Annotated in this window: 53 protein-coding genes (1 of these 53 running past the window's edge); 28 read left to right on the plus strand and 25 right to left on the minus strand. The window is 34.2% G+C overall.

From position 1 onward, the window contains the following. The 4 genes from N4A35_12950 to groL all read left to right on the plus strand — a co-directional run. On the plus strand, positions 1–2,288 hold a 2,288-nt coding region (locus N4A35_12950), incomplete at its 5' end, for a hypothetical protein (GenBank protein MCT4582314.1). 69 nt (positions 2,289–2,357) lie between these two features. Next, on the plus strand, positions 2,358–2,927 hold the full coding sequence (locus tag N4A35_12955) for a hypothetical protein (protein ID MCT4582315.1): 570 nt from the start codon (positions 2,358–2,360) through the stop codon (positions 2,925–2,927). Between the two features lie 148 nt (positions 2,928–3,075). Beyond that, the gene (locus tag N4A35_12960) at positions 3,076–3,348 is read left to right on the plus strand and encodes a co-chaperone GroES (protein MCT4582316.1); all 273 of its coding nucleotides are present in this window, start codon (positions 3,076–3,078) and stop codon (positions 3,346–3,348) included. A 58-nt stretch (positions 3,349–3,406) separates the two neighbouring features. Next, positions 3,407–5,041: a chaperonin GroEL gene (groL, locus tag N4A35_12965; protein MCT4582317.1), complete on the plus strand. Its 1,635-nt coding sequence runs from the start codon at positions 3,407–3,409 to the stop codon at positions 5,039–5,041. A 135-nt stretch (positions 5,042–5,176) separates the two neighbouring features. Here groL and N4A35_12970 read toward each other — a convergent pair whose 3' ends face one another. From N4A35_12970 to N4A35_12995, 6 genes are all read right to left on the minus strand, one after another. Beyond that, positions 5,177–5,731, minus strand: coding sequence for a DUF6515 family protein (locus N4A35_12970; GenBank protein ID MCT4582318.1), 555 nt, complete (start codon positions 5,729–5,731; stop codon positions 5,177–5,179). Positions 5,732–5,795: 64 nt separating this feature from the next. Beyond that, a complete protein-coding gene (locus tag N4A35_12975) occupies positions 5,796–7,781 on the minus strand; it encodes a SpoIIE family protein phosphatase (GenBank protein ID MCT4582319.1) in 1,986 nt (661 codons plus the stop codon). 119 nt (positions 7,782–7,900) lie between these two features. Beyond that, positions 7,901–10,669, minus strand: coding sequence for a leucine--tRNA ligase (gene leuS, locus N4A35_12980; GenBank protein ID MCT4582320.1), 2,769 nt, complete (start codon positions 10,667–10,669; stop codon positions 7,901–7,903). 241 nt (positions 10,670–10,910) lie between these two features. Then, positions 10,911–11,981 (minus strand): T9SS type A sorting domain-containing protein, encoded by a 1,071-nt coding sequence (locus N4A35_12985; protein ID MCT4582321.1) that lies wholly within the window; start codon positions 11,979–11,981, stop codon positions 10,911–10,913. A gap of 212 nt (positions 11,982–12,193) precedes the next feature. Next, complete coding sequence (locus tag N4A35_12990; protein MCT4582322.1) at positions 12,194–12,913, minus strand: LytTR family DNA-binding domain-containing protein; 720 nt, start codon at positions 12,911–12,913, stop codon at positions 12,194–12,196. Beyond that, positions 12,910–13,965 carry a histidine kinase gene (locus N4A35_12995; protein ID MCT4582323.1) on the minus strand — a complete coding sequence of 352 codons (1,056 nt, stop codon included), beginning with the start codon at positions 13,963–13,965 and terminating at the stop codon, positions 12,910–12,912. The genes N4A35_12990 and N4A35_12995 overlap by 4 nt, the downstream gene beginning before the upstream one ends. Positions 13,966–14,012: 47 nt before the next feature. On the opposite strand from N4A35_12995, the gene N4A35_13000 reads away from it, so the two are divergent. The 6 genes from N4A35_13000 (at position 14,013) to N4A35_13025 (ending at position 23,051) form a co-directional block, all read left to right on the plus strand. Further along, a complete protein-coding gene (locus N4A35_13000) occupies positions 14,013–15,554 on the plus strand; it encodes a hypothetical protein (protein MCT4582324.1) in 1,542 nt (513 codons plus the stop codon). A 6-nt stretch (positions 15,555–15,560) separates the two neighbouring features. After that, entirely contained in the window at positions 15,561–17,111 is a 1,551-nt protein-coding gene (locus N4A35_13005) for a hypothetical protein (GenBank protein ID MCT4582325.1), read from the plus strand. A gap of 80 nt (positions 17,112–17,191) precedes the next feature. Further along, the gene (locus N4A35_13010; GenBank protein MCT4582326.1) at positions 17,192–19,564 is read left to right on the plus strand and encodes a UvrD-helicase domain-containing protein; all 2,373 of its coding nucleotides are present in this window, start codon (positions 17,192–17,194) and stop codon (positions 19,562–19,564) included. A gap of 91 nt (positions 19,565–19,655) precedes the next feature. Beyond that, positions 19,656–20,420, plus strand: coding sequence for a hypothetical protein (locus N4A35_13015; protein MCT4582327.1), 765 nt, complete (start codon positions 19,656–19,658; stop codon positions 20,418–20,420). Between the two features lie 103 nt (positions 20,421–20,523). Beyond that, a complete protein-coding gene (locus N4A35_13020; GenBank protein ID MCT4582328.1) occupies positions 20,524–21,861 on the plus strand; it encodes a DUF1800 domain-containing protein in 1,338 nt (445 codons plus the stop codon). An 11-nt stretch (positions 21,862–21,872) separates the two neighbouring features. Next, positions 21,873–23,051, plus strand: coding sequence for a DUF1501 domain-containing protein (locus N4A35_13025; GenBank protein MCT4582329.1), 1,179 nt, complete (start codon positions 21,873–21,875; stop codon positions 23,049–23,051). Positions 23,052–23,061: 10 nt separating this feature from the next. Here N4A35_13025 and rnr read toward each other — a convergent pair whose 3' ends face one another. The 3 genes from rnr to N4A35_13040 form a co-directional block, all read right to left on the minus strand. Then, on the minus strand, positions 23,062–25,221 hold the full coding sequence (rnr, locus tag N4A35_13030; protein MCT4582330.1) for a ribonuclease R: 2,160 nt from the start codon (positions 25,219–25,221) through the stop codon (positions 23,062–23,064). Between the two features lie 320 nt (positions 25,222–25,541). After that, positions 25,542–27,443, minus strand: coding sequence for a T9SS type A sorting domain-containing protein (locus tag N4A35_13035; GenBank protein ID MCT4582331.1), 1,902 nt, complete (start codon positions 27,441–27,443; stop codon positions 25,542–25,544). Between the two features lie 115 nt (positions 27,444–27,558). Beyond that, entirely contained in the window at positions 27,559–28,650 is a 1,092-nt protein-coding gene (locus N4A35_13040) for a MoxR family ATPase (GenBank protein ID MCT4582332.1), read from the minus strand. A gap of 187 nt (positions 28,651–28,837) precedes the next feature. On the opposite strand from N4A35_13040, the gene N4A35_13045 reads away from it, so the two are divergent. Both N4A35_13045 and N4A35_13050 read left to right on the plus strand, forming a co-directional pair. Beyond that, positions 28,838–29,185 (plus strand): gliding motility-associated C-terminal domain-containing protein, encoded by a 348-nt coding sequence (locus N4A35_13045; protein MCT4582333.1) that lies wholly within the window; start codon positions 28,838–28,840, stop codon positions 29,183–29,185. A 131-nt stretch (positions 29,186–29,316) separates the two neighbouring features. Beyond that, positions 29,317–29,955 (plus strand): inorganic pyrophosphatase, encoded by a 639-nt coding sequence (locus N4A35_13050; GenBank protein ID MCT4582334.1) that lies wholly within the window; start codon positions 29,317–29,319, stop codon positions 29,953–29,955. 57 nt (positions 29,956–30,012) lie between these two features. Here the strand turns inward: N4A35_13050 and N4A35_13055 are convergent, their stop codons facing one another. The 3 genes from N4A35_13055 to N4A35_13065 all read right to left on the minus strand — a co-directional run bounded on the left by N4A35_13055 (position 30,013) and on the right by N4A35_13065 (position 31,445). Then, positions 30,013–30,288, minus strand: coding sequence for a hypothetical protein (locus N4A35_13055; protein ID MCT4582335.1), 276 nt, complete (start codon positions 30,286–30,288; stop codon positions 30,013–30,015). Between the two features lie 40 nt (positions 30,289–30,328). Then, positions 30,329–30,979: a response regulator transcription factor gene (locus N4A35_13060; GenBank protein MCT4582336.1), complete on the minus strand. Its 651-nt coding sequence runs from the start codon at positions 30,977–30,979 to the stop codon at positions 30,329–30,331. Between the two features lie 157 nt (positions 30,980–31,136). Continuing rightward, positions 31,137–31,445: a rhodanese-like domain-containing protein gene (locus N4A35_13065; protein MCT4582337.1), complete on the minus strand. Its 309-nt coding sequence runs from the start codon at positions 31,443–31,445 to the stop codon at positions 31,137–31,139. 187 nt (positions 31,446–31,632) lie between these two features. Here N4A35_13065 and N4A35_13070 point away from each other — a divergent pair, with 187 nt between their 5' ends. The 3 genes from N4A35_13070 (at position 31,633) to N4A35_13080 (ending at position 34,808) form a co-directional block, all read left to right on the plus strand. Then, positions 31,633–31,815, plus strand: a complete 183-nt coding sequence (locus N4A35_13070; GenBank protein ID MCT4582338.1) for a hypothetical protein — start codon at positions 31,633–31,635, stop codon at positions 31,813–31,815. A gap of 114 nt (positions 31,816–31,929) precedes the next feature. Then, positions 31,930–33,759 (plus strand): TonB-dependent receptor, encoded by a 1,830-nt coding sequence (locus tag N4A35_13075; protein ID MCT4582339.1) that lies wholly within the window; start codon positions 31,930–31,932, stop codon positions 33,757–33,759. A gap of 5 nt (positions 33,760–33,764) precedes the next feature. After that, positions 33,765–34,808, plus strand: a complete 1,044-nt coding sequence (locus N4A35_13080) for a hypothetical protein (protein ID MCT4582340.1) — start codon at positions 33,765–33,767, stop codon at positions 34,806–34,808. An 88-nt stretch (positions 34,809–34,896) separates the two neighbouring features. On the opposite strand, the gene N4A35_13085 is transcribed toward N4A35_13080, so the two are convergent. From N4A35_13085 to N4A35_13105, 5 genes are read right to left on the minus strand one after another with little or no spacing between them, the layout of a single operon-like run. Continuing rightward, positions 34,897–35,322, minus strand: coding sequence for a DUF2141 domain-containing protein (locus N4A35_13085; GenBank protein ID MCT4582341.1), 426 nt, complete (start codon positions 35,320–35,322; stop codon positions 34,897–34,899). Continuing rightward, positions 35,323–35,751, minus strand: a complete 429-nt coding sequence (locus tag N4A35_13090; GenBank protein MCT4582342.1) for a DUF2141 domain-containing protein — start codon at positions 35,749–35,751, stop codon at positions 35,323–35,325. 10 nt (positions 35,752–35,761) lie between these two features. Then, entirely contained in the window at positions 35,762–36,097 is a 336-nt protein-coding gene (locus tag N4A35_13095; protein MCT4582343.1) for a hypothetical protein, read from the minus strand. Further along, positions 36,084–36,593: an acyl-CoA thioesterase gene (locus tag N4A35_13100; protein MCT4582344.1), complete on the minus strand. Its 510-nt coding sequence runs from the start codon at positions 36,591–36,593 to the stop codon at positions 36,084–36,086. The genes N4A35_13095 and N4A35_13100 overlap by 14 nt, the downstream gene beginning before the upstream one ends. Then, positions 36,583–37,056, minus strand: a complete 474-nt coding sequence (locus tag N4A35_13105; protein ID MCT4582345.1) for a nuclear transport factor 2 family protein — start codon at positions 37,054–37,056, stop codon at positions 36,583–36,585. The genes N4A35_13100 and N4A35_13105 overlap by 11 nt, the downstream gene beginning before the upstream one ends. A gap of 72 nt (positions 37,057–37,128) precedes the next feature. Between N4A35_13105 and N4A35_13110 the strand changes: the two genes are divergently transcribed. The 3 genes from N4A35_13110 to pdxA all read left to right on the plus strand — a co-directional run bounded on the left by N4A35_13110 (position 37,129) and on the right by pdxA (position 40,983). Then, positions 37,129–38,379 (plus strand): M28 family metallopeptidase, encoded by a 1,251-nt coding sequence (locus tag N4A35_13110; protein MCT4582346.1) that lies wholly within the window; start codon positions 37,129–37,131, stop codon positions 38,377–38,379. A 109-nt stretch (positions 38,380–38,488) separates the two neighbouring features. Continuing rightward, on the plus strand, positions 38,489–39,910 hold the full coding sequence (locus tag N4A35_13115; GenBank protein MCT4582347.1) for a leucyl aminopeptidase: 1,422 nt from the start codon (positions 38,489–38,491) through the stop codon (positions 39,908–39,910). Between the two features lie 2 nt (positions 39,911–39,912). After that, a complete protein-coding gene (gene pdxA, locus N4A35_13120; GenBank protein MCT4582348.1) occupies positions 39,913–40,983 on the plus strand; it encodes a 4-hydroxythreonine-4-phosphate dehydrogenase PdxA in 1,071 nt (356 codons plus the stop codon). A gap of 61 nt (positions 40,984–41,044) precedes the next feature. Here the strand turns inward: pdxA and N4A35_13125 are convergent, their stop codons facing one another. Further along, positions 41,045–41,515 (minus strand): DNA starvation/stationary phase protection protein, encoded by a 471-nt coding sequence (locus N4A35_13125; protein ID MCT4582349.1) that lies wholly within the window; start codon positions 41,513–41,515, stop codon positions 41,045–41,047. A gap of 91 nt (positions 41,516–41,606) precedes the next feature. Further along, positions 41,607–42,047: a cation transporter gene (locus N4A35_13130; GenBank protein MCT4582350.1), complete on the minus strand. Its 441-nt coding sequence runs from the start codon at positions 42,045–42,047 to the stop codon at positions 41,607–41,609. A 117-nt stretch (positions 42,048–42,164) separates the two neighbouring features. Here N4A35_13130 and N4A35_13135 point away from each other — a divergent pair, with 117 nt between their 5' ends. Continuing rightward, the gene (locus N4A35_13135; protein ID MCT4582351.1) at positions 42,165–43,061 is read left to right on the plus strand and encodes a DMT family transporter; all 897 of its coding nucleotides are present in this window, start codon (positions 42,165–42,167) and stop codon (positions 43,059–43,061) included. A gap of 9 nt (positions 43,062–43,070) precedes the next feature. Here the strand turns inward: N4A35_13135 and N4A35_13140 are convergent, their stop codons facing one another. Then, a complete protein-coding gene (locus N4A35_13140; GenBank protein MCT4582352.1) occupies positions 43,071–43,577 on the minus strand; it encodes a YkgJ family cysteine cluster protein in 507 nt (168 codons plus the stop codon). A 25-nt stretch (positions 43,578–43,602) separates the two neighbouring features. Further along, positions 43,603–44,361: a glycosyltransferase family 2 protein gene (locus tag N4A35_13145; GenBank protein MCT4582353.1), complete on the minus strand. Its 759-nt coding sequence runs from the start codon at positions 44,359–44,361 to the stop codon at positions 43,603–43,605. A gap of 52 nt (positions 44,362–44,413) precedes the next feature. Between N4A35_13145 and N4A35_13150 the strand changes: the two genes are divergently transcribed. After that, positions 44,414–45,361: a glycosyltransferase family 2 protein gene (locus tag N4A35_13150; protein ID MCT4582354.1), complete on the plus strand. Its 948-nt coding sequence runs from the start codon at positions 44,414–44,416 to the stop codon at positions 45,359–45,361. Here N4A35_13150 and N4A35_13155 read toward each other — a convergent pair. Beyond that, positions 45,351–46,634 carry a hypothetical protein gene (locus N4A35_13155; GenBank protein MCT4582355.1) on the minus strand — a complete coding sequence of 428 codons (1,284 nt, stop codon included), beginning with the start codon at positions 46,632–46,634 and terminating at the stop codon, positions 45,351–45,353. The genes N4A35_13150 and N4A35_13155 overlap by 11 nt on opposite strands. A 47-nt stretch (positions 46,635–46,681) precedes the next feature. Continuing rightward, positions 46,682–47,218, minus strand: a complete 537-nt coding sequence (locus N4A35_13160) for an OmpH family outer membrane protein (GenBank protein MCT4582356.1) — start codon at positions 47,216–47,218, stop codon at positions 46,682–46,684. 107 nt (positions 47,219–47,325) lie between these two features. Here N4A35_13160 and N4A35_13165 point away from each other — a divergent pair, with 107 nt between their 5' ends. The 8 genes from N4A35_13165 (at position 47,326) to N4A35_13200 (ending at position 55,613) form a co-directional block, all read left to right on the plus strand. Then, complete coding sequence (locus tag N4A35_13165; protein MCT4582357.1) at positions 47,326–48,498, plus strand: anthranilate synthase component I family protein; 1,173 nt, start codon at positions 47,326–47,328, stop codon at positions 48,496–48,498. Beyond that, positions 48,495–49,808 carry a tRNA lysidine(34) synthetase TilS gene (gene tilS / locus N4A35_13170; GenBank protein MCT4582358.1) on the plus strand — a complete coding sequence of 438 codons (1,314 nt, stop codon included), beginning with the start codon at positions 48,495–48,497 and terminating at the stop codon, positions 49,806–49,808. Before N4A35_13165 ends, tilS begins: the two co-directional genes overlap by 4 nt. A gap of 58 nt (positions 49,809–49,866) precedes the next feature. After that, complete coding sequence (locus N4A35_13175; protein MCT4582359.1) at positions 49,867–50,157, plus strand: hypothetical protein; 291 nt, start codon at positions 49,867–49,869, stop codon at positions 50,155–50,157. Between the two features lie 96 nt (positions 50,158–50,253). After that, entirely contained in the window at positions 50,254–51,189 is a 936-nt protein-coding gene (locus N4A35_13180; GenBank protein ID MCT4582360.1) for a transglycosylase SLT domain-containing protein, read from the plus strand. Between the two features lie 192 nt (positions 51,190–51,381). Then, the gene (locus N4A35_13185) at positions 51,382–53,268 is read left to right on the plus strand and encodes a glycosyltransferase family 39 protein (GenBank protein ID MCT4582361.1); all 1,887 of its coding nucleotides are present in this window, start codon (positions 51,382–51,384) and stop codon (positions 53,266–53,268) included. 4 nt (positions 53,269–53,272) lie between these two features. Then, a complete protein-coding gene (locus N4A35_13190; protein MCT4582362.1) occupies positions 53,273–53,986 on the plus strand; it encodes a glycosyltransferase family 2 protein in 714 nt (237 codons plus the stop codon). 6 nt (positions 53,987–53,992) lie between these two features. Next, positions 53,993–54,718, plus strand: a complete 726-nt coding sequence (locus N4A35_13195; GenBank protein ID MCT4582363.1) for a class I SAM-dependent methyltransferase — start codon at positions 53,993–53,995, stop codon at positions 54,716–54,718. Positions 54,719–54,887: 169 nt separating this feature from the next. After that, positions 54,888–55,613, plus strand: a complete 726-nt coding sequence (locus N4A35_13200; GenBank protein ID MCT4582364.1) for a glycosyltransferase family 2 protein — start codon at positions 54,888–54,890, stop codon at positions 55,611–55,613. A gap of 8 nt (positions 55,614–55,621) precedes the next feature. On the opposite strand, the gene N4A35_13205 is transcribed toward N4A35_13200, so the two are convergent. Together N4A35_13205 and N4A35_13210 are read right to left on the minus strand one after the other, a co-directional pair. Then, on the minus strand, positions 55,622–56,536 hold the full coding sequence (locus N4A35_13205; GenBank protein ID MCT4582365.1) for an Omp28-related outer membrane protein: 915 nt from the start codon (positions 56,534–56,536) through the stop codon (positions 55,622–55,624). 4 nt (positions 56,537–56,540) lie between these two features. Beyond that, positions 56,541–57,671 carry the 3' portion of a DUF6029 family protein gene (locus N4A35_13210; protein ID MCT4582366.1) on the minus strand. Its footprint extends 561 nt past the window's final position, so only the last 1,131 of its 1,692 coding nucleotides appear in the window; its start codon lies off the right edge, out of view; it ends in the stop codon at positions 56,541–56,543.

A 57,671-nucleotide genomic window follows, 5' to 3' on the forward strand; every position in this document is an offset into this window, starting at 1 on the left:
CAGCCTATAAAGCAGCGCACGATGTTATCCCAACTGAAACACGTCCACAAGCCGAGATTGATAAGATCAATGAAATCTTAAAAAATCGTTCAGGTAAAGCCGAGTATCAAAAAATTATAGATAAAGCAGACGAGTTGTTTGCCGCAAAGAATTATGAGAAATCCAAAGGTTTATTTGAACGTGCCAAAGGATTAAATCCCGACGATAATTATCCACCACAAAAGATAGCCGAGATCGATAAAATACTAGCCGACTTAGCGGCTGCAAATGCCGATGCTGCTGCACAAAAAGCGTTACGAGATAAATACGACGGCTTAATGTCAAAAGCAGACGGATTAAGAGACTCTGAGGCTTATGAAGAAGCAAAAGCAGCCTATAAAGCAGCGCATGATGTTATCCCAACCGAAACACGTCCACAGGCCGAAATAGACAAGATTAATGTATTATTGAAAAAGTTAGCATCAAATACAGCTGAAGAACAATATAGAAAAATAGTATCAAAAGCAGATGAGTTATTTGAAGCTAAAAACTATGAGAAAGCAAAGGGGCTGTATGAACGCGCAAAAGGATTAAAACCATCTGATAACTATCCTCCAGCTCAAATTTCTAAAATAAATGACATTTTAGCTTCAATGGCATCCGCAGAAGAGTTAAACAAAAAATACCAAGAGTTTATTACAAAAGCTGACGATAAATTTGATGCTGAACAATATAAAGATGCCTTGAATAATTACCAATCTGCATTAAGTCTAAAGCCTAATGAAGCTTATCCTAAAAAACGAATAGAGGAAATCAAAAAACTATTAAATAAAAAAGAAGAGCCAGTAGCTACTGAACCTGGAGAAATACCTAAATATGTTTTTGCTGATTATGGAGAAGAGGTTTCAGATTTAGATGAAGCTACTGCTGATAATCTATTGCAAAACGCTCAGATTAATAAAGATGATAAGCGACAAGAACAAATGATTGATCGTAAAGAAAGAGAATTTGCAACTAAAGGTGAAGATGTGGAAGATCAACAAAATAAAACGGATGATTTAAATGAAGAGCTAACAGGTTTTGAAAATAAAATTAGTGAAGAGCGAGAGGCTTTAAATGAATATAGCAAGGAAAATATACCTGAGGTAGAAAATTATAAAATCGAAAAAGAAGAACAGGCTTTTGATAAGCAAGAATCATCAAAAGAATATACTTATGATATTGATGCAGCAAATGTTGATTTTAAAACAGAGCGAACACTTCAAAATATAGCATCAAGTGATAAGAGTAGGGAGAATGTTCCAGAAGTCGCAGCTTATAAAAATGAAAGAGCTAACGGGCAGTTTGATTATGACCTTGACAGGAAAGAAGTAACGTACGGTACATTCGAAGCAGGAGAGCGTTTGCAAAAAGATAGAACATTAGCTGAAATTGAAAGTAACACCAAGAGTAGAGAGAATGTTCCAGAAGTTGCAGCCTATAAAAATGAAAGAGCTAACGGGCAATTCAATAATGATCAAGCAGGAAAAGAGTCTACCTATGGTAACTATACTGAAAAAGAAAAGTTAATTGATCGTTTCGAAGAAATTTATGAGACATCAGATGTCCCACGAGAAGAAAATTCTGCTGAACTTGCTAATTATCAGAAAGAGCTGAATTTCCAAAGGTTTGAAACAAATGAGGGGGCAAAGGAAGAGACTTATACTAATGCAGATGCGCATGTTGAGTTTCATATTGTAGAACAAGAAAGAAGTACCGAAAATGTTGAGCGACAAATAGAAAATGCTCCTGAAGTTGATAAATATAAAGAAGCGTTAAGTCAAATAAACGTGTCAGAAACTCAAACAGCTCAAGATAAATCAGATGATGTTAATGAGGCGCATGAAAGTTTTGCTCAAAAAGAAGATGCTTTCCATGAGAGTATTAAAACGGTAAATGCTGATAATACCGAAGAAATCATGGCATATAAAGAAAGCAAATCAGCGATAGATAATAAAGAGTCTGAAACTGCTCAAAATAAGATCGATGATGGTATGGATGATATTGAACAAATCAAAGGTCAGAAATCAACTAAATTTAGTGATGCTAATCAAAATTACTTAGCAAGTCAATTTCCTGAAGGAGTAACAGAAAAGACTTTTCAAAGAAAAGATGCTAATGGAAATGTGGTAGAGGTTACCACTGTGAGAATTGTGGTGAAAGGAAATAAAGGAGATGAGTATAAAAAAGTGGCGTCTAGGTGGTCGACCAACTATTTTAAAAATGGAGTAGCCACTTCTGCTCAAGTTTGGGATACAGATACCAATTGATAAAGTCTGTTCAGAATTTTACCATATTGATGAGTGTAAAATTATTCACGTTATTGATAAAAAATAAGAATGAAAAAAGGCAGTAAAGTTCGTTTTTTAAATGAAGTTGGTGGAGGTGTTGTAGTAAACGTAATCTCTAATTTTAAGGTGTTGGTAGAAGACGAAAACGGTTTTGATATCGAATGTTTTATTAAAGATTTGGTGGAGGAAAAAAACACTAAAGATTATAAGTTGGATGGTATCGAACATAATTTAGCTGTGCAAGAAAAAGTAGCTTCTGAATCTAAAGAGAAACAGCTAGAAGATTTTTATCAAAAAACGAAAAGCTTAAATCGAATTGAGACCCCCGAAGAAATTGAGGTGGATTTACATATTGAAGAGTTGATAGAAACACACAAAGGAATGTCAAACTCTCAAATTTTGGAGGTTCAAATGGCTAATTTTCGAAGAGAACTAAATGTTGCGATTCGTAAAAAAGTTAAACGCTTAATTATTATTCATGGCGTAGGAGAAGGAACGCTCAAAGCAGCAATAAGAAATGAATTGTATGAGTCTTACCCATCTATTGAGCATCACGATGCGTCTTATCGAAAATATGGATATGGAGCTACAGAAATTTTAGTGTATACCTATCACTAAAATCATTTTGTCATAGTAGCTGTTTTTTTGTCAGATTTAAAGAGAAAAAAGTTTAAAAATCAAGTCAAATTGACTTCATTTTTATTTGGCATAAAATCTGTCAAAAGCCTTTTGAACTTAATTTAATATTTCAAAAAATAGATAAAACATGGGAATCAATGTAAAACCATTAGCAGATAGAGTTTTGATCGAACCAGCTGCTGCAGAGACAAAAACATCTGGAGGAATTATTATTCCTGATAATGCAAAAGAGAAGCCTCAAAGAGGAACTGTCTTAGCAACAGGAAATGAAAAGTTAACTTTTACAGTAAAAGAAGGAGATACAGTTTTATATGGTCAGTATAGTGGAACTGAGATTACGGTAGAGGGGAAGAACTATTTAATCATGAAAGAAAGCGATATATACGCAGTATTAGGATAATAACATTTAAGGGGATTCAAGTCTTTTTGTCTTGGAACTCTAAATCAGAATAAAAAAAATGGCAAAAGAAATTAAATTTGATATAGAAGCCAGAGATGGCTTAAAAAGAGGAGTTGATGCATTAGCAAATGCAGTAAAAGTAACGTTAGGACCTAAAGGGAGAAACGTTGTAATTGACCGTAAGTTTGGAGCTCCTCATGTAACTAAAGATGGTGTTACAGTAGCGAAAGAAATCGAATTGAAAGATCCTATCGAAAATATGGGAGCTCAAATGGTAAAAGAAGTTGCTGCAAAGACCAACGATTTAGCAGGTGATGGAACAACTACAGCAACAGTATTGGCTCAAGCAATTATCAATGCTGGGTTAAAAAATGTGGCTTCAGGAGCAAATCCTATGGACTTGAAAAGAGGAATGGATAAAGCTGTTGATGTTGTTATCGAAGAATTGAAAAAGTTATCTAAAGAAGTTGGTTCTGATAACGATTTAATTAAACAAGTAGCATCAATTTCAGCCAATAATGATGAAAAAATAGGTTCGTTAATTGCTGAAGCAATGAAAGTTGTAGGAAATGACGGAGTCATTACTGTTGAAGAGGCTAAAGGGACTGAAACTGAAGTGAAAACGGTAGAGGGGATGCAGTTTGATAGAGGATATCTTTCTCCTTATTTTGTAACAAATGCGGAAAAGATGACTACAGAATTCGATAACCCATCGATCTTAATAACAGATAAGAAAATATCTAATATCAATGAGTTGTTACCTGTATTAGAGCCTGTAGCTCAATCAGGAAAAGCATTGTTAATCATCGCAGAAGATGTTGATAGTGCAGCTTTATCTACTTTGGTTGTTAATAGAATTAAAGCAGGATTAAAAATTGCAGCTGTTAAAGCACCTGGTTTTGGTGATCGAAGAAAAGCAATGTTGCAAGATATTGCGATCTTAACTGGAGGAACTGTTATCTCAGAAGAACAAGGATATACGTTAGAAGGTGCAACTGTTGATATGCTAGGAACAGCAGAAAAAGTAGATATTGATAAAGACAATACTACTGTTGTTAACGGAGCAGGAGATAAAGAAGCGATTTTAGCTCGAACAAATCAAATTAAAGCACAAATAGAAACGACTACTTCAGAATATGATAAAGAGAAGTTGCAAGAGCGTTTAGCTAAGTTAGCTGGAGGTGTAGCTGTACTTTATGTAGGTGCTGCTACAGAAGTGGAGATGAAAGAGAAGAAAGATCGAGTTGATGATGCTTTAGCTGCAACAAGAGCTGCTGTAGAAGAAGGAATTATTCCAGGTGGTGGAGTCGCTTACATTAGAGCTTCGAATGCTTTGGAAGGATTAACTGGTCAAAATGATGATGAAACAACTGGTGTTGCAATAGTGAAAAGAGCTATTGAAGAGCCATTAAGACAAATTGTAGCCAATGCAGGAGGAGAAGGTGCTGTAATTGTTCAAAAAGTGAGAGAAGGAGCTAATGATTTTGGATATAATGCCAGAAAAGAGTCTTTCGAAAACTTATTGGAAGCTGGAGTTATTGATCCAACTAAAGTTGCTAGAACAGCATTAGAAAATGCTGCATCAGTAGCTTCGATGTTGTTAACGACTGAATGTGTAATTGCTGATGAAGAAGAAGAGCTTGGAGCACATGCACACCCACCAATGGGAGGAGGAATGCCAGGAATGATGTAAAACGAATAACAGGTTAGCATGGCTAACTTGTTTCCTCGGGCCGCTTTTCCTGTAGTGATACAGATAGAGCGGAACGTCTATATATAATAAAAACGCCACATTTCATTAGAGATGTGGCGTTTGTTTTATAGGTTGTTATTCTTCTGTTTCTTCTTCAATAATATCCGTAACACGATATTGCGTCTTCCCTTCTATGATTACAGGTTCATAGATAATCGAATTGTATTCATAGATAGTGTTTCCGTCCACTATCGTTGGTGTTAAGTCTTCAACAGGTAATTCTGGTACAATTGTGCCTAACTCTGGCGTTATGACTTCGTATTCATTGTTTACGCTTTTATAAAATAGTCCTCGGTAATAATACCTTTTCACTCCTCCTACAAGAACAATGCGATGTCCAGCAGGTAATGTGCGAACTCTAAACCCTCTTGGAGGGTATACCAAGACATAACGGTTGTTAATGTGACGATAATAATTCCCAGAATGAAAATGATATTTTCGATTACGATGCACAATTACTGTGTGTTTGGTAGGCATCGTTCTTAGTGTTCTTGGCGTTCGTTTTTTGACAACAACTACAGTCTTCCCATTGCGCTTTGCTTTATGGTGCTGGCGTCTTTGGCCATAGCTGATGTTAGTAATAAATAAAGAGAGTGTAATTAATAAAAGAGAAAAAAATAGATTACGCATAGCAAAAGTTTTTTAGTTTTATATAAGTAGGACTCCATAAAACTAAAAAGGTTTAATTAAGAAATTAAATTTCAATTCCTAATACACAAACATCATCTATTTGTTCAAAATCACCTTGCCATTCATAGAACGCTTCACTCAATGTGGTTTGCTGTTGTTGAATTGGAGTGCTTTGAATTGCAGAAACTAGTTTTTTTAGATTATTAGATTTAAATTTCTTTCCATACGTTCCTCCAAATTGGTCAATGTACCCATCAGAAAATAAATAGATGCGATCACCTTTTTGAAGTTTGATTTGTCGGAGGTCAAAAGGCTTTAAAGCTGTGGCATAATTTCCAATAGGTTGTTTGTTCCCTCTATATTCAATGATGGTATTGTCTTCTTTTTTTACAATCCAAATAGGATTGTTAGCGCCAGACCACTCAAGAAGTTGAGAAGTAGGGTTGAACACACCTAGCGAAATATCCATTCCGTCATTTAATGAAACTTCTGATGTGCTGAAACGCTGGATCACAATTTCTCTTGTTCGATCTAAGATATGGTGAGGGTGTGTATGACTTTCTTCTATGATGGCTTGTGTAAGAGCGTTGGAACAAACAAAACTGACCATAGCTCCAGGTACTCCATGGCCAGTACAATCTGCTACGGCGAAGTAAATGAGGTCGTTGTGTTGTTCTAACCAATAAAAATCACCAGAGACAATATCTTTAGGCTCGAAAAAAACAAAAGAGTTTTCAAAAATGGCGTTCATTTCAGCAGTAGTAGGGAGGATGGTAGACTGTAAGTGTTTAGCGTATTTTATTGAAGCTAAAATTTCCTTGTTTTTTACTTTTAGATCTTTTCTTTGTTGTTCAGCCTGTTCTTTTAATGCTAAGGTGGAATTAAAAATACCCGAAAATCGGTTCGCAAAAATAAGTCCCATGGATAATACAAATAATAAAGTGGTAATGTCTACTATCGTATTGTTGATCTCAACAATGTTTAAAAAGTTGAGCACTTTTAAAAGTAATACGCCATATAAGAGTGCTAATGAGATACTAGTGAATATATTGTTGGTTTCTTTACTTTTAATCACTTGCGTAAATACTAACATGACATAGATCATAGAGAGGACTAGGGTGATGATATTGCTCACGGCGACATAAGAAAAGATGTGCGGCGGGAAAAATAAAATAAGAATAAGTGCAAGAGCATTGATTGTTAAAACAGTGCGTTGCATCAGTTTGATATTCTGTTTGGGAAATAATGTGGAGATGTATATGATGAAAAAAGAAACGGCAACAATCATTGCGCTATATTCTATTCGAAGTGCCAATTCCCAATCAAAGGTTTTCCAAATTGAAAAAAACACTTTCTCATCTCTAAATGATGTCCATAAGCCAAATACTAAAGAGAAACCAAAGAAATAGAGTAAAGATTGGTCGCGTTTCCATAAAATATACATGCTGAGGAGAAAAATGCCCAATATAAATAAGCCTCCAATAATAATCGCGTCAATAGACATGTAAAACTCTCTATCTTTAATCATTTTTTCGTAGTCACCAATGGTAATGCTTGATGCGAATCCTGCATTTCGATGTCCGAAGTTGGCCACAACAAAAGTTAAATTAAAGGTCGATTTTGGGGGGTGAATAGGGAGTAAAAATGGACTCCAGTCAGCTTTTTGTTGAGTGGGGCTTTTACTCGGTTTCCCTTGTTCATGAACTAGAGAATCGTCGAGATACAGACGATAAGAATTGTGAATGTTATTAATTCTTAAGGCTAACTTACTTTGGGTTGGAGGCAACTTTATTTGAACTCTATAACAAGCTTGTCCAAAAGTAGGGAAACTCCCATTTTTTTTGTGATTCCAAAATCCAGGTACTGAAATAGTTTGAGTAGCATTAAATTCTTCAAAGTCAGTATTCCAACTAAAAAGCCAAGCGCCATCAAGCGGGTACGTTTGGTCTTCAAATTTTTGGTCACTTAAGTCAATAGAGCCATCAATGACCTTGTTCGCAAATAATGAATGACTGAGGATAATCAATAGTATGAAAAGTGGGCGTCTCACATCCGAAAATTAAGAATTAATTTCTAATTAAAAATGATTTGAAGTATAAAATAGTTGTTAAAAAAAATCCTTTCTAAACATTTTAGAAAGGATTTGAGATACTGAATTGTTAATGGGAGTTATACTACAACATTAATAATTCGTTTAGGAACAATAATAATTTTCTTAGGGTCTTTACCACCTAAATATCCTGCTGTTTTTTCATGTGCAAAAAGCGCTTTTTCGATATCGTCTTTCCCCATTTCAATAGGTAAGTCTAGTTTAAAACGCATTTTTCCATTAAAAGAAACAGGGTAAGAAAAATTACTTTCTATAATGTGTTGTTCATTAAATTCAGGCCATGGTGCTGTGGTTACACTTGTGTTATTCCCTAAACGCTCCCACAGTTCCTCAGTAATATGTGGAGCAAAAGGAGAAATTAAAACAACTAACTCACTCAAGATTGTTTTGTTTTTACATTTTTGAGCACCTAATTCATTTACAGCAATCATAAAAGTACTAATCACGGTATTGAAAGAATATCGCTCAATGTCCTCTGTTACTTTTTTAATCGTTTTATGTAAGGTTTTTAGCGCATCTTTTGTCGCTTCCCCCTCATCAAAAACATTGTCTTGTGGAAATAGACGCCATAATTTTTTTAAGAAATTATTGACTCCATTAATTCCTTGAGTATCCCAAGGTTTAGCTTGTTCCAATGGACCTAAAAACATTTCGTAACAACGCAATGAATCTGCTCCATATTGCTCACATAAGTCATCTGGAGTTTGTACGTTGTATTTCGACTTTGACATTTTTTCAATTTCATGCCCGCAGATATATTTTCCATCTTCTAATACAAATTCTGCATCTTTTAAGAAACTAAATAAAGGGTCTTTAGATGCTGCTTCAATGTTTAAGAGGTCATTTTCTACGTACTTAATATCGATGTGTAACTTTTGAGTTTTATATTCCTTTCTTAACCCTTTAGAAACAATTTTGTTTTCATCTTTTACTTTGTAAACAAAACTACTTCTCCCCAAAATCATTCCTTGGTTAATCAACTTTTTAAAAGGTTCATCAAAACCAATAAACCCTTTGTCGTATAAGAACTTCGTCCAAAAACGAGAATATAACAGATGTCCTGTAGCGTGTTCAGAACCTCCGATATATAAATCAACTTGGTTCCAATAATCTGCTTTTTCTTTGCTTACAAATTCATTTTCGTTTTTAGGATCCATATAGCGTAGGAAATACCAAGAACTTCCAGCCCAACCAGGCATAGTGTTGTATTCCATACGGTCCCCCTCAAAAATATTCCACGCCTCTTTTTGTGCTCTGGCCAACGGAGGCTCTCCATCTTCAGTAGGTAAATAAGCATCAACTTCAGGTAACGTAACAGGTAGTTGATTATCTTCTAAAACGTAAGGAATATCGTTTTTATAATAAACAGGGAATGGCTCACCCCAATAACGTTGACGACTAAATATCGCTTCTCTTAAACGGTAATTTGTTTGTCCTTTTCCTAAACCTCTTTTTTCTATTTCATAAATTGCTGTCCCAATTCCTTTTTTAGCAGTTAAACCATTTAAGAAATCAGAATTCACCAACTTTACAGATTTTTCAGTGTAAGCGCCCTCAGAAATATCAGCCCCTTCAAAAATATTTGGAATAGGAATATTAAAATGATTGGCAAAGTCCCAGTCTCTCTGATCTCCTGCAGGTACAGCCATTACAGCACCAGTACCATAAGTGGCTAGTACATAATCACCAATCCATATTTGAACTTTTTCACCAGTAAAAGGATGAATAGCATAAGCGCCTGTAAATTCTCCAGTAATATTTTTAACATCTGCTTGCCTATCTCTTTCCGATTTAGCAGCAGCTGTTTTTTGATAAGCTTCTACTTTTTCTTTGTATTCTTCAGTTGTGATTTTAGCAACCAGTTCATGTTCGGGAGCCAACACCATAAAGGTTACGCCAAAAATAGTGTCAGGTCGTGTCGTAAAGACCTCAATTTGATCATCAAATCCATCAATATTAAAAAAGACACTTGCCCCTTTCGATTTTCCTATCCAATTGCGTTGTTGTTCTTTTAAAGCATCAGAAAAATCAATTTGATCTAAACCAGTAAGTAAACGTTCAGCATAAGCAGTAATACGCATGCTCCATTGGCGCATTAGTTTTTGTTCAACAGGATGTCCTCCACGTTCAGAAACACCGTCTTTAATTTCGTCATTGGCCAAAACAGTTCCCAACTCAGGACACCAGTTTACCCAAGAGTCAGCTAAATAAGTCAAACGATAGTTCATTAACGTTTGTTGCTGTTTTTTTTCATCCCAACTGTTCCATTCATCAGCAGTAAAAATAGGCGTCTCATCACAAGCTGCATCAACGTTATGGTTACCTTCTTGCTCAAACGTTGCAATTAATGTCGAAATATCCTCAGCTTTGTCAGAGGTGTTGTTATACCAGGAATTAAAGATTTGTTTAAAAATCCATTGGGTCCATTGGTAATAATCAGGACTAGAAGTTCGAACCTCTCGATCCCAATCAAACGCAAAACCAATTTTATCTAACTGTTGTCTATAACGTGCAATGTTTTGTGCTGTCGTAATTGCAGGATGTTGCCCTGTTTTAATTGCATATTGTTCCGCTGGTAAACCAAAAGAGTCATACCCAGATGGGTGTAATACGTTAAATCCTCTGTTCTTTTTATAACGAGCCATAATGTCAGAAGCAATATAGCCCAATGGGTGACCTACATGCAGTCCTGCACCAGAAGGGTATGGAAACATATCTAAAGCATAAAACTTCTCTTTAGTGTCATCTTCAGTTGCTTTGTAAGTTTTGTTTTCAGCCCAAAACTTTTGCCATTTTTGTTCTATTGAATTATGGTTGTATTCGCTCATTATATTGTTTTTAATCTGGCGCGAATTTACAAAAATCTTTATGTTCTATCCTAGCGTTTAATACTGGAAGTTTTGGTGATGGTATTATAAACAAAAAAAAGCTCTACAAGAGAGCTTTAAAAAGGTGCTGGTAACTAAAGAATATTAAGTGTGTCATGAAAAAGTTATAAGTCTATTCTTTTGATTTGCAACACCTTTTTTTTGTCTTTAAGACGTTGTTGTTGGTATTTAAAAGGTCGGTTTATAAAATCATTGTCTTTTTAACTTCAAGGTTGTCAATTTGGATAAAGTAAACTCCTGTTTCTAAGTTAGAGAAAGTCACTTCAGAGTCAATTTGTCCAGTAATTTGTTTGACAACCTGTCCAAAAGAGTTGATTAATGAAATGTTATTATAAGTTTCTGTAATGTTTTTAATTGTAATGCTTTGGTTAGCTGTTGCAATTTCTACGTTGTTTTTATGGCTTTCTACAGCTTTGATTTCAGAATAAGTATAGTCACCATTGTAATCCGTTTGTTTTAATCTGTAGTAGCTTACTCCACTAGTTAAGTTATCATCTTGAGTAGAGTAGTTGATTGTTTCAACTGAAAAACCAGCTCCATCTACCATTGTTACTACTTCCCAATTCTCTAAGTCATCTGATTTTTCAATAGTAAAGAAATCATTGTTTAATTCAGAAGCAGTAGCCCATGATAAGTTAGTAGCGTTTAATGAATGGTCTAATTGAGCATCAAAACTTAATAATTCAATTGGTAGTGGACTAAATGTATTAATAGTAATGCTATAAGAATAAATACATAATGGGTCAGCTCCAGCGTCGTCTCCAGCTTGAATAGTCCAAGTTCCTGTTGCAAATTCGTTTGCAAAATCATTTAAGTTTCCTCCTTTTGGTCTAAACGTTCCAGATACTGGTGCTCCAGTTGGTCTAGCATTTGCAAAATTTGAGAAAGTTACTGTAGCTATAGGTGCACTCGCTCCTCCAGTCCATGTGTCATCGTTTGCTAAAACAACGCTTGTTCCTGTTGGGCTAATAACTCTAAAAGTTGTTTCTCCATGGTATGCATAACCACCTCTAGGATTTCCGCAAGAACCATCTGTTTTGCGAAATTGAATGGTTACGTTTACTGAAGCTATTCTCTCAGAAGCAGGGAAGTCTGTTCCTGCGATAAATTCAATGTCGTCGAATGAAACAGCGTAATCTCCTGTTCCGTCTATAGTGTATGCCGAAGCAAATGTATGTTCTTTAGTAATAGATGTAGAAAATGCTACTTGTACTGCGAATAAAAATGCGATTAATGTTGATACTGTTTTCATGACTTTTAATTTTTACGATTAATTATTTGATTGTGGAATAATGGATAATCGTACCAAAAGTCGGAAATCCTTTAAAACTGGGTGTTTATACCTAATGGGTAAGTGTTTAGGCGTTTCAAAATGGGAAAGAATTCTACGAATGGGAAGCTCGATAGGTCTAAATACGAATCAAAAATAGGTATTTATACCTAAAATAAATGTTGAATATAGGTTTATAAGCTCATCAGGGATTTGAATTTAGAGGATTGTCTTCTCGATACCTCTATATATTCATTAGCTCTTAATGTAATTCTTAAAGTCCCACTAAACCAATTTTCGATATTGCTAATGTGTTTAAGGTTAACGATGTTTTTTCTATTGGCTCTAAAGAAGTGAGCATTGTCCAATTTTTCTTCCAATAAGTTGAGAGATTTCAAAATCAAAGGTTTTTCATCATTAAAAAATACGCGAATATAGTTTCCTTCCGATTCAAAGTATCGAATGTCCTTTAAGGTAACAAACCAGCATTTTTCACCATCTTTTAAAAAGATTTGATGTTCTAACCCTAGTTTTTCTTTCGGCAAACTTTCTTGTGAGCGTTGTGAAAAGTCTTCAATAAGCGGGGTCAATACTTTCTTTAATTTTTCAGGGTCTACAGGTTTTGTAATATATCCTATAGCGTTTACATCAAAAGCTTTTAAAGCATAGTCGTTGTATGCTGTTACAAAGATTACTTTGGGAACTTTGTCTAAAGCAGCTAGTAAATCAAAACCGTTTTTTTCAGGCATTTCGATGTCTAAGAAAATTAAATCAGGTTGGTTCTTCTCGATGCTTTTTATGGCGTCATCAGCATTGCTACATTCCGCTATGACTTCGATTTCAGGGTAGCTGCTCAATAAAGAATTCATTTCCTTACGTGCTAAACGTTCATCGTCTATTATGATAACTTTCATTTTGAGTTAGAGTTTAAAGGGATTTTGATGGAGGCAACAACTAAACCATCAGTATTAGAAATGCCTAAGAAATGTTCTGGGTAGATTAAGTCCAATCGTTTTTTTATATTGGTTAAACCAATTCCAGTATCACTTTTTTTATGAGGGTCATAGAACCCGTCGTTTGCTATTTCAATATTAAGAAATTTGTTGGAGTTGTTAATTGTTATTGACACAGTTCCCCCTTTGGCCAATTGGCTAATACCATGTTTTATAGCGTTTTCAACAAATGTTTGAATAAGCAAGGGAGGAATCATTATTCGTAAAGCGTCACCGCTTATATCTTTATGAATATTGAGGCGCTCTTCAAATCTCACTTTTTCTAATTGTAAATAATCACTAACAATTTTTAACTCATCTTCAACTGTAATAAATTGTTCTTGCCCTAATACAAGAGTATTTCGAAGTACATTGCTCAATTGAGTAATGGATTTTTTGGCGATAATAGGGTCTTCGTCGATCAACGCTCTTATGCTATTTAGTGCATTAAACATAAAGTGCGGGTTCAGTTGGTTTTTTAAAACATTCAATTCCATGTCTTTTTGAACGCTTAGTAGTCTAAGGTTGTTCAGTTCTTGTTTTCTACTATTCTGTATAAAGAAATAAGTAGAGTAGGCAATGGCCCACATAAAAAAGATAATAAAATTGCTAAGAATTTGACTAAGAATTTCTGGAATTGAAAAATCAACTGCCAACGAAAATACAATGAGTCCAAGAATAATGTATAGGTAAAATCCAATAGCAAGAATGCCAGACCAACCTAAAAAATGAAGGACCATTTTAGAGAATGATTTCCTCAATAAGTTTTTACGAAGAATAATAAGACGAAATAACGAAGTAATCAAAATACTTCCGATGAAAATTAAGCTGGAACTTACGGCTGTTTTAAAACTTAATGTTTGCGTTGAAATTAGTTCTCCAATAATCCCTAAGAAAAGAAGAATGCCCCACCCAACAAATTGAAAAATCCAAAAAATGGGCTTAGGGGAAAATTTTGTTACTTCTTTGTTCATTCTTTCAAATATAAGAGTTTTTGGTTTTATTTTTATATCTTGGTATCATGAAAAGAGGTGTTGTTAGTGTTGTCTTCATCATGTTATGTTGGTACGTAGGAGCCCAAACAGTGGGAATTAATACAACTGGAGCTGTTCCTGCAACTTCGGCAATGTTAGATGTTTCGGCAACAAATAAAGGGGTGTTGATCCCTCGAGTTGATATTGCTGATTTGAGTACAGCTGCACCAGTAGCTGCACCAGTAACAAGTTTATTGGTTTACAATACCAATGCCACAACAGGTCAAGGATATTATTATTGGGATGGTACAGCTTGGATTCAATTAATTGATGCAGCGACGACTTTAGAAGATCATGATTGGTATGAAGTAGGTGGGACAACCCAGCCTGATAATATTAATGATGCTATTTATACGCAAGGAAATGTTGGGATAGGAACAGTTACGCCTAGTGTAAAATTGGCGGTATGGGATAATACAAGTCCTGCTATTCATTTGAGACGCGATGCAACTAACGAGTGGTATTTTACAGCCACACCAACAGGTAACGATCGTTTAGGAATTAGAGCTGGAGGTAATGCAGATGCTAACGAACAAGTAACGATCTTAACATCTGGAAATGTAGGAATAGGAACAATTACTCCTAATGCTAAATTGAACGTGTTTACTCAAATAGCAGGTACAGGTTTTACGCCAAGTGCGCAAGCAGATGAGATCTCAATTGAAAATAATTCCAATGCCGGCTTGTCAATTGGAACAGAGAATAATGGTAATTTCTATGTAGGGAATTCGACAACAAATAATTTAGGGCAATTAACATATAACACCTTAGATAATAGTTGGCGTATTGCTACTAATACAACAGAAAAAGTAAGGGTTTTAGCTAATGGTAAAGTTGGAATTGGGGTAACTGTTCCTAGGGGTAGACTAGAAATAAATCACGATGTGTCTAGTGAATATTCAGCAGTTTTGTTTAATACTCAAGATGTCGCAGGAAACGGGTTATTAATAGAATCAAATGGAGGATCAGATGATGATACATTGATTTATGCAATAGGAGACTTAAATGGAACACCAACAGATAAATTCATTTTGCTAGGTGACGGAAGAGTAGGAGTAAATCAAGGGAATCCTAACGCAGAAACAAAATTGGATGTGAATGGTTATCATATAGGACAAGTTTTTTCGTTCTCAGCTTATTCTACAAATACTGTTAATGATTATTCTAACGGTAGTTTGGCTTTTACCGAAATTGAAGATAATCATAGTAATTATAATGGTACTGAATATACCGCTCCAATCGATGGCTTATATTTCTTTTCTACTAATGTTAATTTCTTTGGTGGGGATGGTAATGATGATTCTCAATTTATAAGGTTTTTACAAAACAATACTACTGCAGTGAACCCTATGTTGATAAATCCTGAATATTTCTCAATTGCTGGTGTTGAAATGGTGATTTCAAACACTTGTTTAGTCCGTTTAAGTGCAGGAGATACAATTGAAGTAGAAATTACAGGCGTTGATGGTGGTTCACCTGTCTCTGATTATTCTAGAAGAAGTTTTATGGGATACTTTGTAAGTAAATAGTAAAGCGTGAAGTATATATATTTGATGATATTGATAGGAGGGCTGGGAAGAATGTTTGCTCAGACTGTAGGAATAAATACTACTGGGGCTGTTCCAGCAACATCAGCAATGTTAGATGTCTCAGCTACAAACAAAGGACTGCTTATTCCCAGAGTTGATATTGCTGATTTGAGTACTGCTGCACCAGTAGCATCGCCAGTAACAAGTTTGTTGGTGTACAATACTAATGGTACAACCGGCGAAGGGTATTACTACTGGGATGGTACAGCTTGGGTTCAATTAATAGATGCAACCACGACATTAGATGATCATGATTGGTATGAGGAATCGACAACAATAGCTCCTGATGCAATAACCGATGATATTTATACAGAAGGAAGAGTTAGGATTTCAACACCAAATTATCCGCCATTAAAATCAGAGAGAACATCAACAGGAACTTCTAGTTTGGCTGGTGTAATCCAAGTCAATCAACAAACAACGGCTGATATGGTAGATGGTTTTGGTGTACGAATGGATTTTACTATTGAAGATAATGCTGGAGTGCAAAATGAAATCGCCCATGTTGGAGCAGTAAGAGATGGTGCGGATAACTCAGGACGTTTGCAGTTTTGGACAGAAAATGGTGGAGTAGATGGTGTAAAGATGGCTATCGACCCAGATGGAGATATTGGTTTTGGAACAACTGCCCCTGTTGGAGCGTTTCATTTCTACCGAAACGGAATAGGGAATCACGTATTGATTGAAAATACAGGTTCAGCAGGTGGGAATTCTTATTTGATTTTAAAAGATGATGATTCTAATCCAGGAGCAAAATCGTATGGAATAAAATCAGGAACAGACCGAATGGATGTTACGTTAGCTAATGATGCTGGTACATCAACGGTATCGGTTTTAGAGACTTTTCTGGCTAATGGAAATATTGGAATGGGAGTTACCAATCCCTTAGAAAAATTAGATGTTAATGGAGATATATACTTGAGAGGTGATGATATGTATTTCTCTCACGATGCTGCAACGGATGCTAATAATGATTATGTTCGCTTTGATGATATTAATACATTAAACTTTGGAGGAGCATCTATCTTTAGTTTTCATGCAGACCGACCAAGAGGAGAAGATTGGAGTACCCCAACAGGATCGATTAGTTTTGATGGAGCTTATGCAACAGGTAGAATAGGAATGAATACAACCAATCCACAAGCTTCCTTAGATATTGAAAATGGTTATGCTGTTTCAGATCGTTTTTGGTATAGAGATTATGTGGTGAGTAATACCAATACTGCTGCTGTTTTAGACAGAGATGGCAATCCTTTGCCAACTAATTTTGTTGGTCTTTTATTTTGTTCTGTTACAAGTACCAACGCTTTTGGAACCTCTTATTGGATGGTTAAAAGATGGTCGAATGGAACGGTAAGTTTAGAAAGAATTGCCTCTTTTGGCTCAACCACAAGTAATACCCCAGAAATATATGATGATGCAGGTACAATTCGTATAAGGTTGTATAACCACCCTAACGATTATACCGTTAGAGTTCGAACTGAACAGCTGTGGTAAACGATAGCTTGTTGATAATTGTTCATTTCTAAGGAAAATATTTGGTGTAGTTCAAAACAAGATTTCTTATTTTTGTTTTTATGCACTATTTAGATGAATTAAACGAACCCCAAAGAGCGGCTGCAGAGAATATCAATGGACCAATGATGGTCATTGCAGGAGCTGGTTCTGGGAAGACAAGGGTATTAACATACAGAATTGCAAACATGATAGATAAAGGTATTGATCCTTTTAATATTCTATCATTAACGTTTACCAACAAAGCTGCAAAAGAGATGAAAGAGCGTATCTCGAAAATGTTGGGAGATGGGCAGTCCCGTAATGTATGGTCAGGAACATTTCACTCTATTTTTGCACGTATTTTACGTTCCGAAAGTGAACGAATTGGTTACCCGAGTAATTTTACCATTTACGATACACAAGATTCTCGTAGTTTGATTAAGGCCATCGTAAAGGAAATGGGCTTAGACGATAAATTATACAAACCGTCTATTGTAGGTTCGAGAATATCATCAGCAAAGAATAATTTAATTTCGCCTCAAGCTTATTTGCAGAATACAGATATTCAGGCAGACGACAGAGAAACAGGAAGGAAAAAGCTGGGTGAAATTTATATGGAGTATGCTAAACGTTGCTTTAAGTCTGGAGCGATGGATTTTGATGATTTATTATTCAAAACCAATGTGCTGCTGAAAAACTTTCCTGATGTTTTAGAGAAATACCAAAATAAATTTAAATATATCCTCGTAGATGAGTACCAGGATACCAACTATTCTCAATATTTAATCGTAAAACGATTAGCAGCCAAAAATCAAAACCTGTGTGTAGTAGGGGATGATGCTCAAAGTATTTATGCTTTCCGTGGTGCTGACATTCAAAATATACTCAACTTTAAGAAAGATTATCCTCAATACAAATTGTTTAAGCTAGAGCAAAATTATCGTTCTTCAAAAGTTATTGTAAATGCTGCAAATAGCATTATAAAAAACAATAAAAAACAGATCCAAAAAAATGTTTGGACAGCCAATGAAGAGGGAGAAAAAATGCGAGTGATAAAAACCTATTCTGATAATGAAGAGGGAAAGTTTGTTGCCAATGATATTTTTGAAACTAAGCAGAATGAGCAAGTCAATAACATTGATTTTGCAATTTTATATCGAACCAACGCACAGTCAAGATCTTTTGAGGAAGCCCTAAGAAAGCTTAATATAAAGTATCGAATTTATGGTGGACTATCATTTTACCAACGTAAAGAAGTCAAAGATTTAATTGCTTATTTTAGGCTTACAGCAAACCATGATGACGAAGAGGCGTTAAAAAGAGTAATTAATTATCCCAAAAGAGGAATAGGAAAAGGTAGTCTTGAAAAAGCAACTGTAGCAGCTAGAGAAAATGACGTTTCCCTATGGGAAATGTTAAGTAATCTGCCTAAGTATAATTTGGGAATTAATACTGGGACAACGAATAAAATTGTGCAGTTTACGACAATGATTAAGAGTTTTGCTACGAAATTGCAGACGATGTCAGCTGCTGATTTGGCCTATGAAATAGGTCAAGCGAGTGGTTTAACCCGTGAATTATACGCCGATAAGACACCAGAAGGAGTAGCTCGTTATGAGAATATTCAAGAGCTGCAAAATGGTATTAAAGAATTTACAGAAAAGAGTAAAGCTGATGGCGTAGATGTGTTTTTACCAGATTTTTTATTGGATGTCGCTTTATTAACTGATGCCGATAATGATGATGAAGAAGATAATGATAAAGTTACTTTAATGACAATTCATGCTTCTAAAGGATTGGAATTTCCTTATGTATATATTGTTGGACTTGAGGAAGCTTTGTTCCCGTCTCAATTAGCATTAAACTCGAGAGCTGAATTAGAAGAGGAACGTCGACTGTTTTATGTGGCGGTGACACGTGCAGAAAAAAAATGTACACTAAGTTATGCAATGAGTAGGTACCGTTGGGGAAATTTAATTTCTTGTGAACCAAGTCGTTTTATAGAAGAAATTGATGAACGGTTCTTAGACTTAGCTCAGGCAGGCAGTCCTTCAGAAATGATGGGGAGCCCATCGGCTACTGGTGGTGGAACAAGTAGTTTTGGGTCGAGAAATACAGGAGGTGGTGTAGGTGCTAAACAACAGTTTGGCAGTCGCTTTAGTAAGCGAACAGTGATTCCTAAAACAACCGCGACAACAAAACCAGCCGCTCATAAACCATCGTTTGGAAACCGTAATTTAAAGAAGGTCTCTTCAGCAAGTTCTGCGCCAAGTAAACCTGTAGATACTTCTAAGTTAGCAGTCGGAGTAATCGTAAATCACGATCGTTTTGGGAAAGGAAAAATTTTAAAAATTGAGGGGGAAGCCCCCAATTTAAAAGCCACCGTTTTGTTTCCATCTAGTGGAGAAAAACAATTGCTTTTAAAATATGCTAAATTAACAGTGATTGGGTAGCTTTATTTATTAACGGCATAAAAATTGAATGCCTAACTATTGAAAATTAGGCATAGAATGCTTATTATTACATTAATTTAAACAACTAGACATGAAAAAAACAACATTTATTTTAAGCATATTGGCTTTCTTATTTATTTCTATTTCAGGAATTTCTCAAACGGAAAAAGAGCTGTATGCACAAGGATTGAAGTATAAAAAGCAAGTGAACAACAAAAAAATGTTAGTCACTTTTAAGAAGCTGGTAGAGTTAAAACCAGAAAATGTAGATTACTTATCGCACTTAAGCTTTGCATTTAGTAAAGTAGGAGCAAACTTGGAAGAAGAAGCAACGCAATTAAAGTATTATGCTAAGGCTAAAACATTGGCAGCAAAAGCTAAAGGGTTAGACGATAACCATTCTTTTGCACATTATACTTATGCATTAGCATTAGCAAGAGAAAATGAGAATGCAAGTTCTAAAACAAAAATTTCTAATGCTAAAGAAATTCAAAAAGAATGTGACAAAGCATTGGCTTTAAACCCAAATGAAGCAGGTGCATACCATATTATGGGAAGATGGCATAGAACTTTTGCAGGGTTTGGAAAAACAAAGACTGCTTTAGTTAATACCTTTTTTGGAGGAAAACCAGAAGGAGGAACTTATGCAGATGCTGTTTCTAACTTGAAAAAGGCAATTAAATTAGAGCCTTGGTATATGCTACATACTTATGAATTGGCTGTTACTTACCATGAAATGGGGAAAGACGATTTAGCAAAAGAGTTTGTAAAGAAAGCGATGAAATTGCCACAAACTTATGAAGATGCTAAGAAATGCTATAAAAAATGTGAGGCTTTATTGAAAGAGCTAGAATAAGAAGTAATTTAAAAGAATAAATAAAAGCGTGTCATATTATAATGGCACGCTTTTTTTATGCTTTGTATTAAACCTTTCCCTTTTCAATTAGTCATAACAGTATATGAAATTAACACAACAACATAAAAACCATTTATACGCAAGAACTTCGTTTTTTACGCATCTTAAACACCAAAGTGATAGTGACAATGTAAAAACAGTTGTCGATACAATCATCAATAATCAAGTTGGTCAACCCATTACAATAGATTTGCCTGAATATAATCCGATTTCAATGAAAAAGCTTTCAAAAGCCAAGGGAAAAGCATTAAAACGAGCGTGGAAAAAGGAGGTGGTTCAAATCAATCAGAAATGGATTCAGCAGATGTTGGAGGAGGATAAGAGTTTTATAGAAAAAATGACACTGTTTTGGCATGGGCATTTTGCTTGTGATACAAGTAAGAATCCATATACAACTTTACAATTGAATAATCTTTTAAGAAAGCATGCTTTAGGGAACTTTAAAGATTTGTTGTTGGCAGTTTCACAGTCTGCGGGGATGATTAACTACTTGCATTTAAAGCAAAATAAAAAGAAAAAACCCAACGAAGATTTTGCCCGAGAATTGTGTGAGTTGTTTACCTTGGGAAGAGATGTAGATTATACGGAGAATGATGTCAAAGAAATTGCTAGAGCGTTTACAGGTTGGACAATTTCTCCAATGGGTGATTTTATGTTTAATGAAAAGCAACATGATGCAGGAGTAAAAACCATTTTTGGACAATCTGGGAATTTTAAAGGAGAAGATGTATTAAAGTTAATTACAGATAACCCCAATACCGCAAAATTTATAGCAACAAAACTTTATCGTTTTTTTGTTGTTGATCGATTGGATAAAGCTAACATTCAAGCAATCGCTCAAGTACTTTATGAATCAGATTATGACCTTACCAAGACAATGAAATACTTGTTCAATGCAACCTGGTTTTATCAGGCAGAGGGGAAGCTAATCAAAAGTCCGATTGATCTATTAGTGGGAATGGGAAAGACATTTGATTTAAAGTTTGTAAGAGCAAATATATTGATAAAGTATCAGAAGTATTTGGGGCAAGTTTTATTTAAACCACCAAATGTTGCGGGTTGGTCAGGAGGTAGAGATTGGATAGATGCTTCGCGATTAGCCTTTCGATTAAGGTTGGGGTCCCTCATTTTAAATAAAGGCAGTTTTCAAATAGATACAGGTGCAGATTTGGATGAGCGTTCTGAGGATAAAGTGAATGCTAAATTTACACGTTTTTATGAAGAAATTAATTGGCAAAGCTTTGCAGAAAATATAAAAGGAGGAAACGTATATGATGTACTGATAAGAACAGAAAACCCCATTCTAAGAGCGCAATTTAGTGATAAAGAAAAATCAACAATTGTAAAGTTAATCTCAACACCAGATTATCAATTAACCTAATACTAAAGACTATGAAAAGAAGAGAATTTTTAAAAAAGACTGGGGTCATTACAGCAGGATCTTTATTGCTGCCTTCATTTTTGAGAGCGAATTCATTTTCAAATTCATTAGTAAATGGAATGAAAAGGTTAGTAATTGTTCAACTCAGTGGTGGAAATGATGGGATAAATACTGTTGTTCCTTATGGATTAGATGAATATTATAACAATCGAATAAGGATAGGTTTAAAAGAAGAAAGCTTGTTAAAAATCAATCATCAATTTGGTTTTAATCCAGCATTAAAGGGACTTTATAAATTACATCAAGAGGGAATGGTATCTTTAATCAATTCGGTAGGATACCCTAACCCTAGCCGTTCGCATTTTAGGTCCATGGATATCTGGCATACCGCTTCTAATTCTGAAGAGTATAAAACATCAGGATGGATAGGACAATATCTAGATAGTTATTGCCAAAATGCATACCAAGCAATAGAGTTAAATGGGAATTTATCATTAGCACTAAAAGGAAAAACAAAAAGTGGAATAGCTTTTACCAATCCTGAGGCATTTTATAAGAGCATCAATGCTCCATTTTATCAGGAATTGAAAGCGATAAAAACTACCAATACTGAATTAGATTTTATGTACAAAGTATTTAACGATACCAAAAATTCAGCAAAGTATATTTACGATCAACACCAGCTTGTTTCCAATACCGTCGATTATGGAAGAGGAGTTTTTGGACAACAATTAAAAGAAATAGCTACGCTCATACAATCAGATATACAAACGCCTGTCTTTTATACAGCGCTAAAAGGGTTTGATACGCATGTCAATCAATTGGGAAATCATAATCGTTTATTAAAGCTTTTAGATGAAGGGTTAAGTGCTTTTGTAGCAGATTTGGAAAAAGATGATTTAATGAAAGAGACTACCATCTTAGTCTTTTCAGAATTTGGAAGGCGATTAAAAGAAAATGCAAGTAGAGGAACAGATCATGGAGCAGCCAATATTTCTTTTGTAATAGATAAGAATTTATCTCAACAAGCACATCAATTCAATACCATTGATTTGTCGGACTTACATAGAGGAGACCCGAAATATCAAGTAGATTTTAGAAGTATTTATCAAGAACTTTTAACCCATCGTTTAAATGTTGATGCAAAAAAAGTTTTGGGAAAATCATATCAAAGTTTAGGGTTGTTTTAAGCCCTAAACTTTATTCTGTTACTTTCTCAGTCAATTCCAAGTCAATTTGCTTTTTAATTAGATCAACATGCTTAACCCAAACAGTTACTTGTTGACCTAAATGAAACTTGTTGTCAGATTGGAACGATTCTAATTGTTTAGATTTATGATTGTAGAAAAAAGAGCCATCTTCAATGGTTCGTATATGTGCAAGCCCTTCGCATTTAGTCTCGTTTAATTCTACAAAAATTCCCCATTCAGTTACTCCCGTTATTTTCCCCTCGAAGACTTCACCAATTTTATCGCTCATAAACTTCACCTGCATGTATTTAACTGATGCACGTTCAGCATTTGTGGCTTCTTTTTCAGTAGCAGAAATATGTTGGCAACGATCTTCTAGGTCGTTTGTAATATATTTTTTGTTGGTAAGCTTAGCTTGTAAAATTCGATGGACTAATAAATCAGCATATCTTCTAATTGGTGAAGTGAAATGTGCATAATAACGGAATCCTAATCCATAATGTCCAATGTTTTCAGTTGAATATTCGGCTTTAGACATCGAACGAATGACCATTGGCCCAATAATATGCAATTCATCTTTTGCTTTGGCTTCAAGCATTACTTTATTCAAAGCATAAGCAATAGGCTTGTTTTTAACCTCTTTTATTTGATAACCAAATTCATTTAAAAAGATTTTTAAATCCGCTATTTTTTCACTGTTAGGTTCATCATGAATACGGTAAACTAAAGGAACAATCGTTTTGTTTTTTGCAGGTTCCCCAACAAATGCTGCGACACGTTTATTGGCGAGAAGCATGTACTCCTCAATCAGTTTATTTGCATCTTTAGATACTTTTAAAACGATTCCTAAAGGATTCCCATCTTCATCCAATCGAAAACGTACTTCTTGACTTTCAACATTTAACGCGCCATTTTCTAAGCGAGCTCCTCGCATAATCTTAGCAATGCGATCCATTTCTAAAATCACTGGACCATAAGTCTCGTCAGTAACAGTTCCTTCGATGATTTCTTGAGCTTGCTCGTAAGTAAAACGTTTGTCGGAATATATAATTGTTTTTCCAAACCATTCTTTGAGTACTTCTCCTTTTTCGTTAAACTCAAATACAGCAGAAAACGTTAGCTTAGTCTCTTCTGGTCTTAATGAGCATAATTTGTTGGATAAGACTTCAGGTAACATAGGAATTACTCGATCTACTAAGTATACAGAGTTCCCTCTAGCATAAGCTTCCTGGTCTAATGCTGAGTTGGGGAGTACATAATGACTCACGTCAGCAATGTGAATCCCAATTTCTATATTTCCATTTTCGAGTTGTTGATACGATAATGCATCGTCAAAATCTTTTGCGTCAACTGGATCAATGGTAAAAGTAAGAATGTCTCTAAAATCTCTTCGGTCTTTTACAACCTCATCGTAGTTGGCTTCCTTAATATTATTGGCTTCCTTTTCAACTTGTTTTGGAAATTCATACGGGAATCCAAATTCAGATAAAATAGAATTCATCTCTACATCAATGTTTCCAGGCATTCCTAAACGATCTATAACAGCTCCAAATGGACTTTTATTATTGCTCGGCCATGTTAGCAATTTAACTTTAACTTTTTCACCGTCTTTTGCTCCGTGTAAATGTCCTCTATCAATAAAGAAGTCAACAGGCATGTTCTTATCATCTGGTCTAACAAATACAGCTCTAGAAGATTTATCTACAGTTCCTATAAATTCAGTTCTGTTGCGTTCAACAATTTCAATGACTTTCCCTTCTTGCTTTCCTTTTCGTTCAGAAACAGCAACGCGCACTGTATCTTTTTGTAGGGCTTTACCTGTATTGGAAGAATGAATATATATATCATCTTCTCTACCTTCAACAATCAGATAAGCAGAACCTCTTGAATTAAAATCAATTTTTCCAATTAATTCTTCTTGCTCTTGTCCTGCATAGTTTGCTTTGTATTTTCCACTACCTACATGTCTAATCCAGTCATTCCCCTCAAGTTCAATAAGTATGGTGTTCATTAGCTTTCGTTCATTTCCATTCGCTAAGCCTAATGCTTTAGACATATCTTTGTAGTTGAAAGCTGTTTCGGGGTTGTGGTCAAAAACTTTTAAGGTTTTCTGAATTAATTTTTTCTTTAAAGTAGCTGGGGTTTTTCTTTTATTTCTTTTTTTACTCATATTTTAAATTTAACATCACTAGACTGATTTATAAAATCGATATAATGTGATGGAACATCGTGTTTGATTGATTTGGCGATGTTGGTTTGAATAGCTCCTTTGAAACTTTGTGTACTAAGATATTGAAAAACGATTTTCAATGGAATAGTTAAGGAGTTTAGATGATTAGCTCTCGTAAAAGATACTAATTTTTAAATTAAATAGTAGTTGAATAACTTTAATTCGTAGCAAAAGTAATGATATTCTGATAAGAATGTATTAAAAAAATGTTATTTTATTGTTTGGTTGATTTAAACTATTGGTTTTTGACTAAAAAGAAATCATTCTTTAATCACCTTAATTGTTTGCTTAGATTGCTCCAGGTGTATTAGATAAGTCCCTTTTGGATAATTAGAAAAATCAAGTGTATTGGTGTTGGAGTAATTTTGAAGCATTTGGCCTTGTATATTTAAGATCTTGATGGTTTCGTTGGGGTGAATTCCCTCAATCTTCAGTAACCCATTTGTTGGATTAGGGTAAGCAATAGATTTTGATTGCTTTAGTTGTTGATTTAATCCAGAGAGTTCAGGGATTTTAAATTGAAATAAGATAACAGCATTAGGTTCCAAAGTAAAATTTAAAGAACCATTAGGTAGCAATGTTGCGATACTGTTTAATGCTTGATTAGTAGTAAGTTGTTGTATGGCATTGTTTTGACTAACTCCAGCATTAATCAATGAATCGTAAGTGAATTGATTGTTGTTATGGTTGTTATCAATTAGAAAATAATGTCCAGAATAATTGTTGCTGTATCCATTAATAGATAATTGGATTGTTCTGGCTATTGTTTGTAGACTATCATAATGTTCGTAGATAGGAATAGCATTGTTTATAGCTATGTTGATAGGGGTTGAGCTGGGAATAGTAATTAGTCCTTTATAAATAGAGTCTAGGTGGGATAAGTCATTTGCAGAGATATTAATGAATCCTTGAGCATCTAACTCGCTAGCATTAAAATTGCCTTCATATAAGGTATAGTTAAAGGCTTCAGCAAATGCAGGAGGAATATAGTTCCCGATCAAGATGTTTAGCGTGTCATTTGAGAGGGATTGTATCACATCTAAAGGAGCACTAGTTGTATGTTTGATGGTTTGACCTTTTAATTGGTTAGCCAATAATAAACTATTGTATGCGGGTTTGTGTATTGCGCCATAGCTTACTAAGCCATAATCGTTGTGAAATTCATTGGAAGATTGACTAAAATCTTGCCATGCAGCAACAAGATTGTTGTCGATCCTAGTGTTTGCAATAGCAATTAAGTTTTTAATAAAATAAGATTTTTGAATAGGCGTGTCGCGACTAACAGAAGGTGCGTTCCATTCACTAACGATAAGTTCAGGTGTATTTTGAGAATGACTCGTGTATTTGTAGTTGATATAGTCTACAGCATTCTGATAAGTCTGATAGGTATGGTTAAAATTATGCCAAGAAATAAAATCAAGGGGTTTGTTCCATAAAACAGAAGAGTCAATTAAAGCTCCAATTAAAGAAGTGTTAGCAATAGTATGAGTTAAATATCCATAAGGAGGTTGAGTATAAATATGATTGCCCCAATAGTTGGTAGCAGGTCCGCCTACTGGAATATTGTTATTCACTGCTTTTATTGCAGCATAAGTATTACTAAATAATTCAAAAAACTCAGCTTCAGTTCCAGTCCAAGAACCTAAGTCTGGTTCGTTCCAAATTTCAAAATAAGCATTGGTAATGCCATAGTCATTTACTAATTTAGAGGTAATGGCTGTAATTGCGCTGTTCCATTGAGTATAGCTAGATGGTGGTTTAGTATTTAATACATACCATCCAGGAGTTGTAGCAGGAGATCCGTCATTTGAGCTACTTAGCCAAGCGGGCATTTTTTCGAAAATAAAAATAAGTTTATCAGTCTTAGCAGCTAAAGATTGAATAATAGTGCTAACATTATCCAAATATGCTAAGCTTTGATTAATGTCACTAGAATTGTTAATCGCACTCTCAATAATATGTGTACGAATAGCATTTTGATGAATGCCATTGTTTAAAAAGTCAGCTTGAGCTTCTTGAGTTTTGGGAACATAAAATACCCCAGGCGTATAATTCTGATTGATAGAAGCCTCTATAGAATCAGGGTAGCTTGTAACAATTGTTTGGGCAATACTAATGTGGTAAAAGCTTAATGCTAATAAAAAGAGATAAATCAACTTCATAAAACACAGTTTTTAATAGACCAATATTAGCAAAATTTAGTCCATAATTTACAAATTATAGATTAAATTTTGATTCAATTGATTTATCGTGTTTTAAAATAAGTGTACTAAATGTTTACCTAGGAACTTCAACTGCTTTGATAATTTCTTGAATAATATTGGCTTCTGTCATTCCTTCCATTTCAGCTTCAGGAGTTAAAATAATTCTATGGTTGATGACGTGATAAGCGACATATTGAACATCATCAGGAATTACAAAATCTCTTCCACGCATTGCAGCCATTGTTTTGGATGCTTTTAGCATAGAAAGTGAAGCTCTTGGAGATGCTCCTAAATATAATTTTCCGTGATTACGTGTGTTATGGGTAATTTCTGCAATGTATTTAATAATAGAATCTTCCACTCTTACCTGTGAAATGGTTTCTTGTATGGTTTTAAGGTCTGCTTTAGAAAAAACATTGGCAATTTTATCAAAATCAACAGAGATACCGCTTTTGTATCTGGTAAGGATATCTTTTTCTTCATCTAAGGATGGGTAATTTAAGTTGATCTTAAATAAGAAACGGTCCAACTGAGCCTCTGGTAAACGATAAGTACCCTCTTGTTCAACAGGGTTTTGTGTTGCTATTACTAAGAATGGGAAATCCAATTTATGGGTAACACCATCGTAAGTAATCTGGCGCTCTTCCATAACCTCAAATAAAGCCGCTTGGGTTTTTGCAGGAGCCCTGTTGATCTCATCAATTAATGCAATGTTGGTGAAAATAGGACCTTTCTTAAACGAAAATTCACTTGTTTTCATGTTGAAGATTGATGTCCCTATAATATCAGAAGGCATCATGTCAGGGGTGAACTGAATTCTTGAAAAATCAACAGAAAGTGTTTGAGCAAGAACTTTAGCTGTGAGCGTTTTAGCTATTCCAGGAACTCCCTCCAATAAAATATGACCGCCACTAAATAGACCAATTAATAGTAAATCAACCATTTCGTGTTGCCCTACTAAGTAGTTAGAAATTTCATTCCTAGCTTTAGTTATTTTTTCATTGATTAACGACAAATCAATTCTAGAGCCACTGAAAGAAGTAGAATATTCTTGACTTGCAGCCGCAATAGGTTGTTCGGTAATTGGAGCTTTAGCTGTTTGAGCTTGCTCTTCTTGTGGCTGTTGTGCATTGTTTTCAGGTTGAGTTGGGTTGTTTTCTTCCATTTTAATCCAGAATAATTGGTCTTATATTATACTTTAGTTGGATAAATATACACAATTACTTATCAACATAAGAACATCAAAAAAATAAAAATTTAATTTTAAAATAAAACACTTACATTTGTTAAATTGGAGGAATCTTTTTTATGCCATCCTATTTTGAGGGTATAAAGTATGTTTACCCAATAACATGAAAAAACTTAGTGCAGTTATATTATTCATTGTGAGCTTAACTTTTTGTAGTGTTGCTCAAGACTCAGCAAGTGTTGAGATGCCTAATGTTTTTACTCCTAACAATGATGGAATAAATGATGTTTTTAGGCCAACTTATGTTGGAATTGAAAAGGTAACTGGATACATCTATAACCGATGGGGAGAAGTGATCTACCAATGGTGGGGAGTAAAAGGCTATTGGGATGGATATACTTTTCCTGCAGGAGTGGCTGTACCAGAAGGTACATACTACTATGTGGTGAAAGCTTATTCCTATGCCGAAGAAGAAATTATAAAAACAGGAGTAGTTAGCTTAAAAAGATAATCATTTTACAGCATTTTTCGAGGTCTCAAAAAAAACCATTACATTTGTCCGCTCTTTTTTTGGAAAAGAGCTTTTTTTAGATAATTAAATCAATAGAGATGAACGAGTCGATAAAAGAACTTTTAGGGAAATTGTCATTGCGTTTTCAATCGCATCCATGGCATGGAATAAATATAGGAGAAAATGCTCCAAACGAAATAATGTCATTTATAGAAATGACACCAAGTGATACTGTTAAATATGAAGTAGATAAAGAATCGGGATACATCATGGTGGATAGACCACAGAAATTTTCGAACATTATGCCAGCTTTATATGGTTTTGTTCCACAAACTTATTGTGCCGAAGAGGTTGCTGAGTTTTGTATGGAGAAAACAGGAAGAGATGGTATTGTGGGAGATGCAGATCCTTTAGATATCTGTGTGCTTTCTGAGAGAGATATTACACATGGGAATATTTTAGTTCCTGCTATTCCAATAGGAGGGTTTAGAATGATTGATGGAGGAGAAGCTGATGATAAGATTGTTGCCATTCTAAAAGGAGATAAAGTTTATGGTGAGTGGGATGATATTTCGAAATGCCCAGAAGCTTTAGTTCAACGTTTAAAGCACTATTTTTTAACCTATAAAAATGTGCCTGGAGACGGAAAGAAAGTAGAAGTAGAAATTACACATACCTACGGAAAAGAAGAAGCAATTGAAGTGATTAAAAGAAGTTACAACGATTACAAAAAGCATTTTGGAATTGTTGAGGAACAAATTGCTCAATAAACTTTAATAAAAAAAGTAATAAAAAGAGCCATTCAAATAGAGTGGCTCTTTTTGTTTTTAATCTTTACAGTCTTTGGCTATTTTTAAAACTTCAATAATTGAAGCTTTTTGTACATCTTCATAATTGTGATATTTCTCAGCAACAACATCTACAGCGCAATCACAATACTGCTGTGCTTTATCTGCTCCAATTAGTCGACTGGATTTTTCTTCACAATTATTGACAAATTCTTTAATTTGTTTTTTGGTCCAATATTTAGCCGCAGCTTTAGCAAGTGAAGCGCATGAACCTAATGTGAAGATCACAAATGGAATAATAAGTAGCTTTTTCATAAAAACAGTTGAGTAAAAAATTCAAAACAAAAGTATCATTTTAAATTAAATTATGCTTTATTCCCTTTTGCACAGCTTCCATTTTATTGTGTACTTGAAGTTTTTTATAGCAATTTTCTATGTGTTTTCTAACTGTAGCAGGACTTATAATAAGATTGTCTGCAATTTGATGATAATTTAACCCTTTAGAAAGTTGCTCTAAAATTTCAGTTTCTCTTTTAGTAAGAGAAAAATCTTGCATTTCACCTTTATTCTTTAACGCTTCTGGTGATCGTAATAAATGTAAGGTTCTAAGGGCTATCGATGGCGTCATGGCAGCTCCTCCTTCTAGAACGTCAATAATGCCTTTGTATAAGAGGTCAGGGGTAGTCTCTTTTAGTAAGTAACCATCAGCACCTGCTTGAATTGCTTTAAAAATATAAGCGTCACTATCAAAAATAGTGAGCATAATCACTTTGATTTGTGGGTATTTATTTTTGATGAGTTGAGTGGTTTCAATGCCATCCATGATGGGCATTTGTATGTCCATTAAGATAACATCAATATGATGGTTTTCTTGGAGTTTCTCTAATAAATCTTTTCCATGTTCTCCTCTATACTTTAATGTAAAGTCGGAGAATAATGATAGCTTATCCTTTATAGACTCAAATAAAAAACTATTATCTTCTGCTACTGCTATTTTTATTTTCATACTCAATGCATCTATCCTCCAAAACTAATTATTTTTTACAGGAATTAATATACGTCATATAGCTAGTTTGATTTAGCACTACCATAAAAAGAAAAAACCGAGCTCAAAAAGCTCGGTTTTTACAAAAATAAAACACTACTATATTGAAAAAAATAGCTTAACTCAATTTTGAGTTTAAGCTAGTCCAAGGACCACCGTTATAAGCATCAATACCGTTTTGTTTAAGTATCGAAGTCGCTTGTCCACTTCTTGCTCCACTTCTACAAACTGCTATTACTGCTTTGTTTTTCTTTTTGATGTCATTAACTTTTTTAGAGATTTGATCTAAAGGTATATTTTGAGAACCTTTATAGTGCCCTTGTTTGTACTCTCCTGTAGTTCTAACGTCTATTATCATAGCACCGTTCTCATAAATTTCTTTAAAATTTACTTTAGATTTTAATCCTAATATTTCTAATAACCCCATTTATCGTTGATTTAAATTGATGCCACAAATGTATTATTACCATAAAGGACACACAGTAACAATAGTTACAATGAACAGCTTTTTTAGGGTTTAACTTTTCTTAACAAGGTCTGAAATACTAAATTTTGTTTTTTCAAGTTTTATTCATAGATTTATTACAACGAAACAACAAAAACAAGGTAAAATTATGTTAGGATTAAGTAAGAAAGTACTTAAAGGCGTAAGTTTTGATAAGTATTTGTTTCAGAAAGAATTGAAAAAGTCAATTCGATATATAAAGAAAGAAGACTTATCTAAATTTTATGTTTGGTGCTTAGCTTCTTTTGCCATGTACAATGATATTATTGTAGATGCATTTGAAGCGGTTTGAAAAAACAAACAATTTATTAGTTAAATTTTGAAGAGCAATATAGTCTAATTCTATATTGCTTTTTTATTTTTGTATTTGATGAAAAGTTCCTATTTGTTTTTGATGATTTTTACAATGGTAAAAATAAGCTTTGGGCAGCAAGATACATTGCCTGAAGTTGAGGTTGAAGCAAATAAGATTAATACCCCTTCTCAGACTTATAAGTCGATTCCTTTAAAATTATCTGGGGCCAATAATTTGGGAGCTGTGCTCTCCGAAAATACACCAATTTATATCAAGTCCTATGGGCAAGGTAGCTTGTCTACAGTTTCAATTAGAGGAGGAAGTGCAAGTCAAACACAAATAATATGGAATGGCTTTTCAATTAATTCCCCAACACTAGGCCAAAGTGATTTGGCTATTGCATCAACTTCTTTAATTGATGTTGCAGCTGTTCATCTTGGGGCGAGTAGTATTGTTAATACTAGTGGTGGGTTAGGTGGCGCAATTCAATTGTCTAATCAAACAACATTTGATAAAAGAATAAACCTTGATGTAACCAAAGAGTTGGGAAGTTTTGGAATAGATAATACTACTCTGAAGTTAAAGGTAGGAAACAAGAAATGGCAGTCTTTTACTGGACTTGTAAAAAAGCATGCAGACAATAATTTTCAATATCGAGACTTTTTACAAAAAGAACCTCAGGTTATTCGCCAAACGAATGCTAATTATGACCAATTAGAGCTGGCTCAAAATTTTTATTATCATGCTTCCAATCATCATCGGTTAAACTTAAAAACTAACCTAACAATGTCTCAGCGGTTGCTCCCACCAGTGATGGGAGTAAAGACAAGAGGTGAACGTCAAAAGGATGACGTGCTTAAAACAGCATTAGAATGGAGCTATAATAAAGACAAGTATTTTCAACAAGTGGCTTTTGGATATTTTTATGATTTTTTGAATTATATAGATACCATGAGTGCTATCGACTCCAAAGTTCAAATTAATGCTTATAAAGCTTATTATAAAGGTAAATATTATGTGAATGATTCAATTCAGTTGAGGGCGTCATTAAATACAGAAAGGGTGATAGCGAACTCTTCTGGGTTTGATGGAGAAAAGGAACAGTTGAGAAATGCCCTATTCCTAGAGTATTATCAAAACCTTAAGTATAACCTTTCCTATACCTTCTCGCTTAGAAAAGAGTTGATTTCATCAGTTGTATCACCCATTGTACCTGCGTTATCTTTAAAATGGTATATAAAGAAACAACATCAAGTGCTTTTCTCTGCTGCACAAAACTTTCGGGCTCCAACACTAAATGATTTGTTTTGGAGCCCAGGAGGAAATCCTGATTTGCAACCAGAAGAAGGGAAGATGACTGATTTGGGATATACATACAAGACGAAAGAATTTAGTTTAGGACTAACAGGTTATTATTCCTTGATTCAAAATTGGATTCAATGGTTGCCATCCCATGAGGGGTATTGGAAACCTCAGAATATTAAGGAAGTTGAATCATACGGCGTAGAATTGAATGGCGTAAAAAAAATAAAGCTAAAAGGGGTAACTCTTGATATACATGGAGGCTATAATTTAGTTTTTTCAAAAAATAAAAAGACAAACATTGAAAATGATTTGTCAATAGGAAAACAACTGATTTATGTTCCTCAAAATTCAGCAAATATTAGCATGAACTTAGCATATAAGACTTTCTATTTGACCTATCAACAATCCTACACAGGAGTAGCATTTATTGATGCTGGAAATCAGGTGTATATGCCTTATTTTGCTCCCGCCACTTTAGGTTTAGGTTGGAAAGCTGCTGGTAAAAAAGCTAAAAATAGATTGGAAATAATCACTAGTGTTGTTAATTTATTTGATGAAGAGTATCAGATTATTGCAAATAGACCTATGCCTGGTAGGTATTATACTTTAACAATTAAGGTAAACTTTAAAAAATAAAAGAGATGAGAACGTTATCGATATTGTTAATTATTGGGCTATTACTTGGGGCATGCCGAAAAAAAGAGGTTGGCCCACAACGTATAGACGGAACAGCTTATCATAAAGAAGCTGGTAGTAAGGTTGTGATCGGCTGTGAAGGTAACTTTGGCTGGGGAAATGCTTCAATGTCTGTCTATAATGCAGAAACGAAAGTCAACGTCAATCAGGTGTTTAGCACGCAAAATAGTCTTCCATTGGGAGATGTTTTTCAGTCGTCAACATTGTTTAATGGAGATTTATTTGTGGTGGTCAATAATTCAAATAAAATAGAAGTTGTAGATACGACTAATTTTTTATCAAAAGGAACCATTACAGGACTTACAAGCCCACGTTATTTTTTAGGTGTTTCTCCATCAAAAGCGTATGTGTCTGATTTGTATGCTAATGCAATAACGATCGTTAACCCGACTACTTTTCAAGTTACTGAATCTATTCCTGTTTCAGCATGGACAGAGCAGTTGGTTTTACTAGATCAAACGGCCTACGTAACACAAAAGGGCTCCAACCAAGTTTTATTAATTGACGTTACAACAGATGCTATCATAGATTCGATAACTGTTGGACGAGAACCCAATAGTTTAGTGTTGGATACTTTTGATAATCTTTGGGTGTTATGCAGTGGAGGAGTGAATGAAGCGATCCCGTCATTAGTTCAAATTAATACAGCGACTAATACTGTAATGAAAGAGTTGTTTTTTAGCTCCATAACCGAATCTCCTAACAACTTACAGATAGATACTAGTGGAACACAGTTAATTTATTTGAATAGTGCAATTTATCAGCAGTCCATCTCGTCCAATACCATGAATCAGACACCTGTGTTGAATGCAGGGAATATCGTTTATTATGGATTGGGAGTGAATCCATATAATAACGAAATCTATTTATCGGATGCAAAAGATTATGTTCAAGCAGGAACAGTATATCGTTATTCACCAACGTTAGAGCTAATTGATCATTTTAATACTGGGATTATCCCACAAGATTTTACATTTTTAGAAAACTAATGGGAAACTCATAAAATGGCTAAACTTATTCAAGTTAAAGTGCTCATGAGTTATTTAAATGGATAAGGGAATAACGGTTTTCACTTTTTTAAATGTATCGCATTTTCATGATAATCGTTTTATCTTCCTGAGAAAGGTAAAACTTAAAGTCATCAAAAGCAGGTTCCGTGACGCCTTTGTGGTAGTAGTTAGAAAAGGCAAAGCCTTCAGTGGGGATAAAGAATATAAAATTCATTTTCCAATTTTTATCTTCATCATCCATCAGAGCAAGACCATAAATGTTGGGGGTAAGGTTGGGGATACTCGTAGTTAAAACTCCATCTTTAACAGTTGTTTTGGGTACTGCTTTCCATATAATAGGTTGCTTAGCTTGGTAATTCTTTTCGTTTGTATATACACCAATCAAAAGTTGTCCTTTGTTGTTTTTTATGTCTGTAACTTTTATGTTGACCGTTTGCGATAAACAACAAAAAGATGTTAAGACAACTGCTATTATAAGATTAAGAACTTTCATTTATAAATACCTCAATTTCATGACGACAGTTTTATCATCTTTTCCAAGGTCAAAGTCAAAATCATAAAATTTAGGTTTACTCATTCCTGTATGGTAGTAATCAGAAAATGCAAAACCTTCTTTAGGAAGTATTAAGCCATAAGTCATCTCACGATCAAAATCTTCGTCATCTAGCAAAGCAATACCATAAGTTCCTGGTGATAGTCCCTCAACTTTGGTGGATATTTTTCCATTTTGAACTTTTGTTTTGTAAACCGTGAGTTTTTTTACTGCTTTTTCATTAACGTAATCAGTTTGATTAGTGTAAATCCCTAATAAAAGTTGGCCTTTATTATTCCTAATGTTTGTAAATTCTATAGTTAATGTTTGGGCATACATAGAAAACAGCATTCCCATTAGGAAAAATGTTAATACTAAATGTTTTTTCATGTCTAATAAACTAAACGAACCAATACTTGGTTGTATCAATTTCAAAAAATTTTTGTTTTTCTTTCCATTCTTTAAATGCAACTCTAAAGAGCTGGACCATTTCTTTGTCTTCTAAGAAATAACTTGTTGGTTGGTCTTTAACGAGAAGGTGTTGCTTAATATTGTCCTTTAGGTAGTTTTTCCAAAAAGTTGAAGCATGTGTTTTTGCTTCATTTTTACCTACTTCTCGAAATTCTAAAATTGTCTTAGAAGCTTGTTTAGCATCATTGGTGTAGTCTTCTCCACGTTCTAGAATTTCAACCAATTCTGCATTTGATTTATTAGCATAAGTATTAAGCAGTGACATTTCTCCTTTCTTTATTCATCTTAGAAAAATAGGCTGTCCTTAGGTTGAAGTCTTGGCTGTTTTCAATTGGTGTATGAATAGAACTAAAAATATCCATAAACTCTTCGTTGTGATTCTTGGGCTTTCCTGTTTTGATATCAAAGTGCACCAAGTTTACCCAGTTTAAAGCTTTCAAATGGGTCTTTTCTAAATCCCACATTTTCATTTCGATAAAAAGATGTTTATTTCCAAAATCTAAAACCTGAGACTCAATTAAGATATCTTCATTGACATTGGCTGGAACCAAATAGCTAATCATATTACTCGTAACAACCCATCCTAAGTTTTCTTTAAATGCTAATTCCCCCGTTTTAATTCCAAAATTAGCTTCAAATTGATCTTCCCTAGCGTTTACAAAATAATCCAAATACCTTGCATTATTAAGGTGTCTAAAAGGATCTGAATCCTGAAAACGAACTTGATAGGTAGATTGTAATATGTTTGATTTATTTTCCATTTTGTTTAGTAATGTGTTTGTCTAATAATGAATTGGCTTGTTTGTTAAATTGATTTTGAAAAAAAGTAGTTCCGCCAACTAAAGAACCCACCAGACCAAAAGCTTGTTTGGACCATTTTTTAAAACTAAAATGATCGGTATGTTTAATGATTTTACCATCTTTAAATTCAAACTCTGCGTCTATGATGTTGTGCACTTTTTTACCTGTTGCCGAAAACGTGTACCAAGCTTCCCAATGTGCTTTTCCCGTTTGTTCATTGGCATCAATTCCTGAGAACTCCATTTTTAGATCTTTACCAGATATACATAGCATTTCCCACATTGCACCTGCACGTTCGCCCTGTAAGATGCCAAAAGCTGGATCTTCAAAAACAATATCCTTATGATAACATTCGGCCATTGTTTTAGCGTCTTTTGCTTGAAAAGCAGTATAAAATTTTGTCAAAAGTGCTTTATTGTCCATAAGAGTTAATTACCTTTGGTTTATGTTTACGAATATAAACAAATATCCTGTTTGTTTTAAAATAACTTCAAAATGAGATTTTTAATACTATTCCTAATTACTCCATTTATTTTCTATTCACAAACTCCTCAGGAATATGGGAAAGATATTGTGAAAACCTTAGCCTCTCCAGAGTTTTATGGCCGAGGATATGTGAATGATGGAAGTGAAATTGCGGCTGATTTTGTCGTTGAAAAATTTAAAGAGTATGGTTTAAAACCATACCATAACACCTATAAACAACCTTTTAATTTAACAGTGAACACATTTCCAACAGTGGTAGAAATGACTATTGATGGAAAAGCTTTAGAAACAGGTAAGGAGTTTGTTGTTTCTCCAATTTCTGGAAGTTGTCATGGGGAGTATGTTCCATTTTGGATCGACAGTGCCAACTTTCCAAAGGTGATAGAAGACCTAAAATCCATGCGAATGAACGGTACGACGGCTTTTATAATGGATAAAAAAGGAATAAGTAACAAAGATACTTTAGCATTATTCAATGAGTTAAAATATTACCTTTCTACATTAGGGCCTGTAATCACAATAGAAGAAGAAAAGTTTACATGGTCTGTAGGTCGTCAAGAAGCTTCCAATGCTATTGTTGCCGTATTGAGAAAGAACATTTCTAAGTCGATAGAAAAAGTAGCGTTTAATATTGAAAATAAGTTGGAAGAAAACTATGAAGTAGCAAATGTTATAGGGTATATTGAGGGGAAGTGTAAAAAGAAAAATATTGTAATCACTTCCCATTTCGATCATTTAGGAATGATGGGGCAAAAGACTTATTTTCCAGGAGCTAATGATAATGCTAGTGGAACGGCAATGTTTCTTTATCTAGCTCAATATTATTCAACACATCAACCTAAATACAACATTGTTTTTATGTCATTCGCAGCTGAAGAAGCAGGAATTTTAGGTTCTAAACATTATACAGAACACCCACTATTCCCTTTGGATGAAATTAAGTTTCTAGTGAACTTAGATTTAGCAGGAACAGGAGAGGAAGGGGTAACAGTGGTTAACGCAACCCTTCATAAAAAGGAGTTTAAAAAACTAGGAAAAATCAATTTAAAAAATAATTATATGGAAAAAGTGAAGTTAAGAGGCCCTGCTGCAAATTCTGACCATTATTTCTTTACTCAAAAAGGAGTTCCAGCCTTTTTTATCTACACCAATGGAGGAATTAAAGCTTATCATGATGTGTATGATAAATCAGAAACATTGCCATTAACTGAATTTAACGATTATAGTGAGTTGCTAATAGCTTTTATAAAAAAGCTGTAACCCGTCCGCATAAATTAATGGCATTTTCTGTGATTATTGAAAAGATGTGATAATTATAAGCCTCCTAGAATATATTTAGTAACTTTAGACCTCTAAAATTACTATAGTCATGACAGAAATTAAATTAAATGAAAAGCTAGAGAACGCTAGTTCAATATATCTCGTAGAAAAAATAGAAGATTTACCTGCTAATACTTGCTCGTCAAAGGAGTTAGACTATATCACAGGAAAATTGAAAGAGAACTTTGATTACGCTATTGTTAATCAATATGATGAGCGAATAGTAGTGGTAAAAGTTGCCAAAGAAAATACCTATCAAAACGTAGAAAAAGTAAGAAAAGCTGGAGCTAAAATTTTGAGTGAGCTCAACGGAGCTAAAGTAGCAAATGTTCATGTTTTTGGAAATGAAGCCAGTTCATTGGCTATGGCTGAAGGAATGGCTTTAGCAAATTATCAGTTTTTAAAATATTTTAAAGATGCTGATAAAAAACAAAATGCCCTGGCAGCAATTAGTCTGATTTCAGATTCAATTGGAGCGCAAAAGGTCTTAGAATTAGTTGCTGGAATAGAAGCAAACTCATGGGCAAAAGACCTTGTCAATGAGCCTTTATCCTTTTTAACGGCAACGGAGCTTGCCAATCAAATAGTGGAGAAAACAACTCCTGTTGGAGTTAAAGTTGAGGTGTTAGATCAGTTGAAAATAGAAACACTAAAGATGGGAGGTTTACTAGCTGTAAATCAAGGGAGCTTAGATCCTGCTACATTCACCATTATGGAATGGAAACCAGAAAATGCTAGAAATGTTAAGCCTATCGTTTTGGTTGGGAAAGGAATCGTTTACGATACGGGAGGTTTGAGTCTTAAGCCAACAGCAAACTCTATGGATTTTATGAAATCAGATATGGGAGGAGCAGCTGCAATGGCTGGAGCGATATATGCCGTTGCTAAAGCTAAAATTCCTGTTCATGTAGTGGGATTAATTCCTGCTACAGATAACCGCCCAAGTGGAAATGCTTATGCGCCAGGAGATGTAATTAATATGTATAACGGGTTAACTGTTGAAGTGTTAAATACAGATGCAGAGGGACGTATGGTCATGGCTGATGCCTTGAGTTATGCTAAAAAATATGAACCAGAGTTGGTAATCGATGCAGCAACACTTACTGGAGCAGCTGTTGCAGCTTTAGGGCCAGAAGCATCTGCAATAATGGGAACTGCTGATGAATCGGTAATGAGCGCATTGAAAACAGCTGGAGTTGATACTTATGAAAGAGTGGTTGAATTCCCGTTTTTTGAAGAATATGGAGAGTATTTAAAATCAGATATTGCTGATTTAAAGAATATTGGAGGGCCATTAGCAGGAACAATTACTGCGGGTAAATTTCTTGAGAATTTTACTGATTATCCATGGGTTCATGTGGATATTGCCCCAACAGCTTGGAGTAAGGCAACTAAGGGGTATACCTCTAAAGGAGCAACAGCGAGTGGTGTACGTTTGTTCTTTGAGTTTATTAAGAATTACACAAAATAAGTATGAGTAATAAGAAAGAAAATATTAGAGTAGGAATATCAGTAGGTGATATCAATGGTGTTGGAATGGAAGTGATCATGAAAACACTTAAAGATAATCGAGTCTTAGAAGATATTACTGTTATCGTCTATGGTGCTGCTCGTTTAACATCTTACTATAAAAAAACTTTGGGATTCAATCAGTTTAACTTTGTAAAAACAGAGAGTGCTGAAAAGGCTAAACCTAATAAAGCAAACTTAATTAATGTATGGCAAGATGAGGTAAAGATAACAATGGGAGAATCAACAGAAGACGGAGGGATTTATGCGCTGAAGTCTTTAAAAGCTGCTACAGAAGATTTGGCTGGAGGAAAGATTGATGTATTGGTTACCGCTCCAATTAATAAGCATAATATTCAAAGTGAACAGTTTAATTTTCCTGGGCATACAGAATATTTAACACAATATGCTAATGCTGATGAATCACTCATGTTTATGATTGATGAAGGGTTAAGGATAGGAGTTGCAACGAATCATATTCCTTTAAAGGAGGTGTCTGAGGTGCTAACCAAAGAGTTGATTGCTGATAAGGTCAGGTTGATGGTCGCTTCTTTGAAAAAAGATTTTGGAATAGAAGAGCCTAGAATCGCAGTTTTAGGGTTAAATCCTCATGCTGGAGACGATGGGTTGTTAGGAGACGAAGAGGAAGAAGTAATTATCCCTGCTCTTGAAGATTTAAATGAAGAAGGAATAATGGCTTACGGCCCTTATGCTGCTGATGGTATTTTTGGATCAGAAAATTATTATAAATTTGATGCAGTTCTTGCCATGTATCACGATCAAGGATTAGTTCCTTTTAAAGCTTTGTCTAGAGGGAATGGAGTCAATTTTACAGCAGGCTTGCCTATTGTAAGAACATCGCCCGACCATGGAACAGCGTTTGATATTGTTGGAAAAGGAAAGGCTTCAGAGGCCTCGTTTAGAAATGCCTTATTTACAGCTGTAGATATTTTTAGAAATAGACAACACTATAAGCAAATAACAGCCAACCCTTTGCCAATAAAAGAACATAAAAAAGAATATCATAAGAAATAAAAAAAGGCTTGAGTTTTTTCAAGCCTTTTTTATTAATTCTATTCTAATTAGGTACAAAGTTTTAACCTTTTAGGTAAGAAGAAAGCATCCACAGTGTCTTTTCTGATTCAGAGATGTAGTCACTCATTAAACTTGCAGTCCCCTCATCTTCAGCGTCGCTTGCCATACTTAAAATCTCACGTTCTTTTAAAATGATAGTAGAGAAGTTACTCACAATGATTTTGATTCCCTCTATACCATTTGTAATTCCTTTTTCAGCTTTAATATCGGATTGATTAAGGTAGTCTTCAAATGTATGTAAAGGCTCTCCTTCTAAGGTTAAAATTCGTTCAGCTATTTCATCTACTTTAAGAACAGCATCGTTATAAAATTCCTCAAATTTTAAGTGAAGTTCAAAAAACTCACGCCCTTTAATATTCCAATGTAAGCCTCTTAGGTTTTGATAAAAGAGCTGGTAATCAGCAAGTAATAAGTTGAGTTTTTGACTAAGTTTTTCTGCTGCTTCTTTATTGATTCCAATTAAATTCTTCATGATTCGTTGTTTTTTTATTTTGTTACCACAAAGATCATTAGTTTATTGGTATAAATCAAATTGATAGTTTTTATACCAGTATAAGAATAATTTATATCCTAATCCATTGTAAAATGAAAGCTGTAATGTTGGGAAGTTGATAATGATAGTGAGCCACACTTACTGGATCATTTTGCGTAGATGGAAGTTTTTCTTTAGCATTGATTTGTTCACGTTCATGAATTAATTTCATTTTGTAAATACCGTCATTAATCGTTTCTACTTTGGAAATAATCGCTTGAGTTGTAATGATATTTTGGTCAAAAAATACTTCGGCAGTTTCATTTTCAAAGTCGATGTCGAATGAAGTGATGCCATTTGTTTTACTCATCTCTTTTTCAATAACACCTTTACATCCATGTTCACATACCATACCATCGATTTCAAAGTTGGCAATCCAATTTTTAGGAGCTTTAGGGGTTGTGTTACTTGAACAAGCATTAAACACAAAAAAAGTAATTGTAAGGGCGAGTAAAGTAACTATTCTGATCATAATGGTAAATATTGTGAATACAAAATTAATGAAAATAGTTAAAAGCAACTTTTAACTATTGCTTTTTAACAATTCTTAAAAAGATAGTGACTACATTTGCCCCTCAAAAAAAAATAAATGTCTGAAACGCTTAAATCTTGGTTGTTGTTGATTTTACTTTCTTGTGTATGGGGAAGTTCTTTTGTACTTATCAAGATGGGACTGTTTGATAGTGCTGGTGCGGTACGTTTGCCTGCGGATCAATTAGGAGCGCTAAGGGTTACTTTTGCTTTTTTGGCTCTGGTTCCAATTCTTCTCAGAAGTTTTAAATACCTCAGTAAAGATAATTTTATTTTTCTGATGATAGCAGGTGTGTGTGGAAATGGTCTGCCCGCTTTTCTTTTTGCTTATGCTGAAACGACACTGAATAGCTCAATTACAGGGATGTTAAACTCCTTAGTTCCTTTATTTACTATTATTATTGGCGCTGTTTTTTTTAGTTTTAAAATTAAAAAGATTCATTTGATAGGAATTGCAGTCGCTGTATTGGGAACATTTTTGATTGTACAAGAAAAATTGATTGGAGTTAAGATAACAACTGGAATGTTGTTGCCATTTTTTGCGCTAATTTTAGCCACGATGTGCTATGCTACTAGTTTAAATGTTATTAAATATAAGCTGGTGAACGTAAAATCAACGGCGATAACAGCCTTGTCATTTTTTATGATTTCGCCATTTGCCATAGGTTATTTGATAAGTTCTGATTTTACCACTCGAATACAAACTCAAGAGAATATATTACCTGGGGTAGGAGCAATCCTGATTCTGGCAATAGTAGGAACGGCTACAGCAGTTTTACTCTTTAACAAATTGATTAAAATAAGTTCACCTATTTTTGCCTCTTCAGTCACCTATTTTATTCCGATTGTAGCGATTATTATTGGGTGGATCATTGGCGAGTCAATATCCTTACTTCAGTTACTTGGAATGGGAGTATTAATAGCAGGGGTTTTGATTATCAATAGAGGAAAGTAACCATTGGATTTAATATTTCTTTTCCTTAGGATGAGTAAGTACATTCTTCATGAGTTCGTCGACTATATGCTCAACAGCAGGGCATGCCTCTGCATTTTTAAGCAATAATGGTAACATCTTTTTTTGAGAACGCATACCTGTTAAGGGGTAATCAGCACAAGCTTTAGGTCGTACATCATAAATAGAACAATAATTATCACTCCCTAAAAAAGCACAAGGAACTTGCTTTAGCACATAATCGTCATCTTCATCAATTCTAAGGTACTCATCGACAAATTGACCAGGCTTCATTCTGAAATGTTTGGATATTCGACTAATATCTTTGCTTGTAAAAAGTGGTCCTGTTGTTTTGCAACAGTTGGCACAGTCAAGACAATTAACAACTTTGAATGCTTTTTCATCTGCTGTATTGATGATACGATCTAGCTCTCCATCCTTTTTTTGTTTTAATTGTCGGAGGAGTTTATTGTTACGGTTATTAATCGCCTTTTTGCTTAATGGTTTACTTTTAGACATAGGGAAAGGTTAGTTTTACTTTCAACTATTTATTAGCATCTTGATTAAACTGTCTAACTTTGAGATAGCGCATAAAGACAGACATACTCGATAAAGTGCAAAGAATAAAACCTGTAAGACCGTCTAAGATTCCTAATTTTAAAAAGTAGTCCTGAAAAAATCGAAAAGCAGGCTTTACCAAAAAATGAAATAATGTAGGCTTTTCTCCTCTATTTGCCCTATCAGTACCACTCATAGTCGTATACCGATCCCATTTTTCTAAATAGTGAAAAATATCCTTAAAAGTATAGTGAACGAGTTTGTTTTTTAGCGAACCCACAGTTCCCTCACATATAATTTCAGCATGAACGCTTTTGTCTTCATAACGACAATTATCACGTTTAAAAAGTCGAATAACTTTATCCCCTTGCCAGCCAGAATATTTTATTTCAGACCCCATAAAAAAGTTTCTGCGTTTGATCCAAAATGCTGCGTGAGGATTTGAAGTTTGTTTCAAGATGCCTTGTATTTCACCTTTAAGCTTTTCATCAACACGCTCATCTGCATCCAGTAAGAAAATCCATTCATGCTGAGCTTGAGGAATCGTCCAGTTTTTTTGAGAAGCAGAATGCTCATATTCGCGTTGAAGTATTCTTGCTCCTTTCTCTTGTGCTATTTCTACCGTATTATCTGTGCTGTATGAATCAACAACGATAATTTCATCAGCCCACTCTACAGATTGTATCGCAGCTTCGATATTGTGTGCTTCATTAAAAGTCGGTATTATAGCAGTTACTTTTTGCATAGTTTGCCAGCAAAGATATGTTTTTTATTACTTTTACAGTAAGAATTTATTTATGAAGATTAGCGGTTTTACTTTTATTAAGAATGGGGATAAATTATATATTCCCACTAAAGAATCTATTTTGTCAATTTTACCAATATGTGATGAGTTTGTTATTGCCTTAGGGGATTGCGATGAAGATGATCAAACTGAAGCGTTAATAAACTCAATAGATTCTCCAAAAATTAAAATAGTAAGAACAGTTTGGGATACCAAAGCTTATCCAAAAAATACAGAGTTTGCCCATCAAACAGATATCGCTAAGGAACATTGTACTGGTGATTGGCTTTTTTATTTACAATGCGATGAGGCGATTCACGAAAAAGATTTAAAAACAATTCAAGAGGCCTGCAAGCGAGAGTTGAACAATACAAAAGTTGAAGGGTTTTTATTCAAATATCTTCATTTCTGGGGAGATTATAAACATTACCACTTGTCGCATGTGTGGTATAATCGAGAAATCCGAATAGTAAGAAATTTACCGGAAATTCATTCTTGGAAAGATGCCCAAAGCTTTAGAAAATTTGAGACTTGGAATGGTGGTTTTGAAGATTACCAACGAAAGGAGGGAACTGAAAAGCTGCAAGTAAAAGAATTGGACGTATATGTTTATCATTATGGATATGTTCGACCTCCTATTTTAATGACGAAAAAAAGAAAGGTAAGTGCTACATCTTATCATGGTGAAGCAGCCAAAGAAGCACATTCAGTTCCTGATTTATACGATTATGGTCCCTTAAATAAATTAACACTTTTTAAAGGGACTCATCCAGCAACAATGAAAGATTGGATGGAGAAGTTTAATTGGAAAGACCAGTTGCAGTATACGGGGAAACGAAATACTAAGCGTCCAATATTAAAACACGAAAAGCCAAAGTATGTCTTTTTGTCTTGGCTAGAAAATACCTTTCGTAGTGGAAAACCAATAGGAGGTTTTAAAAATTATAAAATTATAAAGTGATTTTTGTAGTAGATTTTACGCCGTTTTTATCTATTAAAACCGCATTGTATAATCCACTAGCTAGCCCAGAAGCATCAAGAACGTATTGATGAGCTCCTTTAGATTCATTAAATAACTCTTGTTGTTTGATGATTTTACCACTTAAATCAACCAACAAAAATTGGTACGTTGAGTTTGGTGTCTCAGCTGTTATTTCAATAAAGATATTGTTATTGTTAATAGGTGAAAACACATAAGTATTGGAGTTCTCCTCACAGTTCTCCACAGCGATGATTTCAGAATGTAAATCATTCGTCTCTCCTTCAACAATTAAGCGATAATAACTTTGGTTAATATATGGGTTGCGGTCAACAAAGTTAAACGTGCTTTCGTTGTTTAGTGCATTGGCTGTACCTATAGTCGTAAAGTTGCTTCCGTCTAAACTCTTCTGAACTATAAATGTTGAATTTTCAGTAGTACTAAGCTCCCAAGATAAATGAATAGAAGAATTGTCACAGTTTCCGTCAAAATAATTTAATGATAGAGGAAGTGGATGATCATAGTCAGTCAAAGTCCATGCTCTATAAAATTCAGAAGCTGCAATGTTTACTCCTGTTACACTTCTATTTCCTGCTGTACCAGTTACTGTTCCCCAGATTCCAGCAGAACCACTATGACTTCCCTCCCAATGATTGTTGGAAGTGTTAAATCGTTGTGCTCCTAAATTGGTAATGTTTAATAAATTAGGAGCTCCTGTTTCAGTAGCATCATCATTAAAACCAAAAGAGAGCTGTACAGCTGGTTTAGTAGTGTAATTTTCAGCATCAATAATCCAAAAACGATCTACAACCCAGTTTTTATTGTCTAGATTTCCAGAAGAGGATTGAAAATGTGTTACACCTGAAGCCCATGGTAAGTTGTCATCATCAGTTTCATAAGTGGAAAAAAGTATATCTCCAGAGCCAACACCAGCAGCAGTTGTTTGAACCGTTAAAGGAATCTTTTGTTCTGTACCTCCAACACCAGTCGTAAAAGGTACGGTAAAAGCACCTGTACTTGTGCCTATGTTCCACTTTACATAGTTGTATTCATCTTCTGAAATGATGTTTCCTCCAGAACCTTGTGTGATAATACCATTAGCATTAGTTTGGTTCACAACAACATATACAGGTGTTCCAGCAGTACCTCCATTGAGGACAACATAAGGGTTATCTTTTAAGACTAATGCATGGTTTTGGGCATTAGTCTTATAGAGACCAAGTAACAGTGCTATATATAATAATTTATAGTTCACGATAGTAGAAGAAGCAATTTAGCTGTTTTAGGATTAAAAACCAAAAATCAAGGTTGTAATCCCAGTTTTTTCTTCACTAAAGGTAAAATATTATCCTCTGTGTTTTTTGCATATATAATATGCCCAAAACTTACATCAGTAATATAATCATAGTGGTTTTCCGCAGCAACAGCATCGATAGCCTTTTGCATTTTTTGTCGAATTGGAGCATAAAGTTCTTCTTTCTTTTTATTCAGCTCTGCATCAGCCTGTTTAGGGAAGTTTTTTATGCTTTCTTGTTCTTTTAATAATGCATCAACTTTTTCTTTACGAATTAATTCGCTCATAGAGGCGCTATCTCTTTTATAGCCTGTAACCCCCAATTCAAATTGTTGTTGTTTTTGTTGGTAATAACCAACAAATTCAGTTTTCATTTTGCTAAGTGTAGAATCAGCACTTGCTTTTTCGGGCATTGCTTGCCATAATTGGGTAGTATTGATATATCCAACCTTAGATTTTGCTGTATTTCCTTTTGCAGCAACTAAAACAATTAGCGCAAAAAAACCAGCAACGATTAATGCTGTAGTATAGGAAGTCGACTTCATAATTTATTTATCTTTGTGTAAAATTGAGTATTCTGAGAACAAATATCAAATATAATTCCAATATAAACGAATTAAATAATCTGTTTTTTAAAAATGGAACAGGTTTTTTGTTTTTAAACGATTGTAAAGAAGATCATGGTTACTTTGCTATTGGAGTTCAACAATCCTTTGAAGTGGGAGTGAATGCCCCCGTAGATTTTAAAGCATTAGATGAATTTATAGCAATAAAGGACGCGTGGAAGTTTGGATTTATTTCCTATGATCTAAAAAATGATGTTGAAGCATTAAATTCAAATAATCAAGATGGCTTAACATTTCCCAAAATACACTTTTTTATACCTCAAAACTTATTGTTATATAAGGATGGGGAGTTCTCTTTAATTTATGGAGAAGAAAAATACCTGGAAGAAGTAAAGTTATTTTCGAAAGAGCTCCATTTAGGAAGTCAGAAGTTAAAGTTAAATCCAAGAATTACCCAAGTAGAATACCTTAAAAGTGTGAAGAGGTTGCAAAATGAAATCCGTCTAGGAAATATTTACGAGATTAATTTTTGTTACGAGTTTTATAAGGAGAATACAAGCATTAATCCCATAGCCTTGTATAACCGATTGGTACCTTATACAAAAGCTCCTTTTTCTGCAATAGGAAAGTTCAAGGATAGATATATTATCAGTGCTAGTCCAGAACGTTTTATAAAAAAAGAGGGTGCTAAAGTTGTTTCACAACCGATAAAAGGAACAATTGGTAGAGGAGAAACTAAGGAAGAAGACCTTGAGTTGAAGAAGCAATTGAAAGAGAATCCTAAAGAGCGAAGTGAAAATATCATGATCGTTGACTTAGTTCGTAATGATTTATCACAAATTGGCCGTTTTGATTCTGTGAAAGTAGAAGAGTTATGCGAGGTGTATTCGTTTGAATCTGTACATCAGATGATTTCTACGGTGAGTTGTCAACTGGAAGAAAGGGTTCGCTTTTCAGATGTGCTTAAAGCAACCTTTCCTATGGGGTCTATGACAGGAGCTCCAAAAGTTAGGGCTATGGAGTTGATTGAAGATGAAGAAAAGACCAAAAGAGGAGTCTATTCTGGAGCAGTAGGATATATTAAACCTAATGGGGATTTTGATTTTAATGTGGTGATTCGCTCGTTTTTATATCATAGCACTCAACAATATTTGTCTGCAATGGTGGGAGGAGCAATAACAGCTAAAAGTGATCCTATAAAAGAGTATGAAGAAACACTTGTCAAGATTAACCCTTTATTAAAAGCGATCAGCCAATGAGGACGTTAGAAGAAAGTGTACTTAAGTCGTTAAGGAGCTTGGATAAAAATTATAATCATAAAACCTATTTGTTAGCTGTTAGTGGTGGAAGTGACTCTGTTTGTTTATTCCATGTGTTTAAAGCTTTAGGTTTGCGCTTTGATGTTGCTCATTGCAATTTTAACCTAAGAGGAGAGGAGTCTGAAGGAGATGAAATGTTTGTCCGAAATTTACTTAAAGATCATACTGTAAACGGATACTTTACTACATTTCAAACCGAAAAATATGCAAAAGAGAAGCGGTTGTCTATTCAAGAAGCAGCTAGAAAATTAAGATATGATTGGTTTGCAGAGGTCATTAAAAAGCAAAAAATAGACTATGTTGTAACAGCTCATCATCAAGATGATCTAATAGAAACTTTTTTTATTAACCTAACAAGAGGAACAGGAGTTGCTGGGTTAAAAGGAATTCCAAAGAAATCTAGGAATATAATAAGGCCTATGCTTACGGTTTCTAAAGAAGAAGTAGAGGATTATTTGGGGGAATTACAGTTGAATTATCGTCATGATAGTAGTAATGATAGTTTAAAATACAGTCGAAATTTTCTGCGGCATAAAATAATCCCAGAATTGGACCATGTACATAACAATGCAAAGAAAGGGATGCTTGCTACTGTAGATAATTTGAATTCAATAGAGGAGTATCTTTCTGAAAAATTGAAAGAAGATGAATACAACTATGTAGAGGAAAACGAAGCAATGATCCAACTAAAAGAATTGGCTTCACATTCGTTCTATTTTGTGTTTCATGTATTATCGCGTTATGGATTTACTAAAACACAAGTTGAAAATGTAATTAAAAGTACTCAAAAAGGGCGTTTGTTTTATTCGAATCATTACCGTTTGTTAAAGGAGAATAATCAATTACTCATCAAAAGAAATAAAGAGGAGAATTTAGATAAAACGTATTCGTTAGCTACTTTTGGTCAATATAAACAACCTATTGAATTGGCTGTGGAGGCTTATCAAGGAAGTGTGGATGCGATCGTTTTTAATGAAAATATAGCTTGGATGGATGCCTCAAAAGTTCGTTTCCCTTTAATATTAAGAAGGTGGAAAGAGGGAGATTGTTTTCAACCACTAGGTTTAAAAGGAAAAAAGAAGCTGAGTGATTTTTTTACAGATCTTAAATTAAACCAATTTGAAAAAGAAGCAATTTGGGTATTAGAAAGCCAAGGGGAAATTTGTTGGGTTGTAGGTAAGCGGTTAGGAGATGGAGTCAAAATAACGACCAATACCACAAAAATTATAAAAATTGTAACCAAATTGTAAAAACATACGTATCTAGACCTACCGCGTTAACTAAAACACTAAATACACAAAACACTTTATGGAAAATATGACCCTTACACCTGTACGTATAGAAAAAGAAGAAATTTCAAACCTAATCTTTCCTAAAACTCCCGTAGATAAAACACCAGATGAGTTAAAAGTCTTAAAGCACTCTTTAAGAAGAGCAATGATTTTGGGAAATCTGCATCATTCAAAAATAAAAATTGTTTTCGAGGATGATAAAGGGTTAAAAGAGGTTTTTACAACGGTTTGGGCTGTTGGTGATAAAAATATTGTACTTAAGCAAGGTACAGTAATTCCTATCAATAGAATTGTAAGCATTATTTAAAACAATTCACGATACATTGTTCGTATATCTTTTGTCGTACACTTTCTTATTGTCAAACTTGATATTAATTTTATGTTAAGCAAAAGTGATAGAACAATGAAAAAAATACTTTTATACCTCTTATTTCCATTAAGTATATATAGCCAAGAGAACTATATAATAGATTTTTATGGCTTAGATTCTGTCAACTATGCTTTCGTTAATACTAATGCTTTGGTTAAAGAACGTTGGGATATATTGGCACAACCTAACTTTTGGAAAGAGGTTATGGTGTTGAGTCAAGATTCTTGTTTAGTAAATATAGCCGCAACAAGAGAAGTGTTGGGAAAAGATTCTTTTGTCAAATGGAAAGCTCAAACTGAGGATCAAAAATTAGCCTATAAAGACAGTGTAAGAAAAGTTTTTAACTTGGATTCAACAGAAAAAATTTATGTGACTTCAGGTAAAAGTCATTTTTATCAGTTTGAAAAAGTAATTCCAAGTATAAGTAAAGCCATACCAATCTTTAAAAAATATGATACAGACCCTTGGTATGCCCAAGCGATTTTATTGATTGAGAGTCCTGGTAAAATAGAGTATTCAAATGTCGGTGCTTACGGGCCGTTTCAACTCATGAAATCTGTTGCTCGAAGTCATGGTCTTATTGTCAATAAAACTGTAGATGAACGAAAAGATTTTGAAAAATCTGCAATGGGAGCAGCAAGTTTGCTAAGGAAAACTTGTATTCCAGAAGCGAAAAGGATTTTAAAGAAGAATCAGATTTCATATTCTGAAGATGCCATTTGGTTCAAGCTATTTGTTCTACATATTTATCATGCTGGGGCTGGTAATGTAGATGGGTTAGTTAGTTCATTTAAAGAAAAAGTAAATGGACAAGAACTGATCACAAAAATGTGGCATTCTGAATGGGGAGGATTTAAAAACGCCTCTCAGAATTATTCACAAGTTGCATTAGCTGCGATGTTAAACCTTCATGATTTTATCTATTCTAATTGTAGTGTGCTATACAGTTGTGATATTAAGGAACTATAAGTAACAATTTGCCAACCAGTTTCTTTGTGGTTTTCTTTTTTTTATAAAAAAAAGCTCTATATTCGTGATGAATAATACCCCTGTGAAGTTGAAGACATTTGCATTATTTTTGTCAAATTTTGTTCTTCCCTTTAAAGATGCCCCCCCTCTTCATAGTTTTATGCGTATAACTGTATAAATATGTTAAGTCATATGAAGCTGAGGACACTTGTATATTTGTTTATAATATTTGTTTATTTCTTTTTTTCCTTTAATCAGTACAAAGATGAAAAGGTACATTTAGGGGGAGATAATGTTGCTTATTATTTATTAGCGAAAAACTTATCTCAAGGTAATGGTTATGTCGATAATCATGTTGTGAGTGAAAGAAATGGTGAGATTATTAAGTCTGTTCCTCATACACATTTTCCTCCTGGTTATCCAGCCTTGCTTTCTGTTTTTATGAAGTTTTTCGGGAGTGAAATTAATGTCGCAAAGAATGTCAATGGCTTTTTTTTATTGCTGTCTAGTATCACACTCTTTTTTTTACTCCAAGCAATAAAGATTAATGAAAACATCGCTTTTATTTCATCGCTTTTTTTGTTGGGGAATTACTATATGCTCTACTTTTCGATGTATCTCTACAGTGAAGTCGCTTTTATGCTGTTTCTATTGTTGTTTCTGTATTCTTTTATAAAACAAATGGAGCATCAATTTTTTTGGAAGTCACCATATTTTTATGTGTCTCTTGGTTCGATGATGGTGATGTTTTACATTAAATCAATAGCTGTAGCAGCCATATTTGCAATGTTGTTGTTTTTATTAAGTAAGAAAGAGTGGAAAAGAATATTGGTGTACGTAGGTTCATTTGTGCTGTTTTATTTGCCTTGGTCATGGAGGATGAAAGATCTAGCTCATACATCATACCTCCATTATTTAACCTATAAGAACCCTTATAATCGAGAATTGGGAGTGATGGAGTTTTCAGATTATATCACTCGAATATTGATGAATTTTAAAAGATATATAGCTGTTGAAATCCCTGGAGGAATACTGTCTAATGACCCTTTGTATAACTATAAGGAGGATCCAGGGATGATGAGTTATGTCGTAGGGGTTGGAATTGTCTTAGTTGTTTTGTTTGGTCTTTTTAAATTAAAAAAATATTCAGGATATCTTTTTTTATCCTTAGGAGGCGTTTTTACCGTGTTGTTGTTGTGGCCAGAAGTTTGGTTTGGTAAACGATTTATTCTACCAATAATGCCAGTCCTTTTGGGGTTGTTTTTTTGGGGGATTTATCATTTGGTAATGGTTTTTGTGAAGCTGTTGAAGTTGTATAAGATAAAAAAGGGAATAGAGAAATATGGTGTTTACCTACTGTTGCTGTTTTTTATTCCTGGTAAAATCGGGTTTCATGAACTGAAAAAGAATGTTGATGCGAACCATATTCCTAAATATCATAATTATTTTCAAGCTGCCAAGTGGGTTAAATTAAATACTCCTGATACTTCAGTCACTGCATGTCGAAAGCCTAATTTGTTTCATTTGTATTCGGGAAAAACCGTAACTAATTATAGAAAGTCTTCCGATAAAGAAGAAGTGCTAGATGGGTTGATAAAATTGAAAGTAGATTATGTTATTCTTGAATCATTAGGTTTTTCTTCTACTTCTAAATATTTGATGCCTACCATACAAAAATACCCTGGTAAGTTTAAAATGGAGTATAAAACAGGGAAACCAGAATCTTATGTGTTTCAATTTTTACCAGAAATGGGTTATGATGGAGAATGGAAAGGAGATAAAAAACATGGTAAAGGGAAGTACAAGTATTGGGATGGTTCTTCGTATGAGGGGGAGTGGAAAGAGAATATTAGAGAAGGAAAAGGGGAGTATTTGTGGAAAAGTAATAATCGATTTGTAGGGGAATGGAAAAATGACCTCAGAGAAGGTCAAGGCGTGTTGTTTTTATCGAATGGAAATATCATCAAAACAACTTGGGTTAAAGATAAAATGGAGGGGAAAGGAGAAGTTTTTAATGTCAAGACTAAAGAAAGAACTTTTGGCTTGTTTAAGAATAATAAGTTTATTCCTAATGTGTAATGAAATGATTAAGAAAATTTCCATACTTCTTTTGGTTAAGCATGATCGTACAAATATCCGTTTGATTCTCGATAAAATAAGAGAGGTTCAACTTGAGGATAATATTAGTAAAGAAGTTATAGTTGTTTATTTAAGCAAGATCAATGATCCTGTTTTAGGAATAGAGGATGATCCTGTTCAATGCGATGAATTTTCTGTTCGTTCATGTAGTATAACGCCCAATAAAAGCACAGGAAAGATGGTCCAAGAGACCATTCAAACGTGTTCAGGAGATTTTTTATTGATTCAAGAATTGGGGGTGCATTTTGATTCTACACTTTATAAAACGTTGTTAGCTCCTGTCTTTAAAGGGGGAGCAGATGTAGTATATGGGTCAAGGTACAAAGGAGGAAATGCCCATAGAACTTCTGCTTTCTTTCATAATACATTCAATAAATTTTTGACTAAAATTTCTAATATGTTTACCAATCTAAATCTAACAGATGTAACTACTTCATATAAGTTAATAAGAACTGATATCGCCAAGCGTATAGTATTAAAAGAAGAGTGTTATGCTATAGAGTTGGTTGCAAAAGTTTCTAGAATCAAGGAGGTTAAAATATATGAAGTTGGTGTCTCATATCATGGCGAAGTTTGTCAAGTAAAATCAAGAGCTAAATTGGGAGCTGGAATAAGAGGTATTTATAGTGTATTAAAGTATAACTTATTAAAAGGTTAAAGCTGTATGGAAGTTAAAAATGATGTAGTAGGAGAGTCAACATTATCTGCAATTAATAAAGCAGATAAGTTTAATGATTGGATGTATAGTACGATTGCAGAATTTTGTAAAGGACATGTATTAGAAGTGGGAAGTGGTATAGGGAATATTTCCAATTGTTTTATTCGGGATAATAAGCAAATTATGCTTACAGATTTCAATGTAAGTTATTGTGAAACCTTGAGGAAAAAGTATCAGCACCACAAAAATGTATTAGGAGTTAAACTGATGGATTTAATTGATCCAAATTTTGATGAAAAACATCAAGATTTACTGGGGAAGTTTGATACGGTTTTTGCATTAAATGTTGTTGAACATATTCAAACGGATTTCACTGCGATTCAAAACTGTAAAAAGCTGTTAAGAAAAGGAGGGAATTTAATCATCTTAGTGCCTTCATACGATGCGTTGTATAACGGTATGGATAAAGAGTTGGGGCATTATCGTCGCTACAATAAAAAAAAGCTATCCACTTTATTTATAGCTAATGATTTCGAAATTATTCATAAACAATACTTTAATGCTATGGGAGTGTTTGGGTGGTTTTATACAGGGAAGTTATTAATGAAAAGGATGATTCCTTCGAGCCAAATGGTGACTTATAATAAGCTCGTCCCGTTGTTTAAAGTAGTAGATAAAGCTTTGGTTCCCTTTTGGGGACTCTCTACTATAGTGGTAGGAAAAAAACGTTAAAAGAAAATCCAATTCCGAAATATAATAATGATTAAAAGAACCCGTTTAGCAAAATGAAAATCAATTTAAATCACGAAATATAGTTTTGCAAATTAGTTTTTATGCCGCATGTTTTTAACTTTGTACACTTTCCTAAATACAAATAATTAGCGAAAAATAACCTGTTTATATGAATCCTGTTAGAACTTTATCTATTTTAATTCCAGCTTATAATGAAGAAAAAACCATTCATTTAATTCTGGATAAAGTGAGGGCAGTTTCTTTAGTTAGTTCTATAGAAAAAGAAGTCATTATTGTTAATGATTGCTCTACAGATAATACAATAGAAGCTGTTGAGAAGTATAAAAGTCAGTATCCGGAATTCCCAATACAATTGTATAGCCAAGAAGTGAATAAAGGTAAGGGGGCTGCAATACATAAAGCTATAGAGCAAGCAACGGGAGACTATTTGGTTATTCAAGATGCAGATTTAGAGTACGACCCTGAAGAATATAATGATTTGCTCAAACCAGTACTTAATGGATTTGCAGATGTGGTGTATGGATCTCGTTTTATGGGAGGTAATCCTCATCGAATTTTATTCTATTGGCACAGTATAGGGAATAAGTTCTTGACAAGTTTGTCGAATATGTTTACCAATTTGAATTTAACAGATATGGAAACTTGTTATAAGCTAATAAGAACAGATATTGCACAAAGCTTAAATTTAAAAGAGCAACGTTTTGGTTTTGAACCAGAATTGACTGCAAAATTATCTCGAGTAAAGAATATTCGAATCTATGAGGTTGGGATATCGTATTATGGAAGAACCTATGAAGAGGGAAAGAAAATTGGATGGAAAGATGGTTTTAGAGCAATCTATTGCATCTTAAAGTATAATCTTTTCTCAAAATAATAGCAGCCCTATAGTTCAGTTTCTAAAGCTTGAATAATCTCGTAAGTATCTTTGTTATAGATGTAGGTTATTAAAGAAAGGTTATCAATGTTATAGGTGGTGTCATTAGCACTGTTAGGGAGTTCCATAGCAAAGTCATTGTAAATTTTATCACCTGCACTTATATTGTCTCCTAAGCGAGTTCCCCATGCTCCATTAATAGTTCCACTCATTACATTATGATGATGGTAATTTTCTTCAGTTGTTCCATTGGCCATTTTTTGAGCGGAAATAACAGTTTTTCTAATTAAATAAATCACGATATCATGCTCAACTGAGAGGTTAGTTAAAAATTCACTTTCGGTATGAATAAAGAGTCCTCTGGTTTGTGGAAAAAAGTTCGTTTGAACTTGTATACCAGCTTTTACAGTGTTAGTAAGCGCAGCGTTTGTTTCGTTTGCCCATGATGTTGATGTATACCACAAAGTATTTCCTAAGCCATTACTTTGTCTATTGATTGTTCCAACAGGATTGGCGAAAAAGCTAGGGATTTCATTAATATAGATGTTACCTTCCTCAGTTCTAAAGTCCATTGGGAATTCTGGCGGTTCAGGGGCTTGAAACGTACTAGCAGTCCCTGCATGAATAGAAGCAACAAAAACTCTTCCAGGGTTGGCATCTTCAATGTTTTTTGCTACCACTGCAGCAGCAGGACAGTTGGTGCAGGTATGACCAGTATAGTCCTCTATCAGAACATTTTGTAGGATGTTTGAATTTGCAGTCCATGTTGGCCAGGTGTAGTTTGTTGAGTCGCCATTTGGAAATAAATCCCAGTTTAACCCACCCACTTTAGTAGGAATAGGTTGGGTAATTCTGTCACATGATAGCAAACCTATTAAAATAAATAAGGTAGTAATTGAAAAAGTTAATTTTATTAAACGCATAATTCTAAAAACTTGAGGTTAGGGTGAAAGTTAAACCATTAGACGCAGGAACTGTTCTACAGACTCCTCCTACACAAAAGACTCCTGCACGTTGTCTACCATATTGTAAAGAAAATCGATGTGGGCCACTAACATAGCCAATGTTTCCTAGTAAATAATGTACACGTAAATCTTCTTTTTTATTTCCGTAATTGTATTGGTCTAGTATGGCAAAAGACCAGTGTGGGCTAATGGTGTATTCTAATTGTGCAAAGGCCCAGTTTCCTTGATCCTGTTGAGTCCACAGGTGTTGAAGTTCTGTTCTAAGAGCATGTTTAGGTTTTAATTTGACAGTAAAATCAGCTACTGCAATATGTGCAAATATTTTCTCATGATGTTTGGCTACTAGAATAGCTCTATCTTCAAATATAAAATTGAAGTAAGTAAAACTTGTTTTTAGTTTTTTATTTATTTTACGTTTTATTTCAATATTAAAATCTTGTAGAAGAATACTGTCACTCATCCTAAATAATTGAGTTTCATAACTTTTTCGAGCCCCATCCATATCATTAATAAATGTACGTTCAGGTACATAGGCAGTAGCAAAATTTAAAGCAATTGATGTTCCGTATTTTCCACCTATTTTAGTTTTTTTAGGGATTTTATAAATAACATCAGCTTGGAAAGCAATTTCTCCTTGGGCATTGGTTGCATAGGGGTATAAGGTTGATGCAAGGTTATAGGTGTGCTGCTTAGTTAGAGCAGGAATAAATCCAATCATTAAATCTGTTGGACCAGTAGAGATATTGGTTGAGCGCCATAACAAGTTGTCATTGTGTTTAGCACTGATGTCAATTCCTAAACCTTTTTTAGAATATCCGAAATTAAGTAATAGTCCTTCACCATTTTTGTAGATGTAATTAAAGTTAGAATCTTGATCATAAGGATATGGGTCGTTTTCTTTGTGTATATATTCTCCAGAGAACCTGAATTTCCCATACCTCATGTTGATACGACCTCCATACGCTCCAACATTTTTAGGAAGAATAAAGTCGGTTGTTTTATTATCATTATTGTATTTACTTACAAAACTACCACCAATAGCTACTTGGAATTTTGAGTCAACCAATAGACTGTCAAAAAGTTCATTGATATT

The organism is Flavobacteriales bacterium (genome assembly GCA_025210295.1).
Lineage (GTDB): Bacteria > Bacteroidota > Bacteroidia > Flavobacteriales_D > Parvicellaceae > S010-51.

Bases quoted from the DNA above. Each gene is read 5' to 3' on its own strand.
- N4A35_13110 (MCT4582346.1), top strand. From the start codon at position 37,129: ATGAGATTTTTAATACTATTCCTAATTACTCCATTTATTTTCTATTCA.
- N4A35_13195 (MCT4582363.1), top strand. From the start codon at position 53,993: ATGGAAGTTAAAAATGATGTAGTAGGAGAGTCAACATTATCTGCAATT.
- N4A35_13190 (MCT4582362.1), top strand. From the start codon at position 53,273: ATGATTAAGAAAATTTCCATACTTCTTTTGGTTAAGCATGATCGTACA.
- pdxA (MCT4582348.1), top strand. From the start codon at position 39,913: ATGAGTAATAAGAAAGAAAATATTAGAGTAGGAATATCAGTAGGTGAT.
- N4A35_13175 (MCT4582359.1), top strand. From the start codon at position 49,867: ATGGAAAATATGACCCTTACACCTGTACGTATAGAAAAAGAAGAAATT.
- N4A35_13060 (MCT4582336.1), bottom strand. From the start codon at position 30,979: ATGAAAATAAAAATAGCAGTAGCAGAAGATAATAGTTTTTTATTTGAG.
- N4A35_13130 (MCT4582350.1), bottom strand. From the start codon at position 42,047: ATGATCAGAATAGTTACTTTACTCGCCCTTACAATTACTTTTTTTGTG.
- rnr (MCT4582330.1), bottom strand. From the start codon at position 25,221: ATGAGTAAAAAAAGAAATAAAAGAAAAACCCCAGCTACTTTAAAGAAA.
- N4A35_13160 (MCT4582356.1), bottom strand. From the start codon at position 47,218: ATGAAGTCGACTTCCTATACTACAGCATTAATCGTTGCTGGTTTTTTT.
- N4A35_13055 (MCT4582335.1), bottom strand. From the start codon at position 30,288: ATGAAAAAGCTACTTATTATTCCATTTGTGATCTTCACATTAGGTTCA.
- N4A35_13035 (MCT4582331.1), bottom strand. From the start codon at position 27,443: ATGAAGTTGATTTATCTCTTTTTATTAGCATTAAGCTTTTACCACATT.
- N4A35_13075 (MCT4582339.1), top strand. From the start codon at position 31,930: ATGGTAAAAATAAGCTTTGGGCAGCAAGATACATTGCCTGAAGTTGAG.
- N4A35_13010 (MCT4582326.1), top strand. From the start codon at position 17,192: ATGCACTATTTAGATGAATTAAACGAACCCCAAAGAGCGGCTGCAGAG.
- N4A35_13180 (MCT4582360.1), top strand. From the start codon at position 50,254: ATGAAAAAAATACTTTTATACCTCTTATTTCCATTAAGTATATATAGC.
- N4A35_13205 (MCT4582365.1), bottom strand. From the start codon at position 56,536: ATGCGTTTAATAAAATTAACTTTTTCAATTACTACCTTATTTATTTTA.
- N4A35_13100 (MCT4582344.1), bottom strand. From the start codon at position 36,593: ATGGAAAATAAATCAAACATATTACAATCTACCTATCAAGTTCGTTTT.
- N4A35_13070 (MCT4582338.1), top strand. From the start codon at position 31,633: ATGTTAGGATTAAGTAAGAAAGTACTTAAAGGCGTAAGTTTTGATAAG.
- N4A35_13080 (MCT4582340.1), top strand. From the start codon at position 33,765: ATGAGAACGTTATCGATATTGTTAATTATTGGGCTATTACTTGGGGCA.
- N4A35_13020 (MCT4582328.1), top strand. From the start codon at position 20,524: ATGAAATTAACACAACAACATAAAAACCATTTATACGCAAGAACTTCG.
- N4A35_13015 (MCT4582327.1), top strand. From the start codon at position 19,656: ATGAAAAAAACAACATTTATTTTAAGCATATTGGCTTTCTTATTTATT.
- N4A35_13040 (MCT4582332.1), bottom strand. From the start codon at position 28,650: ATGGAAGAAAACAACCCAACTCAACCTGAAAACAATGCACAACAGCCA.
- N4A35_13115 (MCT4582347.1), top strand. From the start codon at position 38,489: ATGACAGAAATTAAATTAAATGAAAAGCTAGAGAACGCTAGTTCAATA.
- N4A35_13085 (MCT4582341.1), bottom strand. From the start codon at position 35,322: ATGAAAGTTCTTAATCTTATAATAGCAGTTGTCTTAACATCTTTTTGT.
- N4A35_13000 (MCT4582324.1), top strand. From the start codon at position 14,013: ATGAAAAGAGGTGTTGTTAGTGTTGTCTTCATCATGTTATGTTGGTAC.
- N4A35_13135 (MCT4582351.1), top strand. From the start codon at position 42,165: ATGTCTGAAACGCTTAAATCTTGGTTGTTGTTGATTTTACTTTCTTGT.
- N4A35_12995 (MCT4582323.1), bottom strand. From the start codon at position 13,965: ATGAACAAAGAAGTAACAAAATTTTCCCCTAAGCCCATTTTTTGGATT.
- N4A35_12990 (MCT4582322.1), bottom strand. From the start codon at position 12,913: ATGAAAGTTATCATAATAGACGATGAACGTTTAGCACGTAAGGAAATG.
- N4A35_13145 (MCT4582353.1), bottom strand. From the start codon at position 44,361: ATGCAAAAAGTAACTGCTATAATACCGACTTTTAATGAAGCACACAAT.
- N4A35_12970 (MCT4582318.1), bottom strand. From the start codon at position 5,731: ATGCGTAATCTATTTTTTTCTCTTTTATTAATTACACTCTCTTTATTT.
- N4A35_12955 (MCT4582315.1), top strand. From the start codon at position 2,358: ATGAAAAAAGGCAGTAAAGTTCGTTTTTTAAATGAAGTTGGTGGAGGT.
- tilS (MCT4582358.1), top strand. From the start codon at position 48,495: ATGAGGACGTTAGAAGAAAGTGTACTTAAGTCGTTAAGGAGCTTGGAT.
- N4A35_13025 (MCT4582329.1), top strand. From the start codon at position 21,873: ATGAAAAGAAGAGAATTTTTAAAAAAGACTGGGGTCATTACAGCAGGA.
- N4A35_13045 (MCT4582333.1), top strand. From the start codon at position 28,838: ATGAAAAAACTTAGTGCAGTTATATTATTCATTGTGAGCTTAACTTTT.
- N4A35_13105 (MCT4582345.1), bottom strand. From the start codon at position 37,056: ATGGACAATAAAGCACTTTTGACAAAATTTTATACTGCTTTTCAAGCA.
- N4A35_13140 (MCT4582352.1), bottom strand. From the start codon at position 43,577: ATGTCTAAAAGTAAACCATTAAGCAAAAAGGCGATTAATAACCGTAAC.
- groL (MCT4582317.1), top strand. From the start codon at position 3,407: ATGGCAAAAGAAATTAAATTTGATATAGAAGCCAGAGATGGCTTAAAA.
- N4A35_13150 (MCT4582354.1), top strand. From the start codon at position 44,414: ATGAAGATTAGCGGTTTTACTTTTATTAAGAATGGGGATAAATTATAT.
- N4A35_13090 (MCT4582342.1), bottom strand. From the start codon at position 35,751: ATGAAAAAACATTTAGTATTAACATTTTTCCTAATGGGAATGCTGTTT.
- N4A35_13200 (MCT4582364.1), top strand. From the start codon at position 54,888: ATGAATCCTGTTAGAACTTTATCTATTTTAATTCCAGCTTATAATGAA.
- N4A35_12985 (MCT4582321.1), bottom strand. From the start codon at position 11,981: ATGAAAACAGTATCAACATTAATCGCATTTTTATTCGCAGTACAAGTA.
- N4A35_12960 (MCT4582316.1), top strand. From the start codon at position 3,076: ATGGGAATCAATGTAAAACCATTAGCAGATAGAGTTTTGATCGAACCA.
- leuS (MCT4582320.1), bottom strand. From the start codon at position 10,669: ATGAGCGAATACAACCATAATTCAATAGAACAAAAATGGCAAAAGTTT.
- N4A35_13125 (MCT4582349.1), bottom strand. From the start codon at position 41,515: ATGAAGAATTTAATTGGAATCAATAAAGAAGCAGCAGAAAAACTTAGT.
- N4A35_13065 (MCT4582337.1), bottom strand. From the start codon at position 31,445: ATGGGGTTATTAGAAATATTAGGATTAAAATCTAAAGTAAATTTTAAA.
- N4A35_13095 (MCT4582343.1), bottom strand. From the start codon at position 36,097: ATGTCACTGCTTAATACTTATGCTAATAAATCAAATGCAGAATTGGTT.
- N4A35_13185 (MCT4582361.1), top strand. From the start codon at position 51,382: ATGAAGCTGAGGACACTTGTATATTTGTTTATAATATTTGTTTATTTC.